Genomic DNA, 57,392 nt, shown 5'->3' on the forward strand with positions numbered 1-57,392 from the left:
GCAGGCCACGACGAAACGCCTCCAGGCAGCGGAACGACAGCAGGCCACGACGAAACGCCTCCAGGCAGCGGAACGACAGCAGGCCACGACGAAACAGCTCCGGGCGGCGGGACGGCCGCAGGCCGCGGCGAGACGACTCCAGACGGCGGGACGACAGCGAGCCGCAGCGAGACGACTCCGAGCGGCGGAACAGCTCCAGGCGGCGGGACGACCGCGGGCCGCGACGAAACGACTCCAGGCGGCGGAACGACAGCGGGCCGTGGCGGGGCGGGCGCGGGGCGGGCGGCGGCGGGGCGGGCGACGAGTCGGGATGTGGCGCGCGCGGCGGGCGTGTCCCAGGCGACCGTCTCCCTGGTACTCGGGGAGAAGTGGCCCGGACGGGTCTCCGAGCGCACCGTGGAGACCGTGCGCGCCGCCGCGCGGGATCTGGGCTACCGCCCCAACCTCGCGGCCCGCAGCCTCCGCCTGGGCCGCACCAGGACCGTGCTGCTGGTCGTGCCCGCCCTCACGACCGAGTTCTTCGCCCGCGTCTACACCGGCGCCGAGCGGGTCGCCGCCGACCACGGCTTCGGCGTGGTGCTCTATCCGTCCCCCGAGGGCGTGGGCCCGGCCAGGGACCCGTTCGACTCGGCGCGCGCCTCGCTCGACGGGGTGATCGCCTCCTCCATGGCGGCCGACGCCCTGGTCGCGGTGCGCGGCGGCGGGCTGCCGCTGGTGATGCTCGACAGCGATCCGGACGACGCGGCCGCGGCGGCCACGGTCAACCTGGACATCGCGGACGGGGCGCGGCAGGTGGCCGAGCATCTGCTGGGGCTCGGCCACCGCCGGGTGGCCCATCTGGCGGCGGCGGTGGACTCCTGGACCTTCCGGGTCCGCGCGCGGGCCCTGGCGGCGGCGGTGGACGGGGTCACGGGCGCAGCGCTGAGCGCCGAACCGGCGGGGCTGAGCGTCGAGGAGGGCCGCCGGGCCGCCGAGCGGGTCCTGGCCCGCCCCGGGCCCCGGCCGACCGCGCTGGTCTGCGACGACGACATCCTGGCCGCGGGTGCCTGCAAGGCGGCCCGGCGGCTGGGGCTGCGGATCCCGGACGACATCTCGGTGACCGGCTTCGACGATCTGGCCCTGGCCACGGCGGTGGAGCCGGAGCTGACCACGGTCCGGCTCTCGGCGGAGGCGGTGGGCGCGGCGGGTATGCGGGCCCTGATGACGCTCCTGGACGGCGAGACGCCCCAGGACACCGTGCTCCCCGTCGACCTGCTCCCCCGGGGCTCCACGGCCCCTCCCCCACGGCCCTGACCCGGGGCCGGGCCCCATAACGCCCACCGCCGCCCCGGTGGGCCGGGGCGGCGGTGGCGGTGGCGGTGGGACGAAACGGCGGTGGGTGGGTCAGTCCTCGGACTCCGAGGAGGACTCCTCCGAGGACTCGGCCGACGCCTCCGCGTCGGCCCCGCCCTCTCCGGGCTCCAGGAGCCGGGAGAGCTGGCCGCCCAGGACCCGCTTGAACTTGCGCTTCTGGGGGCGGGTGCGGTCCAGGACCGCGACCTCGAGCTGCTCGGCGGTGAGGCTGCGCTCCCCGCCGTTGTTGTCACGGGAGAGCGAGTCGACGGCCAGCTTGAGGGCCTCGGCCAGGGTCATGCCGTCCCGGTGGCGCTGGTCGAGGTAGCTGCTGATCTGGTCGGCGTTGCCACCGACGGCGACCGAGCCGTGCTCGTCCACGATGGAACCGTCGTGCGGAAGCCGGTAGATCTGGTCGTCCTCGGGGCCCTCCCCGACCTCGGCGACGATCAGCTCGACCTCGTACGGCTTCTCGGCGGCGCTGGAGAAGATCGTGCCCAGGGTCTGGGCGTAGACGTTCGCCAGCCCGCGGGCCGTGACATCCTCGCGGTCATAGGTATAGCCACGCAGATCGGCGTAACGGACTCCGCCGATGCGCAGATTCTCGAATTCGTTGTACTTACCGACCGCGGCGAAGGCGATCCGGTCATAGATCTCGCTGACCTTGTGCAGCGCGCGGGACGGGTTCTCCGCAACGAAGACGATGCCGTCGGCGTACTGCAGCACGACCACGCTGCGGCCGCGCGCGATGCCCTTACGGGCGTATTCCGCGCGGTCGGCCATGGCCTGCTGAGGAGAAACATAGAACGGCGTCGTCACCGGCTGTCCGTCCCTTCTGTCATTGGCGAATGCATTCCGGTAGGACCGTCCTGATCAGAGCAGGGCGGCGCGGGGGCCGTCCGGCTCCTCGAGGCGCCGTTCATGGATGGCGCGGGCGAGTTCGGACACCTCGTCCTCGCTGAACCGCTTGAAACCGTCCTCGGTGAGGGAGGTGATGATCGGATAAATGCGGCGGGCGAGATCCGGCCCTCCGGTGGCCGAATCGTCGTCGGCGGCGTCATAGAGCGCTTGGAGCACGGCCGTGGCCGCCTGCTCCTCGGTCGAATCCTCGCGATAGAGCTTCTTGAGCGCGCCCCGGGCGAACATCGAGCCCGAGCCGGTGGCGGCGAAGCCGCGCTCCTCCGAACGCCCCCCGGTCACGTCGTAGGAGAAGATACGGCCCTTCTCCCGGTCGACGTCCCACCCCGCGAAGAGCGGGACCACGGCAAGGCCCTGCATCGCCATGCCGAGGTTGCCGCGGATCATGGTCGACAGCCTGTTCGCCTTGCCCTCGAGCGAGAGCACGGTGCCCTCGACCTTCTCGAAGTGCTCCAGCTCCAGCTGGAAGAGCTTGACCATCTCCACCGCGATACCGGCGGTCCCCGCGATCCCGACCGCCGAGAACTCATCGGCGGGGAAGACCTTCTCGATGTCACGCTGTGCGATGACATTGCCCATGGTGGCGCGGCGGTCACCGGCGAGCACCACGCCGCCAGAGAAGGTCACCGCCACGATGGTGGTGCCGTGGGGGGCCTCGATGGCGCCCTGCACCGGGGGCAGTGGACGGTTCCCCGGAAGCAGCTCGGGCGAGTGGTCGCCCAGGAAGTCCATGAACGACGAGGAGCCGGGCGTCAGGAAGGCAGCCGGCAGACGCCCTGTGCTACGAGTGTTGGCTTCCACACGTTTCCTTCCACCAGATCTTGAAATGATGCACGGACCATACCCCTGGCCATGGAAGTCATCCGTCCTGCGTCCCCTCCGCGGGGACGCAGGACGGAGAAGACGCGCCTTACTGCCCGCCCTTCTGGACGAAAGACCTCACGAAGTCCTCCGCGTTCTCCTCGAGCACGTCGTCGATTTCGTCCAGCACGGAGTCGACGTCGTCCGAGAGCTTCTCCTGCCGCTCCTTGAGGTCGTCCGCGGCCTGTGCGTCCTGCGTCTGCTCCTCGACCTCTTCGGTCGAGCGCGACGCCTTCTGCTGACCGCCGCCGGTGTCCTTGGTCGCCATTTCCCTCACCCCGCTCGGTTCGCCCGCTGATTCGATCGGTCTCAAGATCAGACCCTACAAGCAGGGTCCGACATCGGCCTCCCACTCGCTACAACGTACGGAGGCCACCTCGATGATTCCCGGCCCAAGGGCATTTCAGCCTCCGGACAGCACCCGGACCAGGTCCTCGGCCGTGCGGCAGCGGTCCAGCAACTCCTTGACGTGGTTGCGGGTGCCGCGCAGCGGCTCCAGGGTGGGAACCCGTTGCAGAGAGTCACGACCCGGCAGGTCGAAGATCACCGAGTCCCAGGAGGCCGCGGCCACGTCGTCCGCGTACTGCTCCAGGCAGCGGCCGCGGAAGTAGGCGCGGGTGTCCTCCGGGGGCTTGTTCTGGGCGCGTGCGATGTCCTGGTCGTCCAGCAGCCGCTTCATCTTGCCGCGGGCCACCAGCCGGTTGTACAGGCCCTTGTCCGGGCGCACGTCGGCGTACTGGAGGTCCACCAGATGGAGCCGGGCCGCGTCCCACTCCAGGGCGTCGCGGCGGCGGTAGCCCTCGAGCAGCTCCCGCTTGGCGATCCAGTCCAGCTCGCCGGACAGGCTCATGGGATCGCGCTCCAGCCGGTTCAGCACGTCCTCCCAGCGGGCCAGGACGTCCCGGGTCTGCTCGTCGGCGTCCGCGCCGTAGCGGTCCTCGACGTATTTGCGGGCCAGCTCGAAGTACTCCATCTGAAGCTGCACCGCGGTGAGCGTACGGCCGCTGCGCAGCGTGACGAGACGGCGCAGCGTCGGGTCGTGCGAGACCTGGTGCAGGGTGCGCACCGGCTGGTCCACCGCGAGGTCCACGGCGATAAAGCCGTCCTCGATCATCGACAGCACCAGGGCGGTGGTGCCCAGCTTGAGGTACGTCGACAGCTCGGAGAGGTTGGCGTCGCCGATGATCACGTGGAGCCGGCGGTACTTCTCGGCGTCGGCGTGCGGCTCGTCGCGGGTGTTGATGATCGGGCGCTTGAGCGTGGTCTCCAGGCCGACCTCGACCTCGAAGTAGTCCGCCCGCTGGCTGATCTGGAAACCGTGCTCATGGCCGTCCTGGCCGACGCCGACGCGGCCCGCGCCGGTGACGACCTGGCGGGAGACGAAGAAGGGCGTCAGGTGGCGCACGATGTCCGAGAAGGCGGTTTCCCGCTTCATCAGGTAGTTCTCATGCGTGCCGTAGGAGGCGCCCTTGTTGTCGGTGTTGTTCTTGTAGAGGTGGATGGGCTGGCCGCCGGGCAGCTCGGCGGCGCGCAGCGCGGCCTCGGCCATGATGCGCTCGCCGGCCTTGTCCCAGAGCACCGCGTCCCGGGGGTTGGTGACCTCGGGGGCGGAGTACTCGGGGTGGGCGTGATCCACATAGAGCCGAGCGCCATTGGTGAGGATCACATTGGCCAGGCCGATGTCCTCGTCCGTGAGCTGGCTGGCGTCGGCGGACTCGCGTGCGAGGTCGAATCCGCGGGCGTCCCGCAGCGGGTTCTCCTCCTCGAAGTCCCAGCGGGCGCGGCGCGCCCGGTGCATCGCCGCCGCGTAGGCGTTGACGACCTGGGATGAGGTGAGCATGGCATTGGCGTTCGGGTGCCCCGGGACGGAGATCCCGTACTCCGTCTCGATTCCCATTACGCGCCGTACGGTCATGCGGCCCTCCTTGCCCGGCGCCGCCCCCGGCTGGGGTCGGCGCTCAAGTACCGCTGCGCTCCCGGTCCATCTGCGGCCCCCGATCCCCCGTGCCGCGATACTGCGGTACCGAAGAGCCTAGAACGGCCAAGCGGTGCTGCGGAGATCATTACAGTCATTGCTCCGGTCGGGCTCGTAGGACTCATACGAAGAATGCGGTCGGAAAAGCGCATCCGGCTGCGGATGCCCCTCCAGGACATCCGCAGCCGGACCGCGGTGTTACAGGTACTGACCGGTGTTCGCCACCGTGTCGATGGAGCGTCCGGTGTCCGCGCCCTGCTTTCCGGTGACCAGGGTGCGGATGTACACGATCCGCTCGCCCTTCTTACCGGAGATCCGGGCCCAGTCGTCCGGGTTCGTGGTGTTGGGCAGGTCCTCGTTCTCCTTGAACTCGTCCACGCAGGCGGCGAGCAGATGGGAGACGCGAAGGCCCTTCTGGTTGTGGTCCAGGAAGTCCTTGATCGCCATCTTCTTGGCGCGGTCCACAATGTTCTGGATCATGGCGCCGGAGTTGAAGTCCTTGAAGTAGAGGACTTCCTTGTCGCCATTGGCGTAGGTGACCTCCAGGAAGCGGTTCTCCTCGGACTCGGTGTACATCTGCTCGACCACCGACTGGATCATCCCGCCGATCGCGGCCTTGGGCGACTGGCCGTGCTCGGTGAGGTCGTCAGTGTGGATGGGCAGGGACTCCGTCAGGTACTTCGAGAAGATGTCCTTGGCGGCCTCGGCGTCCGGACGCTCGATCTTGATCTTCACATCGAGGCGGCCGGGGCGCAGGATCGCGGGGTCGATCATGTCCTCACGGTTGGAGGCACCGATGACGATCACGTTCTCCAGGCCCTCCACACCGTCGATCTCGGAGAGCAGCTGGGGGACGATGGTGTTCTCCACGTCCGAGCTGACCCCGGAGCCACGGGTGCGGAAGAGGGAGTCCATCTCGTCGAAGAAGACGATGACGGGCGTGCCCTCGCTGGCCTTCTCCCGGGCCCGCTGGAAGACCAGCCGGATGTGCCGCTCCGTCTCGCCGACGTACTTGTTGAGCAGCTCGGGGCCCTTGATGTTGAGGAAGAAGCTCTTCCCCGCGGGCTTGCCGGTCACCTCGGCGACCTTCTTGGCAAGGGAGTTGGCCACGGCCTTGGCGATCAGCGTCTTACCGCAGCCGGGCGGGCCGTACAGCAGCACACCCTTGGGCGGCCGCAGTTCGTGCTCCTTGAAGAGGTCGGGGTAGAGATACGGGAGCTCGACCGCGTCGCGGATCAGCTCGATCTGGTTTCCCAGACCGCCGATCTTGTTGTAGTCGATGTCCGGCACCTCTTCGAGGACGAGCTCCTCGACCTCGCTCTTCGGTACCACCTCGTAGACATAGCCGGACCGGGGCTCGAGCAGCAGGGCGTCACCGGGCCGGATGGTGGTGCTCAGCAGCGGCTCCGCCAGCCGCACCACCCGCTCCTCGTCGGTGTGCCCGATCACCAGGGCGCGCTCGCCGTCCTCAAGGACTTCCTTGAGGGTGACGATGTCCCCGGCGCGCTCGAACTCCATGGCCTCGACCACATTGAGCGCCTCGTTGAGCATGACCTCCTGGCCGCGCTTGAGGTCGTCGAGCTCGACGCTTGGGCTGACATTCACCCGGAGTTTACGGCCCCCGGTGAAGATGTCCGCCGTGCCGTCCTCGTTCGCCTGCAGAAAGGCTCCGAAACCGGCCGGCGGCTGTGCGAGCCGGTCGACCTCCTCCTTGAGGGCCACGATCTGGTCGCGGGCCTCACGGAGTGTGTTCGCGAGCCGCTCGTTCTGTGCGGAGACTCCCGCCAGATTGGTCTGCAGCTCGACGATCCGCTCTTCGAGAATCCTCGTATGACGCGGAGAGTCGGCGAGCTTGCGGCGCAGGACGGCGATTTCCTGCTCGAGATAGGCAACCTGGCCGGCAGGGTCGTCAGACCCCCGCCCCGGCCGGATGCCGCGGTTGATGTCGTCGTCGTGGGCTGCCACGGTCCTCACCTCCTCCAAGGGGAGCTGGACGCTTCCTGACCCTACCTGGGCCGGTGCGGGTTGAAACCCCTAGATCACAAACCCGGTCGGCGTGTGTCCGATCTTCACCCTTGCGCACTCCCTCACGCCAGGTGAATACCCACCCAGCAACATCGGAAAGCGAGCGGTTGTATCGTCGACACGGTCAACACCCGTCAGCGTTGGCGATATTTAGACAATGTTGAATCGCGTATCGAAGGAACAGGAGGCGGCACACCGTGCGGAACGAGGAGCTCGGCGGTCTTGAGGTCTGGATCGACCAGGATCTGTGCACCGGGGACGGCATCTGCGCCCAGTACGCTCCCGAGGTCTTCGAACTCGACATCGACGGTCTAGCCTACGTCAAGAGCGCCGACGATGAGCTGCTACAGGCGAAGGGCGCGGTCACCCCGGTCCCCCTGGCCCTGCTGACCGAGGTAAGGGATTCCGCCAAGGAGTGCCCCGGCGACTGCATCCATGTACGCCGCGTCACGGACCGGGTCGAGGTGTACGGACCCGACGCGGAGTGACACTCCGCGAGTAACCGCTCACACACTCCCCGGGACCGGCAGCGCCTTCAGTACGAACTTTCCGTCCCGCCACCGCCAGTTGACCTTGCGCTGCTGATCCGGACAGCACCGCGGGACCTTGGCCGACGAGTATCCCAGCAACGTGGCCGAAACCCTCTTTCCGCGGACCGCGAAATCGCCGATGCTCATCCCTTCCTTCGGATCCACGAAGGTGGCCACCACGCGGGGCGCGGCGCCCGCGCGGCCGGTCGGCTGGGAGAGCACATAGACGCCGCTGGGCGGGGTACCGAAAGCGGTCGGGCAGCGCACCACGGCCACCGTCTCCGGCCGCCCGTCCCCGTCCAGGTCCGCCGAGCCCCGGTCGACGACGTCGGGCCGGGCCCGGCCGCAGTTCATCGGATAGTCCGCGGTGCGGGGGTCGGGGGCCTTGGCTGCCGGAAGCCTCCCGGTGCCCGGCGCGGAGGCGGTGGTGGACGTGGTGGCCTTGGCGTCGGAGGGCTGGAAGAACGACCCTCCGGCGATGACGGCGGCCACGGCGGCCGCGGTCGCCACCCAGTGCACCGGACGGGGTTGGGTGTGCGCGAGATCCGGGCCCAGAGGCTGCACGCGGGATGACTCCATGTGAGGGGCTGAGGCGGGAGATGACCCGCATGGTGCCACATCTCACAGGGGCGCGGCCACCGCCCTCACACGAGGAATTCGGTGGCCGCGCCGAGCCGTTGTGGCGCCGGGCTCCGGCGGACGGGCCTCAGATGGCCGCCGGACGGATCCCGGACGCCGTCAAGCGTCGCCGGAGGGGGTGTCCTGGCCTCCGGAGGGGCGCCTGTCGCCTCCTGAGGCGTCCGTGGCACCTATGTCCTTGGTGGTGGTACCGGTGTCCTTGGCAGCACCGGTGTCCTTGGCGGTGCCCCAGCCCACGTAGTCCTCGCCATAGGCGCCCTTGGCGGGCCTGCGGCGGCGCATCGGGGGCTCCACACCGTCCGCGAGCCGACGGGCGGTGAGCAGGAAGCCGGTGTGGCCGATCATGCGGTGGTCGGGCCGTACCGCCAGGCCCTCCACGTGCCAGGTGCGCACCATGGTCTCCCAGGCCGACGGCTCGTTGAAGGTGCCGTGTTCGCGGATGGCCTCCACGGTGCGGGCGAGCTGGGTGGTGGTGGCCACGTACGCGCACAGGATGCCGCCGGGGACGAGCGCCTTGGACACCGGCTCCAGGCACTCCCAGGGGGCGAGCATGTCCAGGATCACGCGGTCCACGTCGGTGTCGCTGAGGTTGTCCTGGAGGTCGCCGACGGTGAGCCGCCAGGCGGGGTGCGGGGCGCCGAAGTAGCGCTCGACGTTCTGGGCGGCGATCTCGGCGAAGTCGGCCCGGCGCTCGTAGGAGTGCAGCATGCCCTGGTCGCCGATGGCCCGCAGCAGGAAGGTGGAGAGCGAGCCGGAGCCGACGCCCGCCTCGACGACACGTGCGCCGGGGAAGATGTCGGCCATCGCCAGGATCTGCCCCGCGTCCTTGGGGTAGACCACGGCGGCACCGCGTGGCATGGACAGGACATAGTCGGGGAGCAGGGGGCGCAGCGCGAGATACGCGACGTTTCCCGTGGTGCGCACGACGGTTCCCTCGGGGGCGCCGATCAGCTCGTCATGGGGGAAGGATCCCTTGTGGGTGTGGAAGTTCTTCCCGGACTCGAGCGTGAAGGTGTAGTGGCGTCCCTTGGGGTCGGTGAGCTGGACCTGGTCCCCGACCTGAAAGGGCCCGCGACGGCGGGCGGCACCGGTCGGTTCGGACATGTGAACAGCCTACCGGCCACTTGGCCGTGCCCGGACCACGCCCGGGGGTCTCAGGAGCGGCCCGAGGGCGTCCTGGCCATCGCCGCCACGAAGGCGCGCTCGACATCGGCCGTGGAGAGCACCCCGTAGATCTCGCCGGTCTCCTCGACCACCAGATACTCGGTGGCCGGGGTGGCACGCAGGGTGTCCAGCAGTTCCTCGCCGGTGAGCTCGGCGGAGACCCGCATACCGTCCTTGAGGTCCTGGGCGAGACCGCTCACCGCGACCCAGGGGCGGCGGTGCTCCGGGATCCCCACGATGGCCGCCTCGCGCACCACGGCGGTCGGGGCGCCGTGGCCGTCCACCACGACCAGGGCGCGGGCCCCCGCCTCGTTCGCCCGGCGCAGCGCCTCGGAGAGCGGGGTGTCGGCCGCCACGGGGACGGCGCGCCGGGTGAGCGTACGGGCGCGCAGGTCCGGCAGCCGCTCCCGCAGCCGGGCCATCCGCAGGCTGTTGCCCGCGCCGGTCCAGATGATCGCGGCGAGTATGGCGGCCAGCAGCGCGTCGGTGAGCGAGTCGACGCTGCCGAAGCTCTTGGGCTCTTCGCCGAGCCCGCCCGCCTGGGTGAGCAGCGGCAGCCCGACGAGCACCGCGACGGCGAGCGCGCGGCCGCTCCAGGCGGCGGCGACGGTGCCGGTCATGGGCCTGCCGCTGATCTTCCAGACGACGGCCCGCAGCATCCGCCCGCCGTCCAGCGGCAGGCCGGGCAGCAGGTTGAACGCGGCCACGATCAGGTTGGAGATCATCAGCCCGGCGAGCAGCACCCCGGGCACCGTGCCGGGCTCCACGACCATCATGCCGAGGTAGAACACGCCCGCCAGGACCAGGGAGAGCAGCGGGCCGACGAAGGCGAGCACGAACTCCCGGCCGGGGGTCTCGGTCTCCTTCTCGATCTCCGAGACCCCGCCGAAGAACTGCAGCTGGATGCGGCGCACCGGCAGCTTGAAGCGGAGCGCGGCCACGGTGTGGGCGAGCTCGTGCACCAGCACCGAGGCGTAGAAGGCCACCGCGAAGAAGAGCGAGACCAGATAGCGGGCGGCGCCGAGCTCGGGCAGCACCCGGTCGAGCTGGCCGCCGAAGACCCAGGTGATGAGGGCGGCGACCAGGAACCAGCTGGGCGAGACGTACACGGGCACGCCGAAGGGCCGGCCCATGAGAATGCCGCCGCCCACGTCGCGTGAGCGCGGCTGCTTGCCGCCCTCGGGCCCGGTCGCGCGGTCCGATTCCCCGTTGTCGGACTGCCGCTGCCCGCTGTTGTCCACGGTGTCCCCTCGTCGGATGCTCGGTCGCACCCTTCTTTTTGATACGGTCCCCACGATCATGCAGTGCCGGGGGCTCGAACGTCGATGGTATGCGTCCGGCTGTCGGTGGCGGGTCGTAGGGTCTTCGCCATGGGAACCACCACGGGAACCACCACCGGGAAGGCCGAACCCTCCGGCGGGTCACCGAAGTCCGGCCGCGCCGCCTCGTTGTCACCCTCACGGGCAGCCGATTTCATGCGGTGCCCGCTGCTGTACCGCTTCCGAGTGATCGACAAACTGCCGGAGAAGCCCAGCTCGGCGGCCACCCGCGGCACGGTGGTCCACGCGGTGCTGGAGCGGCTCTTCGACGCCCCGGCCGCCGACCGCACCGCCCCGCGGGCCCGGTCGATGGTGCCGGACGAGTGGGAGCGGCTGCTGGCGGCCAAGCCGGAGCTGGCCGAGCTGTTCCAGGAGGAGGACGGCGCTCCGGCGCCGGACCGGCTGGCCGAGTGGCTGACGGGGGCCCAGACGCTGGTGGAGCAGTGGTTCTCGCTGGAGGATCCGACCCGTCTGGAGCCCGCGGAGCGCGAGCTGTTCGTGGAGACGGAGCTCGAGTCCGGGCTGACGCTCCGTGGAATCATCGACCGGATCGACATCGCCCCCACCGGTGATGTCCGGATCGTGGACTACAAGACGGGCAAGGCCCCCGCGCCGCAGTACGCGGGCGAGGCCCTGTTCCAGATGAAGTTCTACGCCCTGGTGCTGTGGCGGCTGCGCGGGGTGATCCCGCGGCGGCTCCAGCTGGTCTACCTGGGCAGCGGCGATGTGCTGACGTACGACCCGGAGGAGCGGGATCTGCGGGCCGTGGAGCGCAAGGTGCTGGCCCTGTGGGAGGCGATCCGGCTGGCCACGGAGACCGGTGCCTTCGTGCCCCGGCAGACCAGGCTCTGCGGCTGGTGCGACCACCAGGCACACTGTCCGGAATTCGGGGGTACGCCGCCGCCGTATCCGCTGGCGGTCCTTCCGGGGCAGAATTGAGGCAGCCGCGTAGCGCCCCCCTGAGGGTGGGGGTGGGTGACGGGCGGGCAGAATGGACGCGGTCTAGGAGAGGGAGTTCCCGTGGCGATCCGCGTCCTACTGGTCGATGATCAACCGCTGCTGCGCACCGGCTTCCGGATGATTCTGGAGGCGGAGCAGGATCTGGCGGTCGTCGGTGAGGCCGGGGACGGTCTGCAGGCCCTGGATCAGGTGCGGGCGCTGCAGCCCGATGTGGTCCTGATGGACATCCGGATGCCGCGGATGGACGGCGTGGAGGCGACCCGTCAGATCACCGGCCCGGGGCGGGACGGCCCGGCCAAGGTGCTGGTGCTGACCACCTTCGACCTGGACGAGTACGTGGTGGAGGCGCTGCGCGCCGGGGCCAGCGGCTTCCTGCTGAAGGACGCGCCCGCCACCGAGCTGGTGCAGGCCATCCGCGTGGTGGCGGCGGGCGAGGCGATGCTGGCGCCCAGCATCACCCGCAGGCTGCTGGACAAGTACGCCGGGCATCTGCCGTCGGGCGAGGAGCCGGTGCCGGACACCCTGCACACGCTGACCGAGCGCGAGGTCGAGGTGCTGAAGCTGGTGGCCCGGGGGCTGTCCAACGCGGAGATCGCCGCCGATCTGTTCGTCAGCGAGACCACGGTCAAGACGCATGTGGGCCATGTGCTGACCAAGCTGGGGCTGCGCGACCGGGTGCAGGCCGCCGTCTACGCCTACGAGAGCGGGCTGGTCCGCCCCGGCGCGCAGTAGGCGTCACCGGGGCGGCTCGGGGTGCTGCCGGACGATCGGCCGGCAGCACCCGTCAGCTGTCGGACGACTTGCCGATCTCCCAGAAGCGGAAGACCGTCGAGGAGTCGAGGGTCCACTGCAGCCCGGTGATGTCGTCCTGGGCCACCGCGTACTGCTTGCCCTGCCACAGCGGGAGCATCGGCACCTCGTCGGCGATGATGTCCTGGATCCGCTGGAAGTCGCCGACCGTGGCCTCGCGGCTGGGCTGCTCGGCGGTGGCGGGGATCAGCTTCGCGGTCAGCCGCGGCGAGGTGTAGTGGTTGGCCAGGACATTGCCGGCGCCGAAGAACGGGGCGACGAAGTTGTCCGGGTCCGGGTAGTCGGGCACCCAGCCCTTCACATAGACCCCGTACTTCCCGCCGGCGACGCCCTTCTCGTACGCGGCGACGTCCGCGCTCTTCACATCGACGTCGAACAGCCCGCTGGCGTTGAGCTGCTCGGCGATCCGGCGCAGGCCCGGGACGGTGCCGGGGCCGTAGCGGATCGGGGTGCCCCACAGGGTCAGCTTGACCTTGCCGGTGATCCCCTCGTCCCGCAGCGCCTGCTTGGCCTTCTCGGGCTGCGGACGGTCGCCGTACTTGTCGTAGAAGGCGGTGTTGTGGCCGGTGATACCGGCCGGGACCACCGAGTACAGCGGTTCGGCGGTGCGCTTGTAGACGTCCCGCACCAGGGTGGAGCGGTCGATGAGGTACGCCATGGCCTTGCGCACCCCGAGCTTGCCCGCCACCGGGTCCTTCATGTTGAAGACCAGGTGCTGGACCTCGGCGCCGGTGCCCTCGACCACGTTCAGGCTCTTGCCGCCGCCGAGGCTCTGCGCCTGGAGGTCGGCGAGGTCGCGCATGGCCAGGCCGCGGTAGGCGAGGTCCACATCGCCCTTCTGCACGGCGGACTTCAGCCGCGCCTGCGCGCCGTGGAAGAACTTCAGGGTCAGCCCGGAGTTCTTCGGCTTGGCGGGCCCCTGGTAGCCGCCGTTGACGGAGAACTCCGCCTCGTCCTTGGTGAAGGAGTCCAGCTTGTAGACGCCGGAGCCGACCGCCTTGTGGTCCGTGCGCAGCTTGTCCGCCGGGTACTCCTCGTGGTCCACGATGGACCCGGCGCCGGAGGCGATCTTCTGCGGGAAGGTCGCGTCGGAGTCCTTCAGATGGAAGACGACGGTCCGCTTGTCCGGGGCGTCGATGCTCCCGATGGAGGTGAGCATCAGCGCCGGGCCGTTGGGGTCATTGATCCGCTTGGTGCGCTCGAAGGAGTACTTGACGTCCTCGGAGGTGAGCGGATGGCCGTTGGAGAAGGCCAGGCCGTCCTTCAGGGTGCAGGAGTAGACCCGGCTGGTGTCGTCCTTGAAGGAGCACTTCTCCGCCGCCTCCGGCTGCGGTGTGGTGCTGCCCTTCGGGAAGCTCAGCAGCGACTGGAAGACGTTGTTGAACAGCAGCCAGGAGCCGGGGTCGTAGCCGGACGCCGGGTCGGTGGCGAGCACCTCGTCCGACATCCCCATGGCCACGTGCTCGCCGGTGCCCGCCGCGTCTCCGTCCTCGCTGCCGCAGCCGGTGAGCAGGGCGGCGGCCAGTCCCGCCCCGAGGGGAGCTGCCAGCCACTGATCACGTTTCCTCAACGGTATTCCTCACACACTCGACGTCTTCGTATCCGGCCCCCGTAAGTCGTTCTCAGCCGCCCTTACCGAGCTCCCACAGCTGGAGCATGGTCGAGGAGTCGAAGGCGTACTCGGCGCCCGTCACGTTCCCGCGGGCGACCACGTATGTGTTGCCCTGCCACAGCGGAAGGTAGGGCACATCGCCGGCGACGGCGTTCTGGATGGACTGGTAGTCCTTGTCGGCGAGGCTGCGCTGGGCCTCCTGCCGGGTCTTGGGGATCAGCTCGTCCTGGATGGTTTTGTTGCTGTAGGGCGAGTTGAGGAAGTTGTCCTTGGTGAGGAAGGGCGCGGTGTAGCTGTCGGGGTCCGGGAAGTCGGGGAGCCAGCCCATCCCGGAGGCGGAGAACTGGCGCTTGATGAGCGCGGGCCGGAAGTCCCGCCACGGGTAGCCCTTGATCTTGACGGAGAACAGTCCGCTGTCGTTGAGCTGCTTGCGCAGCTCCTTGAACTCCCCGGCCGTCTCCGGGCCGTAGTGGTCGGTGGTGTAGGTCAGCGTCAGCTTCACCGGGGTGCTGATACCGGCCTCGTTCAGCACACGCCGGGCTTCCTTGGGATCCGGGTCGCCGTACTCGTTGTGGAACGAGTTGATGTGCGAGGAGATGCTGGTGGGGATCATCGAGTAGAGGGGCTCGGCGGTCCGCTTGTACACATCGCGCACCAGCGCCTGGCGGTCCACGAGATGGGCGATCGCCTGCCGGACCGCCTTGTTCTTCACCACCGGGTCGGAGGTGTTGAAGACCAGATAGCGGATGCCCTGGCCGGAGGACTCGAAGAGGCGGACGCCCTTGACCTCGCCCTTGTTGAGCTTGTCGATCTGCTCGGGCGAGAAGCCGCGGTGGACCACGTCGATGTCGCCCTTGACCAGCGCCTGCTCCATGGTCGACGCGGAGTCGTAGAACCGCATCTCCACCTTGTTGGCCTTCGGCTCGACGTCGCCCTTGTAGTGGGAGTTCTTGCTGAAGACGACCTTCGTCAGCCGGTTGTCGCGCACCTCGGTCCTGGCGCTGTACGGGCCCGAGCCCGTCATCTCGAAGCCGTTGCGCAGCGCGTCGGGCTTGTAGACCTCGCTGTCCAGGATCGCGGCGGCCGGGGTGGTGAGCTTCGACGGGAAGGTCGCGTCCGGCTGCGAGAGATGGATGACGATCTCGCGGTCGCTGGGAGTTTCGATCTTGTCCACGTTGGACAGCAAGGACTTGGTGCCGTTGGGGTCGTCGATGCGCAGCACCCGCTCGATGGAGAACTTGACGTCCTTCGAGGTGAGGTCGTGGCCGTTGGAGAACTTCAGCCCGTCGCGCAGTGTGCAGCGGTACTGCTCGCTCTGTCTGTCCTGGAAGCCGCATTTCTCGGCCGCGTCGGGTATCGGCTCGGTTCCCGACCGGGGCAGCCGCATCAGCGTCTGGAAGGCGTTGTGCAGCACGCTCCAGGACGCGAAGTCGTAGGCCAGGGCGGGATCCAGCGGCGCGGGCGCCGCCTTCGACGCCTCTATCCGGTCCGTGCTGCCCAGGACGAGCGTCTTGCCGTCCGAGCCCGAGCCGTCGGTACCACCGCACGCGGCGAGCGTGGAGATCAGGAGGCCGGCCACAGCCGGCAGCACCAGCGACTTGCGCGTCATTGTCGGGAGTCTCCCTGCCATCGATCAACTACTCGCGACGAGATTAGTCCGCGGCGCCAGTGATACTCAGACACAACGAAGTTGAGGCGATATCACGCCCCGATAACGAGCGACCACCGACCGATATCCGGACGTGGCCGCGATTCGTACGCCATGCCACCAATCCGGACACAAGGGCTCACCCAAATCGCACCAGACGGGACGCGCGACAGCCAACCAGCGCATCCGTCTACGGCATATGCAGTGATAAACATCACGTTCCGTTGTCGCCAACGGAACGTGAAAAGTCTGCCCGCGCTATTCAGTTTGCAATTTACAGGAATACGCTCGGTGCGCGATCAGTGCACCGCCGTGACCAGAGTGCGCAGGAAATCGAGATCGACTTCTTCGAGTGAGCCGATGACCGTACGCCCCGCCACGGGCTCGATCGGCACCACGGACGGCACCGCGACCACCCGGCACCCGGCCGCCTCCGCGGCCCGTACGCCCGTGTCGGTGTCCTCGATGACCACGCACCGCCCCGGCTCGGCGGCCAGCCCGGCCGCGGCGAACAGATAGGGGTCCGGATGCGGCTTGGTCCGCTCGACCTCGTCGCCCGCGACCGTCAGGGCGAAGTGCTCCGGGCCGAGCGAGCGCAGCACCCGGTCCATCACCCGCCGGTGGGAGGCGGAGACCAGGGCGGTGGGGACGGAGTGCGCGGCCAGCTCGGTGAGCAGCCGGTGGGCGCCGGGCAGCATCGGCACGCTGCCGTCGATCAGCTCGGTGAAGCGGCTGTTGAGCAGGCCGGTGAGCTCGGCGAGGGCGATCTCGGCGCCGGTGGCCTCGATCAGGAACTGGGCGCTGCGCGACATCGGACCGCCCACCACGACCTGGCGGTACTCCTCGGCGAGGGCGTGCCCGAGCTCGGCGAAGATGGAGACCTCCGCGTCCCACCAGATGCCCTCGGTGTCGACCAGGGTGCCGTCCATGTCGAGCAGAACGGCTTGCAGGGCCGAGCCTTCGGCCGTACGGGTGTCGACGGCGGCGATGCTGCTGGTCATCCAAACACCTCCGGATAAGGGGCAAGAAGGCCGGCCCCCTTCCGCTGACGGGAAGGCGACCGGCCTCTACCGGATCGACCAGTCTACGTCGCGCCGCGCCGGCGCGCCCGGTGAGCACCCAAGGCGGTCACAGAAGGCCGCCGGGGGGCTACCGCGCGTCTACCGCGCGTTGAAGTACTTCGCCTCCGGGTGGTGGATCACGATGGCGTCCGTGGACTGCTCGGGGTGGAGCTGGAACTCCTCGGAGAGCTTCACCCCGATCCGCTCCGGCCCCAGCAGATCGGCGATCTTCGCGCGGTCCTCCAGGTCGGGGCAGGCCCCGTAGCCCAGCGAGAAGCGCGCGCCGCGGTACTTCAGCGCGAACATGTCCTCGATGTCACCGGGGTCCTCCCCGGCGAAGCCCAGCTCGGCGCGGACCCGGGCGTGCCAGTACTCGGCGAGCGCCTCGGCGAGCTGGACGGACAGCCCGTGCAGCTCCAGGTAGTCGCGGTAGGAGTCGGCGGCGAACAGCTCGGCGGTGGCCTCGCCGATCTTCGAGCCGACGGTGACCACCTGAAGGCCGACCACGTCGGTCTCGCCGGAGTCCTCCGGGCGGAAGAAGTCAGCGAGGCACAGCCTGCGTCCGCGGCGCTGGCGCGGGAAGGTGAAGCGGGTCCGCTCGCTGCCGTCCTCGTTCAGCAGGACCAGGTCGTCGCCCTTGGAGACACACGGGAAGAAGCCGTAGACGACGGCCGCCTCCAGCAGGTTCTCGGTGTGCAGCTTGTCGAGCCAGCCGCGCAGCCGCGGACGGCCCTCGGACTCCACCAGCTCCTGGTAGCTCGGCCCGTCGCCGGTACGGGCCTCCTTGAGGCCCCACTGGCCCTTGAACAGCGCGCCCTCGTCCAGCCAGGAGGCGTAGTCGGCCTGCTGGATGCCCTTGACCACGCGGGTGCCCCAGAAGGGCGGGGTGGGCACCGGGTTGTCGGTGGCCACATCGGACCGGGACGGGCCCTCCGGCTCCGGCTCGGTCACGGACACGTCCCGCTTGGGCACCCGGCGCTGCTTGAGCTCGGGCAGGGTGGCGCCGGGCACACCGCGCTTGACGGCGATCAGGGCGTCCATGAGCCGCAGCCCCTCGAAGGCGTCGCGGGCGTAGCGCACCTCGCCCTCGTAGATCTCGTGGAGGTCCTGTTCGACGTAGGCGCGGGTGAGGGCGGCGCCGCCGAGGATGACGGGGTAGTCGGCGGCCAGCTTGCGCTGGTTCAGCTCCTCCAGGTTCTCCTTCATGATCACGGTGGACTTGACCAGGAGGCCGGACATGCCGATGACGTCGGCGCGGTGTTCCTGGGCGGCTTCCAGGATCGCGGAGACCGGCTGCTTGATGCCGAGGTTGACCACGTTGTAGCCGTTGTTGGACAGGATGATGTCCACGAGGTTCTTACCGATGTCATGGACGTCGCCGCGGACGGTGGCGAGCACGATGGTGCCCTTGCCCTCGTCGTCCGACTTCTCCATGTGCGGCTCCAGATGGGCGACCGCGGTCTTCATGACCTCGGCGGACTGGAGGACGAACGGCAGCTGCATCTGGCCGGAGCCGAACAGCTCGCCGACCACCTTCATGCCCTCCAGCAGCGTCTCGTTGACGATGTCGAGGGCGGGGCGCTCCTGGAGGGCCTCGTCGAGGTCGGCCTCCAGGCCGTTGCGCTCGCCGTCGATGATGCGGTGCTTGAGGCGCTCTTCCAGGGGCAGCGCGGCCAGTTCCTCGGCCTTGCCCGCCTTGAGGGACTTGGCGGTGGCGCCCTCGAAGAGCCCCATCAGCTTCTGGAGCGGGTCGTAGCCCTCGGCGCGGCGGTCGTAGATCAGGTCCAGGGCCGTCCGGACCTGCTCCTCCTCGAACCGCGCGATCGGAAGGATCTTGGAGGCGTGCACGATCGCCGAGTCCAGGCCCGCCTTGACGCACTCGTCGAGGAAGACGGAGTTGAGCACGATGCGTGCGGCCGGGTTGAGGCCGAAGGAGATGTTGGACAGGCCCAGCGTGGTCTGGACGTCCGGGTGGCGGCGCTTGAGCTCGCGGATCGCCTCGATGGTGGCGATGCCGTCCTTACGGGACTCCTCCTGACCGGTGCAGATGGTGAAGGTCAGGGTGTCGATGAGGATGTCCGACTCGTGGATGCCCCAGTTGCCGGTCAGGTCGGCGATCAGCCGCTCGGCGATCTCGACCTTCTTCTCCGGCGTGCGGGCCTGGCCCTCCTCGTCGATGGTCAGCGCGATGAGGGCGGCGCCGTGCTCCTGGGCCAGCCGGGTGACCTTGGCGAACCGCGACTCGGGCCCGTCCCCGTCCTCGTAGTTGACGGAGTTGATGACCGCGCGTCCGCCGAGCTTCTCCAGCCCGGCCCGGATGACGTCGACCTCGGTGGAGTCCAGGACGATGGGAAGGGTGGAGGCGGTGGCGAACCGCCCGGCCAGCTCCTCCATGTCCGCGACGCCGTCCCGGCCCACGTAGTCCACGCACAGGTCGAGCAGATGGGCGCCCTCGCGGATCTGCTCGCGGGCGATCTCCACGCAGTCGTCCCAGCGGGCCTCCAGCATGGCGTCGCGGAACTTCTTGGAGCCGTTGGCGTTGGTGCGCTCGCCGATGGCCAGGTACGAGGTGTCCTGGCGGAACGGCACGCTCTGGTAGAGCGAGGCGGCGCCGGGCTCGGGGCGCGGGGTGCGCTCGGTGGGGGCCAGCTCGCCGACCCGCTCGACGACCTGGCGCAGATGCTCGGGCGTGGTGCCGCAGCAGCCGCCGACCAGGGAGAGCCCGTACTCGCTGACGAAGGTCTCCTGGGCGTCGGCCAGCTCGCCGGGGGTGAGGGGGTAGTGGGCGCCGTCCTTGCCCAGCACCGGGAGGCCGGCGTTGGGCATGCAGGACAGCGGGATCCGGGAGTGGCGGGCGAGATGGCGCAGGTGCTCGCTCATCTCGGCGGGGCCGGTGGCGCAGTTGAGGCCGATCATGTCGATGCCGAGCGGTTCGAGGGCGGTGAGCGCCGCGCCGATCTCGGAGCCGAGCAGCATGGTGCCGGTGGTCTCGACGGTGACCGAGCAGATCACCGGGAGGTTGGCACCGGTGGCGTCGAGGGCGCGGCGGGCGCCGATGATCGAGGCCTTGGTCTGCAGCAGGTCCTGGGTGGTCTCCACCAGGAGGGCGTCCGCACCGCCGGCGATCATGCCTTCGGCGTTGGCCTGGTAGGCGTCGCGGAGGGTGGCGTACGGGGCGTGGCCGAGAGTGGGCAGCTTGGTGCCCGGACCCATGGAGCCCAGCACCCAGCGCTGGCGCCCGTCGGCGCCGAACTCGTCGGCGACCTCACGGGCGATCCGGGCGCCGGCCTCGGAGAGCTCGTGGACGCGGTGGGGGATGTCGTACTCACCGAGCGCCGCGTGGTTGGCGCCGAAGGTGTTGGTCTCGACGCAGTCCACGCCGACGGCGTAGTACGCCTCGTGGACCGAGCGGACGATGTCCGGGCGGGTGATGTTGAGGATCTCGTTGCAGCCCTCGAGCTGCTGGAAGTCGTCGAGACTCGGCTCCTGCGCCTGGAGCATCGTCCCCATCGCGCCGTCGGCGACCACCACGCGGGTGGCCAGCGCTTCGCGGAACGCGTCGGCTCGGGCGGCGGATGTGGGCGATGGCGTATGAGAGGCCATGGATGTGCTCCCTGGAGTGCGACGGCTGTCGGCTTTGCGCCCTCCCCTGGGGACGGCGCACCACGCCAGGGTAGCTGCCAGTGGTCATTTCACGATGGTCGTTCCATCAGCCGGGATGACCACGGCCGATCGGGCCCCCGGCGAGTCCGTCGATCGCCGACACGCGACACCAGGTACCACGCAGTCGACATGGACCGATAGTGTTCAGCATTGTCGAACCGCAGTCAGGAGGTTGGCGATGGCCCGGAATATCCAGTCGCTGGAGCGCGCCGCCGCGATGCTACGCCTGCTCGCCGGTGGTGAGCGACGTCTGGGACTGTCCGACATCGCCTCCACCCTGGGGCTGGCCAAGGGCACCGCGCACGGCATATTGCGCACCCTCCAGCAGGAGGGCTTCGTGGAGCAGGACGAGGCGTCCGGCCGCTATCAGCTCGGCGCGGAGCTGCTGCGCCTGGGCAACAGCTATCTGGACGTGCACGAGCTGCGCGCCCGCGCCCTGGTGTGGGCCGACGACCTGGCCCGCTCCAGCGGCGAGAGCGTGTACCTGGGCGTGCTGCACCAGCAGGGCGTGCTGATCGTCCACCATGTCTTCCGGCCGGACGACAGCCGCCAGGTGCTGGAGGTCGGCGCCATGCACCCGCTGCACTCCACGGCCCTGGGCAAGGTGCTCTCCGCCTACGACCCGGTCGCGCACAGCGAGGTGACCGAGGGCGACCGCAAGACGTTCACGCCCCGCACGGTGACCGGGGAGCGCGAGTTCGAGGGCGTGCTGGACCTGACCCGGGCGCGCGGCTGGGGCTGCGACGTCGAGGAGACCTGGGAGGGCGTGGCGTCCGTCGCGGCGCCCATCCACGACCGGCGCCGGCTGCCCGTGGGCGCGGTGGGGATAACGGGCGCGGTCGAGCGGGTGTGCGAGGACGGGGAGCTGCGTTCGGAGCTCGTGGCCGCCGTACGGGACTGTGCGCGCGCCGTCTCCCGGGACCTGGGTGCCCTGCGTTTCTGAATCGCGCCAACGCGTGTGGATCTGCCCCCATATCCCCGCATGACCTGCTTCATCACGTTTTCACATACGCGCGATTTTTCCTTCACACGACCCTTGACGGGGTCTTCGGTGTGAAGAAAACTGCCGTTCATCGGTCGGCATTGTCGAACACCTGACGACAATATTCGCTATGGTGGACTCGCCGCGGGCCGACCAACGCCCTCCCACGAGGGCGCGGACCACCGGAGAGACCCGGGGGTTCGCCTTCCCCTGGACGAAGGACAAAGGAGTCGCGGGTGTCCAGCTCCGACATCTTCATCGGCGAGACCATCGGTACCGCCGTTCTCATTCTGCTCGGCTGCGGTGTCGTCGCCGGCGTTGTCTTGAAGCAATCCAAGGCGTTCGAGGCCGGGTGGGTCGCCATCACCCTCGGGTGGGGCTTCGCCGTGCTCACCGGCGCCTATATCTCCGCACCGCTCTCGGGGGCGCATCTCAACCCCGCGGTGACGGTCGGCCTCGCCATCGAGGGCGGCATCGAGTGGAACAAGGTGCCCATCTACTTCCTCGGGCAGATGCTCGGCGCGGTGATCGGCGCCTCGCTGGTGTGGCTCGCCTACCTCGGCCACTTCCACGCCCATCTCACCGACCGCGAGATCGTCGGCGGTCCGGGCGCCCAGGACACGGTGGCGGCGGACCGGCAGCAGCAGGCCACCGGCGCCGGCCCGGTGCTGGGCGTCTTCTCCACCGGCCCGGAGATCCGGAACGTCGGTCAGAACCTGGCCACCGAGATCATCGCCACGGCCGTGCTGGTGCTCGCCATCCTCACCCAGGGGCTCAACGGCGACGGCAAGGGCCTCGGCGTCATCGGCGTCATGATCACCGCGTTCGTGGTGGTCGGCATCGGCCTCTCGCTCGGCGGCCCGACCGGTTACGCCATCAACCCGGCGCGTGACCTCGGCCCCCGGATCGCCCACGCCCTCCTGCCGCTGCCCAACAAGGGCGGCTCGGACTGGGGCTATGCCTGGATCCCGGTCGTCGGCCCGCTCATCGGCGGCGCCATCGCCGGCGGGATCTACGAGATCGCCTTCGCCTAGTCCACCCCACCACTCGCAGGAGAGCAGCAGATCATGACCGACACCCACACCACCAGCGCCTCGTCCCACGGCCAGGGACCGTTCATCGCGGCCATCGACCAGGGCACCACCTCCAGCCGCTGCATCGTCTTCGACCGCGACGGCCGCATCGTCTCGGTCGACCAGAAGGAGCACGAGCAGATCTTCCCCAAGCCCGGCTGGGTGGAGCACAACGCCACCGAGATCTGGGAGAACGTCAAGGAGGTGGTCGCCGGCGCCATCACCAAGGCCGAGATCACCGCCGTCGACGTCAAGGCGATCGGCATCACCAACCAGCGCGAGACCACCCTGCTGTGGGACAAGAAGACCGGTGAGCCGGTGCACAACGCCATCGTCTGGCAGGACACCCGCACCGACGCCCTCTGTCGCGAGCTCGGCCGCAACGTCGGCCAGGACCGCTTCCGCCGCGAGACCGGCCTCCCGCTGGCCTCCTACTTCGCCGGTCCCAAGATCCGCTGGCTGCTCGACAACGTCGAGGGGCTGCGCGAGCGGGCCGAGGCGGGCGACATCCTCTTCGGCACCATGGACTCCTGGGTCATCTGGAACCTGACCGGCGGTGTCAACGGCGGCGTGCACGTCACCGACGTCACCAACGCCTCCCGCACCCTCCTGATGAACCTGCACACCCTGGACTGGGACGAGAAGATCCTGACCTCGATGGACATCCCGGCCGCCGTGCTGCCGCGGATACGCTCCTCCGCCGAGGTCTACGGACACACGGCCCAGGGCGTCCTGGCGGGCGTGCCGGTGGCCTCCGCGCTCGGTGACCAGCAGGCGGCCCTGTTCGGCCAGACCTGCTACTCCGAGGGCGAGGCCAAGTCCACCTACGGCACCGGCACCTTCCTGCTGATGAACACCGGCGAGAAGCCGGTCAACTCCTACAACGGGCTGCTGACCACCGTCGGCTACCGGATCGGCGACGAGAAGCCGGTCTACGCCCTGGAGGGCTCAATCGCGGTCACCGGTTCGCTGGTGCAGTGGATGCGGGACCAGATGGGCCTGATCAACAGCGCCGCCGAGATCGAGACCCTCGCGAGCTCGGTCGAGGACAACGGCGGCGCGTACTTCGTGCCCGCCTTCTCGGGCCTGTTCGCCCCGTACTGGCGGTCCGACGCGCGCGGTGTGATCGCGGGCCTGACCCGCTACGTCACCAAGGCGCACATCGCCCGCGCCGTGCTCGAGGCCACCGCCTGGCAGACCCGCGAGATCGTCGACGCGATGACCAAGGACTCCGAGGTCGAGCTCGCCTCGCTCAAGGTCGACGGCGGTATGACCTCCAACAACCTCCTGATGCAGACCCTCTCGGACGCCCTGGACGCACCCGTGGTGCGCCCGATGGTCGCCGAGACCACCTGCCTCGGCGCCGCCTACGCCGCCGGTCTCGCCGTCGGCTTCTGGCCGGACACCGACGCCCTGCGCGCCAACTGGCGCCGGGCGGCCGAATGGACCCCCCGAATGGACGCGGACGTCCGCGACCGCGAGTACAAGAGCTGGCTCAAGGCCGTGCAGCGGACCATGGGCTGGATCGAAGACGAGGAGTAATCAATGACCACCCTGCAGAGCGTTCCGTCCTCCCTCGGAACGCACCCGGCTGCCGGTTCGAACCCGAGCCGAGCCGAAACCCGGGAACAGCTCTCCAAGGCGACGTACGACCTCCTGGTGATCGGCGGCGGAATCCTGGGCATCACCACTGCCTGGCACGCCGCGCAGTCCGGGCTGCGGGTGGCGATGGTGGACGCCGGTGACTTCGCCGGTGCCACCTCCTCGGCCTCCTCCAAGCTGCTCCACGGCGGCCTGCGCTACCTCCAGACGGGCGCGGTCAAGCTGGTCGCGGAGAACCACTTCGAGCGGCGCGCGGTCTCCCGCAGCGTCGCCCCGCACCTGTCCAACCCCCTCACCTTCTACCTGCCGGTCTACAAGGGCGGTCCGCACGGCGCGGCCAAGCTGGGCGCGGGCGTCTTCGCCTACTCGGCGCTCTCCGCCTTCCGTGACGGCGTCGGCCATGTGATCGGCGCCGAGCGGGCCGCGCGCGACGTCCCCGAGCTGCGCACCGAGGGCCTCAAGGCGGTCGCGGTCTACGGCGACGGCCAGATGAACGACAGCCGCATGGCCCTGATGACGGTCCGGGCGGCCGTGGAGGCGGGCGCCACCGTCCTCAACCACGCCGAGGTCATCGGCCTGCGCAAGAACGACGGCCGGGTCGCCGGAGCCGAGCTCAGGGACCGCACCGACGGCACCGAGTTCGGGGTCGGCGCCCGTCTGGTGCTCAACGCCACCGGCCCCTGGGTGGACCATCTGCGCCGGATGGAGGACCCGGGCGCGGCGCCGTCGATCCGGCTGTCCAAGGGCGCGCACCTGGTCCTCAAGCGCACCTCCCCCTGGCACGCGGCGCTGGCCACCCCGATCGACAAGTACCGCATCACCTTCGCCCTCCCCTGGGAGGACATGCTGCTGCTGGGCACCACGGACGAGGAGTTCGAGGGCGACCCGGCCGATGTCGCGGTCAACGAGGCGGACATCTCCCAGATCCTGGACGAGGCCGCCTTCTCCATCCGCGACCAGCAGCTCTCCCGCGATCTGATCACCTACTCGTTCGCGGGGCTGCGGGTGCTGCCCGGCGGGCCGGGCGACACCGCCAAGGCCAAGCGGGAGACCGTGGTCACCGAGGGCAAGGGCGGGATGCTCTCCATAGCCGGCGGCAAGTGGACCACCTTCCGCCACATCGGCCGCACCGTGATGCAGAAGCTGGCCGAGCTGCCGGGCCGTCCGCTCGCCGACGACATGGAGCCGGTCAAGCTGCTGCCCCGGCACATGCCGCTGCCGGGCCTGGCCAATCCGCACGCCGTCGAGCACCGGCTGCTGGTGGACGGCGGCACCCCCGGCCCGCGCATGGCCGCCGACACCGCCCGCCATCTGGCGACCCACTACGGCTCGCTCTCCTTCGACATCGCCCGGCTGGCCGGCGGCGACCCGGCGCTCGCGGAGCGGATCCACCCGGACGCCCCGGAGATCTGGGCGCAGGTCGTCTACGCCCGGGACTACGAGTGGGCGCGCACGGCGGATGACGTCCTGCGCCGCCGCACCACCCTGACCATCCGCGGCCTGGACTCCGAGGACATCCGGAGCCGGGTCGAGGATCTGCTGGCCAAGCGACCCTGACCCCCGCAGGGCCGCCTTCCCAGGTCCGGGCGGCCGGGTGAGAGGAAACGTCTTCTCACCCGGCCGCCCGGACTGCTACTTTGAGGCAGCAATCAATTCGAGGAGGGGGTGAGCGCGCGATGTCCTACCAGGAGCACGCCATCTCGCTCACCGCCCGCCGCCATATCGATCTGCACCGCGTCTCCAGCGCGATCTGTCAGGGCCGCTGACGGCTTCTCCGCCGCCCGGCCCTTTTTTCTTTTCGCCTCTCTTTCGTTCCGTTTCAGCCTGGAGACCTCCCCATGCTCGGCTCACGCCGTAGTTATGCCGTTTTCGGTGTCATCACCGCTCTGTCCCTCGCCGCCACCGCCTGCTCCTCCTCCGGCGCGTCCGGCACGGGGAGTTCCACCCCGCACTCCGGCGGGCATCTGACCTTCGCCCTCGCGTCCGACCCGATCTGCGTCGACCCGCAGCAGCAGGGCAACAACGACGCGATCTACCCCGCCCGGCAGTTGGTGGACTCCCTCACCGACCAGGACCCGAAGACGGGGAAGATCGTGCCGTGGCTCGCCAGGAGCTGGGAGGTGAGCAGGGACGCCACCACCTTCACCTTCCATCTCCGCCGCGGCGCCACCTTCCAAGACGGCACCCCGGTCGACGCCCGCGCGGTGAAGGACAACTTCGACGGCATCGTGCGGCTCGGGGCGAAGTCGGTGCTGGGCGCCAGCTATCTGGCCGGGTACGAGTCCACGACCGTGGTGGACAAGGACACCGCCCGGGTGCGGTTCAAGGCGCCCAACGCGCAGTTCCTCCAGGCCACGTCGACCTTCACGCTCGGTCTGCTGGCCCGGTCGACCACCCGGCTCCCGGCGGCGAAGCGCTGCACCGACCACATCGTCGGCTCCGGGCCCTTCACTCTCGTCGACTACACCCCGAACAAGTCGGTCGAGGAACGCCGCCGCGCGGGCTACACCTGGGGCTCGTCGCTGTGGCGCAAGAAGGGCCCCGCCTATCTGGAGCGAATCTCCTTCAAGGTGGTCCCCGAGTCCGGGGTGCGCACCGGCTCCCTCCAGTCCGGGCAGGCCGATGCCATCGGAGGCGTCGCCCCGCAGGACGAAGACGGGCTGAAGGGCACCGGGTTCACCCTGCTCAGCCGGGCCAACCCCGGTGTGCCGTTCGCCCTGACGGTCAACGCGGGCCGCCCCCTCACCCGGGACGCGAAGATCCGCGAGGCCATCCAGCTCGGTGTGAACCGCCAGGAGGTGGTCGACACCGTCCTCAGCCGCCGCTACAAGCCGGCCACCAGCTCGCTCGCGTCCACCACCACCGCGTACAAGAACCTCGGCGACCGGCTGCGCCACTCCCCGGACCGGGCCCGGAAGCTGCTGGACGAGGCGGGCTGGAAGCCCGGACCCGGCGGCATCCGCGTCAAGGGCGGCCGGAAGCTCTCCCTCAAAGTCGTCTGGGCCACCAACTTCGGCCCCAACCAGACCGCGCTGGAGCTGATCCAGCAGCAGCTGAAGAAGATCGGCGTCCAGATCACCCTGAAGTCCCATTCCATCGGGGACTATGTCGAGGTCCGGCAGAAGGGCGACTACGACTACGCCTGGGGCAACACCACCCGCGTCGACCCCGACATCCTGCGCACCTCCTTCTCCGGCGAGGGCCTCAACCTCTCCCGGCTGCACGACCCCGCGCTGGACTCCGTGCTCGACCGGCAGTCGGCCGCCGCCGACCCGGCACAGCGCGCGATCCACGCCGCCCGTGCCCAGGCCCTGGTGCTGGAGAAGGGCTACCAGGTACCGGTCTTCGAGCTCACCACCGTGATCGGCGTCGGGAAGAACGTCCACGACCTGGACTTCGAGGCATCCTCCCGGCTCCAGTTCCATGACACCTGGCTTTCCTGAGCGCCGTCCCGAACAGCGCCGTCCCGAACAGCGCCGGTCCGAACGGCGCCGTCCCGAACTCTGAAGAGCGAAAAGAAGCGAACCCATGCCGCGCTACCTTGTGCAGCGGCTGCTCCAGGCGGTCTTCGTGCTGTGGGCGGCCTTCACCACCTCCTTCGTCGTGCTCTATCTGCTGCCCGGCGACCCGGTGTCGATCATGGCTTCCGGAGGCGGTGACACCAACGATGTGAGCCCCGAGCAGATCGCCGGGCTGAAGCGGGTCTACGGCTTCGACAAGCCGCTGATCGAGCAGTACGGCGATCGGCTGTTCCACGCCCTCCAGGGCGACTTCGGGATCTCCGTCCAGAACGGTGACCCGGTCACCCGGCTGATCGCCGACCAGCTGCCCGCGACCCTCCAGCTCACCTCGGCCGCGCTGCTGCTGGCCACGGCGGTGGGGGCGGGCGTCGCCCTGGCGGCCACCTACACCCGGCGGCGCTGGCTGCGGCAGGCCCTGCTGTCGCTGCCCGCGCTGGGCGTATCGGCGCCGACCTTCTGGGTGGGCCTGATCCTCGTCCAGGTCGTGTCGTTCCGCTGGGGGCTGCTGCCCGCCATCGGCAACGAGGGGTTCCAGAGTCTGATCCTGCCGGCGATCACCCTGGCCGTGCCCGCCTCCGCCGTGATCGCGCAGGTCTTCGCCAAGAGCCTGCGGACCGCGCTGGCCGAGCCGTATGTGGAGACGGCGCTGGCGAAGGGGGCGAGCCGGCGGCGGGTGCACTTCGGGCACGCGCTGCGCAACGCCGCCGCCCCTCCGCTGACCGTGGCCGGAATGCTGGTCGGCAATCTGCTGGCGGGATCGGTGATCGTGGAGACGGTGTTCTCCCGGACCGGTGTCGGCCGGGTCACCGCCACCGCCGTGACCGCCCAGGACATCCCGGTGGTACAGGGCCTGGTGGTCTTCGGCGCCCTGGCCTTCGTACTCGCCAACCTGGCGGTGGACCTGATCATTCCGCTGCTCGATCCGCGCATCACCGGCGCCGCGGCCCCGGCGGTGACCCGATGAGCCGCGGCCGCGCCGCCGCGCGGTTCTGGGTGCGCAGGCCCGGTCTGGTGGTGGCGGTGGCCGTGCTGGTGGTGACGCTCCTGGCGGCCTTCTTCCCCGGCCTGTTCACCGGGCGGGATCCGCTGTCGGGGGTGCCGGCCGAGCGGCTTCAGGCGCCCAGCCTCCACCATCTCTTCGGCACCGACCAGTTGGGCCGGGATCTGTTCTCGCGGGTGGTGCACGGCTCGGCACTCTCGCTCAAGGCCACCTCGCTGGCCGTGGCGGTGGGCCTGGTCGCCGGTTCGGCGCTGGGGCTGGCCGCGGGCTACGTGGGCGGGCTGCTCGACGACGCCCTGATGCGGATCGCCGACGTCCTGCTCGCCATCCCCGGCCTGCTGCTCTCCCTGGCCCTGGTGACCGCGCTCGGCTTCGGCACCGTCAAGGTGGCCGTCGCGGTGGGCGTGACCAGTGTGGCCGGCTTCGCCCGGATCATGCGGGCCGAGGTGCTGCGGGTGCGCGAGGCCACCTATGTCGAGGCGGCCCGGTCCTCGGGTTCGCGCCCGCTGTCGGTACTGCTGCGGCATGTGCTGCCGAACGCCTCCGGGCCCGTACTGGTCTACGCGGCCGTCGAGTTCGGCACCGTGGTGCTCGCCGTCTCCGCGCTCAGCTTCCTGGGCTACGGGGCCGAACCCCCGGCACCGGAGTGGGGCTCCCTGGTCTCCGGCGGCCGCGACTACCTCGCCACGGCATGGTGGCTCACCACCCTGCCGGGCCTGACCATCGCCGCCACCGTGCTGGCCGCGGGACGGGTCTCCCGCGCGCTGGACGGCGAGGCGAAGGAGGCGTCCCGATGACGACCACCACCGCACCCCTGCTGTCGATCCGTGGGCTGAAGGTCTCCTACCGCACCGGCGACGGCTCCCCGCCCGCCGTGCGCGGCGTGGACCTCGACATCGCCCCCGGTGAGGTGGTCGCCCTGGTCGGCGAGTCCGGCTCGGGGAAGTCCACCACCGCGCACGCGGTCATCGGTCTGCTGCCGCCCGGCGGGCGGGTGGACGGCGGCCGGATCCTCTTCGACGGTACGGACCTGGCCGCCGCCGGAGAGCGGGAACTGCGAGCCCGGCGCGGCCGCGACATCGGGCTGATCCCGCAGGATCCGATGGTCTCGCTCAACCCGGTGCAGCGGATCGGGCGGCAGGTCGCCGAGGTGCTGCTGATCCACGGCCTGGCGGACCGGGCGTCGGCCCCCGCCGAGGCCGTGACGATCCTGGGGCAGGCCGGGCTGCCGGATCCGGAGGTCCGGGCCCGGCAGTATCCGCACGAGCTGTCCGGGGGCATGCGGCAGCGTGTGCTCATCGCGATCGCGGTGGCGGCGCGCCCCCGGCTGGTGATCGCGGACGAGCCGACGAGCGCGCTGGACGTCACCGTCCAGCGGCGGATCCTGGACCATATCGAGACGCTCACCCGCCAGGCGGGCACGGCCGTACTGCTGATCACCCACGATCTGGGGGTCGCGGCCGACCGGGCGCGGCGGATCGCGGTCATGTCGGAGGGCGGGATCGTGGAGACCGGCCCGGCCCGGGACGTCCTCACCGCGCCCCGCCACCCGTACACCCGGCGGCTGCTGGCGAGCGCGCCGAGTGTGACGACGGCGCGGGTGCGGACGCGGGAGGCGGCACCGCGGGAGACTCCCGAGGCCGCCGCCGACCTGGTCGAGGTGGCGGGCCTGGTCAAGGTGTTCGCGCCGCGCGGCCGGGCGGCGGTCCGCGCCGTGGACGGAGTGGACTTCCGGATCCGGCGGGGTGAGAGCCTCGCCCTCGTCGGGGAGTCCGGTTCGGGGAAGTCCACCACGGCCCGCATGGTGGCCCGGCTGACCGACCCCACCGAGGGCCGGATCCGGTTCGACGGGCAGGACATCACCGCGCTGTCGGGCGCGGCGCTGCGCCGGCTGCGCCGCCGCGTCCAGCTCGTCTACCAGAATCCGTACTCCTCGCTCGACCCCCGCCGGTCCGTGGCCGACGCCGTCACCGAGCCGCTGCGCGCCTTCCGGGTGGGCGACCGGGCGGCACGGCTGCGGCGCGCGACCGAGCTGCTGGACCGGGTGGCGCTGCCCGCGGCCACGCTGCGCCGCAGACCGGGTGAGCTCTCGGGCGGTCAGCGGCAGCGGGTGGCCATCGCGCGGGCCCTGGCCCTCAGTCCCGATCTGGTCATCTGTGACGAGCCGGTGTCGGCGCTGGATGTGTCGGTGCAGGCGCGCATTCTGGAGCTGCTGGCGGAGTTCCAGCGCGATCTGGGGCTGAGCTATCTCTTCATCTCCCATGACCTCGCCGTCGTGCGGCAGATCGCCGACCGGGTGGGGGTGATGCGCGACGGAAGGCTGCTGGAGACGGGCACGACGGACGAGGTCTTCGGCTCGCCCTCCCATCCGTACACCGGGGAACTGCTCGCCGCGATCCCCGGCGGGCGCCATGCGGTCTCCGTCCGATCCTGATCCGCCCGACGCTGGAGGAAGGACACCATGAGGTTCTCCGTACTGTCCCTGATCGGCCACGCCCCGCATCCATTGACCGGTGAGCTGCCCTCCGCCGCCGAGCGGTTCGAGGACGTCGTGGAGACGGGGGTGGCCGCCGAGCGGCTCGGCTTCGACGCGTACGCCGTCGGGGAGCGGCACGCCGGGCCGTTCCTGTCCTCGAGCCCGACGGTGGTGCTGGGCGCGCTCGCGGCCCGCACTTCCCGGATCCGGCTGCTCACCGGTGTGACCGTGGTGGCGATCCTGGACCCGGTGCGGGTCGCCGAGGACTACGCGACGCTGGACCAGATCTCCCGGGGCCGGATCGAGCTGGTGGTGGGCAAGGGCGCGGAGGCCGGGCACTTCGACCTCTTCGGCCTCGACGAGGACCGGCAGTGGGATCTCCAGGCCGAGAAGTACGAGCTGCTGCGGCGGCTGTGGAGCGAGGAGAAGGTCACCTGGAAGGGGGAGTTCCGGCCGCCGCTGAAGGAGGTGACGACCGTGCCGCGCCCCTACGACGGGCTCCCCAGGATCTGGCACGGCTCGGCCACCAGCCGCAACTCGCCCGAGCTGGCCGCCAGACACGGCGATCCGCTGTTCACGGCGAACGCGATCCAGCCGCGCGAGGCGTACGCGGAGCTGATCCGCCACTACCGCGAGCGGTTCGAGGCGTACGGGCACGATCCGGCGACCGCGCATGTGGCGGCCGGGTCCGGCGGGCTGTTCATCGCCGACACCACGCGGCGGGCGGTCGAGCAGTACAAGGACTACTATGAGGCGCGGGTGCGGCAGAACTTCAAACCCCACCTCGCGGACAAGCCGGGCTACAACACCCCGTTCCGCACCATCGAGGACGCGATCGAGAACGGGCCGCAGCTCATCGGGAGCCCGCAGCAGATCATCGACAAGATCCTCACCTATCACGAGCTCTACCGGCACGACCTTCAGTCGATCACGGTCGACGGGATCGGGCTGAGCCGGTCCCGGCAGACCGAGACCTTGCAGAGGTTCGCCGAGGAGATCGCCCCGGTGGTGCGCCGGGAGGCGCCCAGCGGGCTCTGGAGCTGAAATCTCGCTAACTCGTCGCGCGCGAAGGGCAGTTGGTGGCCGAATCGGCGGGGGCCTTTGAACTTACTCGCGCGTTAAAAATCAACTGAATCGCTCTTGCCTTCTTCGGCGGTGCGCGCATCAATGACATCGCCCGTGGATGACGGGCGGGAACCCCCCACACATCAGCCGCACTTTCCCCCACTCCGGAAGGCAATCCCATGAGACGGTTCAAGCTCGGGATCGGCACGGCAATGGGAACAGCAGCACTGGCCGCCGGCGCGCTGGCGCTGGCACCGACCGCGTCCGCGGTCGACCCCACGACCGCCACCCTCACGGCGGACTGCGGGACGTACGGGTCCGGCCTGGCCACCCTGACCGCCACGCAGAGCGGGACCTCCGCGACCATCACCCTGTCCTCGGGGGCGATCAAGGCCCCGATCGACGTTCCGGCGGGCTCGGTGAGTTCGACGCTGACGCTGTCGAAGAGCGGCGGCGGAACCAAGACCTTCACCGGGAACTCCAACCCGGCGATCCCGACCGGCTCCGATGTGACCACCGGCCCGCTCAAGGGCACGGTGGCCGCGGGCGACGTCCTGGAGGCCAAGTCGCTCAAGCTGGTCATCTTCGGTCTGATCACGGTGAACTGCACCGCCACCTCGGCCCAGTCCCCGGGGCCGTTCACCTTCTGAGCCATCCGATGAACCGGCTCTGAGCCCGTCTTCGGGCCCTCCCGGTAGAAGGTCACAGCGGACCGGCGGCGTCCCCGGCAGACGCCGCCGGTCCAAGCACGTCATAATGGACCTGATACATCGGATGTTTGACCCGGGGAGGTCCACCATGGCGGTCACCGACGAGGCGATCGAAAAAATCAAGGGCATGATCGTCTCGGGCGCGCTGCGCCCCGGTGACCGGCTCCCCAAGGAGAGTGAGCTGGCCGCCGACCTGGGGCTGTCGCGCAACTCGCTGCGGGAGGCCGTCCGGGCGCTGTCGCTGATCCGGATCCTCGACGTACGGCAGGGCGACGGCACCTATGTGACCAGCCTCGATCCCCAGCTGCTGCTGGAGGCGCTGAGCTTCGTGGTGGACTTCCACCGCGACGACACGGTACTGGAGTTCCTGGCGGTGCGGCGGATCCTGGAGCCCGCGGCCACGGCGCTGGCCTCCACCCGGATCAGCGACGCCGAGCTGGACCGGCTCCAGGAGCAGCTGGACGCGCTCGGGCAGGAACCCTCGGTGGAGGAGCTGGTCGCGTGCGATCTGGAGTTCCACCGCGGCATCGTCCAGTCCTCCGGCAATTCGGTGCTCTGCTCGCTGCTCGACGGGCTCTCCGGGCCCACCACCCGGGCCCGGGTGTGGCGCGGTCTGACGCAGGAGGACGCGGTCAGCCGCACCCTCCACGAGCACCGGGCGATCCTGGCCGCCCTGCGGGACCGTGACGCGGAGGCGGCACGGTCCTGGGCGACGGTGCACATCGCGAGCGTGGAGCAGTGGCTGCGCTCCACGCTATGAGCCCACCGGGGCTCCGCCCGGCCCCCGCCCGGCCCCCGCCCGGCCCCCGCTGGGGCCCCGCCCCGGACCCCCGCCCGCGGGTCCGGGGCGGGCTCGCCCCGGCCCCGGGGGAAGCCCCGCCTTCCAGCCCCTCCAGGGGGCACCTCCCAGCGGTAGCTGGGGGAGTTTGAGGAGCGGGGTCTGGGGCGGAGCCCCAGCCACGCGGCGGAGCCGCATATCGATGCTGTGGAAGGGGCGGGTAGGGGAAAGCGTCGATCTGCGGCTCCGCCGCGCGGGCGCGACCAGCCACGACGGCGCCGCGGTCGGCCGACGACACATCGCGGCACCTCAGCGGAGCGCTTAGGTCCCCAGACCGTAGGCGCGGGCCGCGTTGCCGCCGAAGACGGCGGCGCGCTCGTCCTCGCCGAGCCGGAGGGCGGCCCGGTCCGCGAGGGCCACCACCTCGTCGTAGGCCGCGGCCAGGAGGCACACCGGCCAGTCGGAGCCGAACAGCACCCGGCCGGGCCCGAAGGCGTCCAGCACATGCCAGGCGTACGGGAGCACCTGCTCGGGCTTCCAGCCCTCCCAGTCGGCCTCGGTGACCAGACCGGACAGCTTGCAGTCGACGTTCGGCAGGGCCGCGAGCGCGGCCAGCTGCCACGCCCAGGGGTCGCGCTCACCGCTCGCCACCGGCGGTTTGGCGGCGTGGTCCAGGACGAAGCGCAGCTGTGGCAGCTCGCGGACGGCGTCCACGGCCGCGGGCAGCTCGCGCGGGGTGACCAGCAGGTCGTAGACCAGCCCCGCGTCGGCCACGGCGGTCAGTCCCCGGCGGGCGTCCTCGCGGTCCAGCCACCGCGGATCCGGCTCGTCCTGCACCTGGTGGCGCAGGCCCACCAGCCGGTCGCCGCCGGGCCCGGCGGCCAGCTCCGCGAGCACCTCGCCCACTCCGGGGTCGGTGAGATCGGCCCAGCCGACGACGCCCGCGATCCGGTCCGACCCGCCGGCCAGGGCGAGGAGCTCCCGGGTCTCCGCCACGGAGGAGCTGGACTGGACGACGACGGTGGCGTCGATCTCATGGGCGTCCAGATGCGGGGCGAGGTCGTCCGGGGTGAAGGTGCGGCGGATGGGCTCGGCCCACGCGCCGTCCATCCACGGCTGCTCCCGGCGGTTCAGGTCCCACAGGTGGTGATGGGCGTCGATACGGCGCGGCAAGGGCACTCGGGCACTCCTGAAGGGGTTCAGACCGGCAGCGGGATGTCGTCGTCGAGCAGACCGCGCCGGACCAGGGCCTGCCACAGCTCGTCGGGGATGTCGTGGGCGAACAGCTCGGCATTGTCCCGGACCTCGGCCGGGGAGGCGCAGCCGACGACCGCCGCGGCCACCGCGGGGTGGCCGAAGGGGAAGCGCAGCGCGGCGGCCCGCAGCGGCACCTCGAATTCGGCGCACACCTCGGCCAGCCGCCGGGCCCGCGCGAGGAGTTCGGGCGGCGCCTGCTGGTAGTCGTAGCGGGCCCCGGGGGCGGGGTCGGCGAGCAGCCCGGAGTTGTAGACCCCGGCGGCCACCACGGAGGTGCCGCGCCGCTCGCACACCGGCAGCAGATCGTCGAAGGCGGTGCGCTCCAGCAGCGTCCAGCGCCCGGCGCACAGCACGACGTCCACGTCGAAGTCGGCGACGAACCGGGCGAGGAGGTCGCTGTGGTTCATGCCGAAGCCGATGGCCCGGATGAGCTTCTCCCGCTTCAGCTCGGCCAGCGCCGCGAAAGCCGTCTCATAGACCTCGGGGACGTGGTCCTCCGGATCGTGGAGGTAGACGATGTCCACGGCGTCGACCCCGAGCCGCTCCAGGGAGGACTCGAGGCTCGCGCGGATGCCGTCCCGGGTGAAGTCCCACATCCGGACCCGGTCGGGGGTGTCGGCGAAGCCGTCCGCCTGGACGGGCTCGCCGGGGGCGCGCGGCCGCAGCCGCCGCCCCACCTTGGTGGAGAGCGTGTACCCGGCGCGGTCGCGCCCGGCCAGCACCCGCCCCAGCCGCTCCTCGGACAGCCCGACGCCGTAGTGCGGCGCGGTGTCCATATAGGTGAGGCCGGTGTCGAACGCCGCCCTTACGGTGTCCAGCGCGCGCTCCTCCGGCACCGCCTCGTAGAGATTGGCCAGCGGCGCGCAGCCCAGGCCCAGGGGTGGTACGCGCACCCCCGAGTGGCCCAGTTCGCGCGGGCCGCTCGGTGCCCGTCCGCCGTCGACCGCCATGGCTTCCTCCCGGCTCTCAGTCCTGCTTCTCGCCGCTGGCGTAGCGGGAGATGATCAGTGCGACGATGATGATCGAGCCGTTGATGAACTGGTTCCACAGGGGCGGTACCCCGCCGAGGGTCATCACATTGACGACCAGTTGCAGCGTCAGCACACCGGTGAGCGCGCCGAAGAGGGTTCCGCGGCCGCCCTTGAGGCTGATTCCGCCGATGACCGCGGCGGCGAACACCTGGAAGATCCAGCCGTTGCCCTGGGTCGCGGCGACCGAGCCGTAGTGGCCCGTGTACAGGATGCCCGCGAAGGCGGCCAGCAGTCCGCCGACGCTCAGCACGATCCAGGTGATCCGGTCCACCCGGATGCCCGCCGCGCGCGCGGCCTCGGGGTTGCCGCCGATCGCGTACAGCGCGCGTCCGTGCCGCAGATAGCCCAGGGCCAGGCCGCCGAGGGCGTACAGCCCCAGGCAGACCCAGACGGCGGCGGGCACGCCCAGCCACTCGGTCTTGCCGAGGTAGCGGAAGGACTCGGGTACGTTGACGATCGACTGGCCCTCGGCGATGCCGACCTGGAGTCCGCGCAGCATGGTGAGCATGCCCAGGGTCGCGATGAAGCCGTTGACGCGCAGCTTGAGCATCAGGAAGCCGTTGGCCGCGCCGATCAGCGCCCCGACCGCCAGGCACAGGGGTATCGCGGTCCACACCGGCAGCAGCCCCAGGCCCTCGAACCGCGCCCCGTGCTCGGGCAGCACGAGCCACAGGGCGATCACCGGCGCCACGGCGATGGTCGACTCCAGGGAGAGGTCCATCCGCCCGCTGATCAGGATCAGCGCCTCGCCCAGCACCAGCAGCCCCAGCTCGGTGGACTGCTGGACGACGCCGATCAGGTTGTCCTCGGTGAGGAAGGCGGGCGAGACGATGAAGCCGATCACCCCGAGGACGAAGATCACGGGGACCAGCGACAGATCGCGCCAGCGCGCGATGTCGATCCGCGGCCGGCCCCCCGCCGGGTCGTCAGCCACCGCCTCGGCGGTCCGCTGCCGTGCGGTATCGGTCATGTCTGCCTTCCTTCTGTGCGGTCTTCGGTGTCCCCCGCCGTGCCGTTGGCGCCCGGCTCCGTGATGCCCTCCATGGCGGCCACGAGCTGACGGTCGCTCCAGCCGCTGCCGAACTCCGCGACCACCCGCCCGTGGAAGAACGCCAGGATCCGGTCGCAGACCCGCAGATCGTCCAGTTCGTCGGAGACGATGACCGCGCCGCTCCCGGACGCGGCCACGTCCCGTACGACGCCGAGCAGCGCGTCCTTGGACTTCACGTCCACCCCGGCGGTCGGGCGGATCGCGACCAGGACGCTGGGCTCACGGGCCAGCGCCCGCGCGATGACGACCTTCTGCTGATTTCCGCCGGACAAACCCGAAACGGGCTGCGAAGGTCCCGAGGTCTTGATGTCCAGGGAGGTGATCATCCGCTGGGCGAAGGCGCGGGTCCGGGAGGGCAGCACCGTGCCGTAGGGCCCGAGCTGATCGGTGACGGTCAGGGTGGCGTTCTCGGCGACGCTGCGGCCCAGGACCAGGCCCTGGGCGTGCCGGTCCTCCGGGACGTAGCCGATGCCCGCGTCGATCGCGTGCGGCACACTGCCGGGGCGCACCGGCCGGCCGCGCACCGACAGCCGCCCGCCGGCCGGTTTGCGCAGCCCCACCAGGGTCTCGCCGACCGCCGTGTTGCCGCTGGCCGTGGCCCCGGCCAGGCCGAGCACCTCACCGGGGCGCACCACCAGGTCCAGCGGGTCGAACTCGCCCTCCAGGGCGAGCCCTTCGGTGCGCAGCACCGGCTCCCCGTCCGGGCCGGCCTCCTTACGGGCGACGGGGGCGCGGACGACGGCCCGGGAGTCGCCCTCGGGCGCCCCGCCGTCGTCCCCGGTCATCGCCGCCACCAGCTCCTCCTTGGGGAGGCCTGCCACCGGGGCGGTCAGCACATGACGGGCGTCACGGAAGACGGTGACGGTGTCGCAGAGTTCGTAGACCTCTTGCAGATGGTGCGAGATGAACAGGAAGGCGACCCCCTGCCGGCGCAGCTCCAGCAGCTTGGCGAAGAGCCGGTCGATACCGCCCGCGTCGAGCTGGGCGGTGGGCTCGTCGAGGATGATCAGCCGGGCGCCGAAGGAGAGCGCGCGGGCGATCTCCACGAACTGCCGCTGCTCGACGCTGAGGTCCTTCGCCCGCGCCTGCGGATCCACCTCGACGCCGTACTCGGCCAGCAGCGCGCGGGCGTCCTCGCGCAGGGCGCGCCAGCGGATGCGCCCCGCGCCCGGGAAGCGGTTGAGGTAGAGGTTCTCGGCGACCGTCAGGTCCGGGACCACCATCGACTTCTGGTAGACGCAGGCCACCTTGCGCTGCCAGGCGGCGGTGTCGCCGTAGCCGGGGGCGGACTCGCCCGCGAAGGTCACCTCGCCCTCGTCCGGGCGCTCCATCCCGGTCAGGACGGACACCAGCGTGGACTTGCCCGCCCCGTTGCGCCCGACGAGCGCATGGGCCTCCCCGGGCCGCACCGCCAGCCGGGCGTGGTCCAGGGCGACGGTGGGCCCGAACCGTTTGACGATGCCCTGGGCCCGTACGACGGCGGGCTGCTCGGCCTCGGCCATGGTCACTTCTTCTCGAGCTGGTTGGCCCACAGCTTCTTGTCGTCGACGTTCTCCTTGGTCACCAGCGGCGCCGGGAGCTGGTCCTCCAGGCCGTTCTCGATCTTGACGATCTTGGAGTCGTGGTCGGTGGGGCCGGGTTTGAACGTCTTGCCGTCCAGAGCGGCCTTCGCGTAGTTCAGGGCCCACTGGGCGTAGAGGTCGGCGGGCTGGGAGAGCGTGGCGTCGATCTTCCCGGAGCGGATCGCGTCCAGCTCCTCGGGTATCCCGTCGTTGGAGATGATCGTGATGTGCTTGGCCGAACCGGCGGGCTTCAGCAGCCGCTTCTGCTCCAGCAGCGCGAGCGTGGGCTGCAGGAAGGCGCCGCCCGCCTGCATGTAGATGCCGTTCACGTCCTTGTGCTGGGCCAGCAGGCTCTGCAGCTTGGCGGAGGCGACATCGCCCTTCCAGTCGGTGGGCAGCTCATGCACCTTGATGCCGGGGTACTTCTTCTTCATGCAGGAGGCGAACGCCTGCGAGCGGTCCCGGCCGTTGATGGAGCTGAGGTCGCCCTGGAGCTCGGCGATCCGGCCCTTGCCGCCCAGCTTCTCGCCGAGGTACTCGCACGCCTTGGTGCCGTACGCCCGGTTGTCGGCGCGCACCACCATGTAGACCTTGCCGGAGTCGGGCCGGGTGTCCACGCTGACGACGGGGATCTTCTTCTCCTCCAGCTGCTCCAGGGTGGAGGAGATGGCCCCGGTGTCCTGGGGCGCCATGATGACCGCCTTGGCGCCCTGGTCGGTGAACGCCTGGACGTTGGCGACCAGTTTGCCGATGTCGTTCTGCGAGTTGGACAGCGGGAGCGCGGAGACCGTGCCCTTGTCGATGCCCTTCTCCAGGTACTGCTGGTAGGAGTTCCAGAAGTCGGTGTCCGTCCGCGGCATGTCGATGCCGACCTTGCCGCCGCCGGCGCCATTGCTCTCTCGGTTGCAGCCGGTGAGCGCTGCGACGGCCAGCAGCACGGCGCAGGCGGCGGTGCCGGTGGTGCGGAGTCTCGTCATCGAGTCCCGTCCTTGGTCGTTCCTGGGTCGAGTCGTGCGGGTGGTGCCGGCCTCGGGCGGAGGCGATTGTGCGGTTGTCTCAAGCGATCGGGCGGTTGTCTAGGAGGAGGCGGGGCGCAGCCGCAGCCCCTGCATCCCGCCGTCGACGGCCAGCGCGGTGCCGGTGACGGCCGCGGCGGCGGGGCTGGCGAGGTACGCGACGGCGGCGGCCACCTCGTCGGCGGAGACCAGCCGTCCGGTGGGCTGCCGGGCCTCCAGGGCGGCGCGCTCGGCCGCCGGGTCGGGGGCCTGGCCGAGCAGCCGGCCGACCCACGGGGTGTCCACGGTGCCGGGGTTGACGCAGTTGACGCGCACCCCTTCGCGGATGTGGTCCGCCGCCATGGCGAGGGTCAGCGACAGCACCGCGCCCTTGCTGGCGCTGTACGCGGCGCGCTGCGGAAGCCCCGCGGTGGCGGCGATCGAGCAGGTGTGGGTGATGGAGACGGCGCCGGGCCGGTCGGCCGCGGCGGCGCGCAAGTGGGGCAGCGCGGCCCGCGCGGTGCGGACCAGGCCCAGCACGTTGATGTCCAGCAGCCGGTGCCACTCCTCGTCGGAGTTGTCCTCGACGCTGCCGATCGCGCCGATGCCCGCGTTGCCGACGACGGTGTGCAGGGCGCCGAACTCGGCCACGGCCGCGTCCACCGCGGCCCTGACCCCCTCGTCGGAGGTGACGTCGGCCTTGAGCGGCAGCGTGCCGTCCGGGGCGCCCGACGGATCGCGGTCGAGCACGGCGACCCGCGCGCCCCGGTCGCGCAGCGCGGCGGCGATGGCGGCGCCGATGCCGGAGGCACCGCCGGTGACGAGCGCGGCCAGCCCTTCGAAGTCGCCGGTGGTCACTGGTGGTCCTCCTGAGGCTGTGCGGGTGCGGACGGTGCCGGTACGGGCTGGGCCGGTGCGGACGGTTCCGGTACGGGCTGGGCCGGTGCGGACTGGGCCGGTGCGGACGGTGCCGGTACGGGCGGTGCGAGGCGGGCCCGCCATTCGGGCCCGTCCGGATAGCGGTAGGCGGCGATCGACTCTGGGTACATACGGGCGGAGAAGCCCGGCGCGGTCGGAGCCCGGTAGCGGCCCGACTCGACGACCGCGGGATCGGCGAAGTGCTCGTGGAGGTGGTCGACATACTCGATGACCCGGTCCTCCCAGCTGCCCGAGACGGCCACGAAGTCGAACATGGCCAGGTGCTGGACGAGTTCGCACAGCCCGACGCCGCCCGCGTGGGGGCACACCGGAAGTCCGTACTTGGCGGCGAGCAGCAGGATGGTGAGGTTCTCGTTGACCCCGGCGACCCGCGCCGCGTCGATCTGGACGAAGTCCACCGCCCCGGCCTGGAGCAGCTGCTTGAAGACCACGCGGTTGGCGACATGCTCACCGGTGGCCACCTTGACCGGCTGTCCGGCGCGGATGGCGGCGTGGGCGAGGACGTCGTCCGGGCTGGTGGGCTCCTCGATCCAGTGCGGGTCGTACGGCGCGAGGGCGCTCATCCAGCGCACCGCCTCCGCCACGTCCCAGCGCTGGTTGGCGTCCACGGCGATGCGCACATCGGGGCCGACCGCCTCGCGGGCGAGCCGCATCCGTCTGAGGTCCTCGTCCAGATCGGCCCCGACCTTGAGCTTGATCTGGCCGAAGCCGTCGGCGACGGCCTCCTGCGCCAGCTTGATCATTTTCTCGTCCGAGTAGCCGAGCCACCCGGGCGAGGTGGTGTAGGCGGGGTAGCCCCGCTCGCGCAGCCGCGCGGCGCGCTCGGCGCGGCCGGGCTCGGCGGCGCGCAGGATGGCGAGCGCCTCCTCCGGGGTGAGCGCGTCGCTGAGGTAGCGGAAGTCGACCAGCTCGACCAGCTCCTCGGGCGACATCTCGGCGAGGAACTGCCACAGGGGCCTTCCGGCCCGCCGGGCGGCGAGGTCCCAGGCGGCGTTGACCACCGCGCCTGCGGCCATGTGCATGACGCCCTTCTCGGGCCCCAGCCAGCGCAGCTGGGAGTCATGGGTCAGCTCACGGTGCAGGGCGGCGAGATCGGCGGCCGTCAGGGGCGCGGGGCGGCCCACCACATGGGGGCGCAGGGAGCGGATGGCGGCCGCGGTGACATCGTTGCCGCGGCCGATGGTGAAGACGAAGCCGTGCCCCTCGGAGGCCGCCGCCTCCCCCGCGTCCGTGCGCAGCACCACATAGGCGGCGGAGTAGTCGGGGTCCGGGTTCATGGCGTCCGAGCCGTCGAGCTGCTCCGAGGTGGGAAACCGGATGTCATGGACCTCGAGCTCGGTGACGGATGGACGCTGACTCAATGGGGGCTCCCTGAAACGATGCGCGAGAGAGAACATCGGACCTTTCGCGATGATCCGATGTATAGCGCTGCCCTAAGGGTTTCGTCCAGGGGTGCGTCCGAACTTTCGGAGGACAGATCGGATGAATCTCTTAGTACTCCTGGACAGGGGCTGCGGCCGGGGCCCCGGAAAGCCGTAGGCTTGGGTGGCACGCAATGGGAAACTGCAGCTGGAGGCGGCACCATCCGTCCGCCCCGGTCGGAAGGAGGCGCTGGGTGATCGAGCTTGAGGGGGTTCCCGAGCTGATCGACCCGGTCATGATCTGTGCCTTCGAGGGCTGGAACGACGCCGGAGACGCCGCCTCGGCCGCGGTCGGGCACCTGGACCGGGAGTGGAAGGGCGAGGTCTTCGCCTCGCTCGACGCGGAGGACTACTACGACTTCCAGGTGAACCGGCCCACCGTCGCCCTGGAGGGCGGTGTGCGCAAGATCACTTGGCCGACGACCCGGCTCTCGGTGGTCCGGGCGGACACCGGGGAGAAGTCGCGGGACCTGGTGCTGGTGCGCGGTATCGAACCGAGCATGCGCTGGCGGTCGTTCTGCAACGAGATCCTCGGCTACGCCCATGAGTTGGGCGTGGAGATGGTCGTCATCCTCGGCGCGCTGCTCGGCGACACCCCGCACACCCGGCCGGTGCCGGTCAGCGGGGTCACCTCCGACCCGGACCTGGCCCGCAGCCTCGATCTGGAGGAGACCCGCTACGAGGGCCCGACCGGGATCGTCGGGGTCCTCCAGGAGGCGTGCGCCCATGCCGGCGTCCCGGCGGTGAGCCTGTGGGCGGCCGTGCCGCACTACGTCTCGCAGCCGCCGAACCCGAAGGCCACCCTGGCGCTGCTGAACCGCCTCGAGGACCTCATCACGGTGCGCATCCCCCTCGGCGAGCTGACCGAGGACTCGCGGGCCTGGCAACTGGGCGTGGACCAGCTGGCCGCCGAGGACAGCGAGGTCGCCGAGTACGTCCAGTCGCTGGAGGAGGCGCGGGACACCGCCGAGCTGCCCGAGGCGTCCGGCGAGGCCATCGCCCGCGAGTTCGAGCGCTATCTGCGGCGGCGCGACGGCCAGCCCGGCCCCGCAGGCGGCCACGCGACCGAGAGCGGCGGCCTGGAGGGCGGCACGGGAGGTCCGGGCGCCCCCTATCTGCGCGACCCCTCCACCGGCCACGGGCGGCCGCGCAAACCGTCCCCCAAGGACGAGGTGGCCAAGGACGACGACGCCGAGGACACTGGCGGCGGCACCGAGGACGGGGCCAAGGACGTGGCCGGGGCCAAGGACGCCGACAGCGCCGAAGAGGCGGACGACAGCCGGGAGGCGGACGACGCCAAGGAGGCGGACGACAGCCAGGAGGCGGACGACGGCCAGGGCGCCGAGGACCGGGACGCCTCCCGCCGCGATGAGGGCGGCACGGACCGGGGTGGCGACGGGGACGAGGGGTCCGGCTCCGACCGGTAACCACGGCCGCCGCGCACGGCGCACGACGCCACACCAGGCACGCCGCGCACGCCACGTACGCGCCACGCACGCCACGCACGAGACAGCGAGAAGCCCGCGCCGGGAGGACCCCGGCGCGGGCTCATGCGTTCACCGCCGCGGCGCGGCGCCCCGACGACGCGTCAGAGGGCCACGCCCAGCAGCGCGTCCACGGCGCGCGAGACCAGACCGGGCGCCCCCTCGTCCGTACCGCCGGTGGCCGACTGCGCGGCGGCCCAGCGGTCGACGGCGGCCAGGGCGGCCGGGGAGTCCAGGTCGTCCGCGAGCGCCTCGCGGATCTCCTCCACCAGCGCGTCCGCCGACCGCCCGTCGGGCCGCGAGACGGCGGCACGCCAGCGGTCGAGGCGCTCCTCGGCCTCCCGCAGCAGCCCGTCCGTCCACTCCCAGTCCGAGCGGTAGTGGCGGGCCAGCAGCGCGAGCCGTATGGCCGCCGGGTCGACGCCGTCGCGGCGCAGCGCCGAGACGAAGACCAGATTGCCCTTGGACTTGGACATCTTCTCGCCGTCCAGGGCGACCATCCCGGCGTGTACGTACGTCTTGGCGAACGGCCGCTCACCGGTGAGGACCTGGGCGTGCGAGGCGCCCATCTCGTGGTGCGGGAAGGCGAGATCGGATCCGCCGCCCTGCACGTCGAAGCCCATGCCGAGGTGGTCCAGGGCGATGGCCACGCATTCGATGTGCCAGCCGGGGCGGCCGCGGCCGAGCGATCCGCCGTCCCAACTCGGCTCGCCGTCACGGGCGGCCATCCACAGCATCGGGTCGAGGGGGCTCTTCTTGCCCGAGCGCTCCGGGTCGCCGCCGCGCTCGGCGGACAGCAGCCGCATGGCCTCGGCGTCGAGCCGGCTGACCGAGCCGAAGGAGGGGTCGGACTCCACGGAGAAGTAGATGTCGCCTTCGAGTTCATAGGCGGCGCCCAGGTCGCGCAGCCGCTCCACGAGCGGCACGATCCCCGGTATCGCCTCGACGGCGCCGATGTAGTGCCGCGGGGGCAGCATCCGCAGGGCCGTCATGTCCTCGCGGAAGAGGGCGGTCTCGCGCTCGGCGAGGGCCGTCCAGTCGTCGCCGTTCTCCTGCGCCCGCTCCAGCAGGGGATCGTCGACATCGGTGACGTTCTGGACGTAGTGCACCTGGCGCTTGGTGTCGAGCCATACGCGCTGAACGAGGTCGAACGCGTTGTAGGTCGCCGCATGACCCATGTGGGTCGCGTCGTACGGGGTGATCCCGCAGACGTAGATGCGCGCGACGGGACCGGGGGTCAGGGTGATCCGTTCCCCGGTCGCGGTGTCGTGAATGCTCAGGTCGCGGCCACTGCCGGGCAGGGCGGGAACCTCAGAAGCGGGCCAGGCATACATGCAATGAGCGTAACCGGATGCAGCGTCCGTATACGAACCGGACCAGTGGTGTTGGCCGGATGGGCGGTCTTGCGCGGACGTCCGCGAGCTGCTTGAGCTGCCCGATCCCCGCTCCAGGGACTCCGGGCGGGGGCCCGGCGGGCCCCACCCGGCCCCGGAACGAGCGGGCCCCTGGCGGGGTGGCGGTCGCGGCACCAGGGACCCGGAACGGGCGGCTCCACGGACCCGGAGCGGGCCGGTCCACCAGGCCGGAGCGGGCCCATCCGGTCAGACCGGCGGCCAGGGGATGGCTGGCCACTGGCCACTGGGCTCGGGGTGCCTTCCGGTCCGCAACAGCGCGGCGACACGGGCCCGCAGGGCCTCGATCTCGGCCCCGGTGATCAGCTCCGCCAGCCGGGCGCTCAGCGGGCCGCCGTCGGCCAGCTCCCCCGCCAGCCGGCGCAGCACCTCCAGCACATCGTCCGGCAGCGGCTCCCCGGCCCAGCCCCACAGCAGCGTGCGCAGCTTGTCGTCGGCGTTGAAGGTCACTCCGTGATCAATCGCATAGAGCCGGCCACCGGCCGCGGGCAGCAGATGGCCGCCCTTGCGGTCGCCATTGTTGATCACTGCGTCGAGGACGGCCAGCCGGCGCAGCCGTACGTCGTCGGCGTGGACCAGCAGCGCCGTACGGCCCTCGCCCACCTCGGCGTAGCCCACGGCCTTCCAGCCGGGGCCCGGCTCATCGCCCTCGACGAGCGCGAGCAGCTCCGCTCCCCGGGTCTCCTCCGAGCCGTCGCCGTCCGGCCCGCCGTCGGCCCCCTCCGGCCCGTCGGTGGCCGTCTCGACCTCCACCCAGAGCTGGCACATCCCCTGCCCGTACGGCCCGTCGCGCAGCACCGTGGGCGGCACCAGGCCCCACCCGGTGGCCTCGGAGATCTCGTACGCCGCGACCTCGCGCTGGGCGAGCGTGCCGTCCGGGAAGTCCCACAGCGGCCGCTCCCCGGCCACCGGCTTGTAGACGCAAGGGGCGCTGTGGCCCTCGTACTCGACCGTGCAGTACAGCACCGCGTTGGACGCCTCCCGGACCCGGCCGCGCACCGTCAGCTCCCCGAGAGCCAGCAGCTCGGCCGGGGGCAAGAGGCGCGAAGCCTCCGTTGAGGGTGGTGGGAGACGGGTGTGCAAGGGGCGCGAAGCCTCCGTTGAGGGTGGTGGTGGGAGACGGGCGGGCGTCAGGCTCCGCGGCGGTATCCGTTCTGGCGCGGACATACGTGTCCCTCCGGGTCGAGCGGCAGACTGCACAGCGGGCAGGGCGGCCGGCCGGCGTTGACGACCTCCAGGGCGCGCTTGGCGAACGCGCGCGCCTGCGTCCCGGTGAGCCGCACCCGCAGCATGGGCGGGCCGTTCACATCGTCCTGGAGCAGCCGCTCCTCGGCCTCGGCCAGGTCCTCCTCGGACTCGGCCTCCAGCTCGACCAGCGCCTGCGCCTCGACGATCATCCGCTGTTCCTCGCCGTCCCAGGCGAGTGCCATGGTGCCGACCCGGAACTCCTCCTCAACGGGGACTTCCAGCGGTCCGGTGTCGCCGACTTCGGTCGGTGCGACGGCGGGGACCGGGGCGTTTCCGCCGGTGCGCCGCACCACCTCGTCCAGCAGCTCGTCTATCCGCTCGGCCAACGCGGCGACCTGCGTCTTCTCCAACGCGACACTGGTGGTCCGGCTACCGGCGGACGCCTGCAGGAAAAAGGTACGGCGACCAGGCAGCCCGACCGTACCGGCGACGAAACGGTCCGGCGGGTCATAGAGGAACACCTGACGGGACAACGTCCTGCTCCATTTGGTTCGACTGCTCGGCTGACTGACTGCTGACCGCTGGGTGTCATGACCGCCCGGTCACGGCTGTCACGGCGCCCTCGCACCGCGGCACCACCCTACTGCGCACAGCGATCACGGTGCTCCCGCGTCGCCGCCCACCGCCGCGTCCCCGCCGCGGTGGCCGGAGTTCTCCTCGCGCGGCGCCAGACCGGCGAAGTCCCCGGTGTCCCCGAGCCGGACGAGGAAGGGCCGGGTCGGGGTGTACCGGATCGCGGTGACCGAGCAGGGCTCGACCGAGATCCGCTGGAAAAGATCGAGATGGAGTCCGAGGGCGTCCGCGACCAGTGCCTTGATGATGTCCCCGTGGGAGCACATCAGATAGACCGCGTCGGCGCCGTGCTCCCGCTCGATCCGGCCGTTCCAGTCGCGCACCGCCTCGACCGCGCGCGCATGCATGGCGCGCATGGACTCGCCACCGGGGAAGGCGGCCGCGGACGGATGCTGCTGGACGATGTTCATCAATGGTTCATCGGCGAGCTCGGCCAGCTTCCGGCCGGACCAGTCGCCGTAGTGGCACTCCCCGATCCGGTCGTCGGGGTGCAGCGGCAGTTCGGGGCGGGCGGCGAGCAGCGGGGCCAGTGTCTCCCGGCAGCGCTGCAGGGGGCTGGTGACGGCGGCGGCGAGCGGCAGTCCGGCCAGTCTGCCGGGCAGCGCCGCGGCCTGGGCCGTACCGCGCTCGTCGAGGGCGACACCGGGCGTCCAGCCCGCGAGGACGCCCGCGGTATTGGCGGTGGACCGGCCGTGCCGTACGAGGATCAGCATGGGCATGGCTGCCACCCTACGACCCCTCCGGCGCCGCTCAGCGGGGATGCGCACCGATCCCGTACCGGGGTCCCCCTGTGCCGATCGGCATCACGCGAGGCACAATGCGCAGCGTGATCGTGGATTGTGCCATCTACCGGGACGGGGCCCGCACCGAGGGACCCGCTGACTTCTCCGACGCCCTGGACGAGGCGCGCGCTAGTGGGGACGCCTTCTTGTGGATCGGGCTGCATGAGCCGACCGAGAAGGAGTTCGAGCTGGTCACCAGCGAGTTCGGACTGCATCCGCTGGCCGTCGAGGACGCCCTGTGCGCCCACCAGAGGCCGAAGCTGGAGGTCTATGACGATTCGCTGTTCCTGGTGCTCAAGCCGGTGCAGTACGACGACAAGGCCGGAACCGTCACCGCGGGTGAGCTGATGGTCTTCGTCGGTGACTCCTTCGTGGTGACCGTAAGGCACGGCGAGGCCAATCCGCTCGGCTCGGTGCGCGACCGGCTGGAGAAGATGCCCGAGGTGCTCCAGCACGGCCCTACGGCGGTGATGTACGCGGTCTCCGACGCGGTCGTGGACCACTACCTGGACGTGGCCGACGATCTGCACGGGGACCTGGAGGAGCTGGAGACGGAGGTCTTCGCCCCGAACGCGGGCGCCGGGCAGAACACCGCCGGGCGGATCTACGCCTTCAAGCGCGAGGTGATGGAATTCCGCCGCTCGGCGGGGCCGTTGGAGGAGCCGATGGAGCGGCTCACCGGCGCCGGGGTGCCGTTCGTGCACGAGGGCTCCCGGCCGTTCTTCCGCGATGTCAGCGACCATCTGACCCGGGTGAACGAGCATGTTGAGGGGCTGGACCGGCTGCTGTCGGACATCCTCTCCGCCCATCTCGCGCAGATGGGCGTGCGGCAGAACGACGACATGCGGAAGATCTCGGCGTGGGCGGCCATGGCCGCGGTCCCGACGATGATCGCCGGGATCTACGGCATGAACTTCACACACATGCCGGAGCTGAAGCAGCCCTGGGGATACCCGGGGGTGGTCGCGCTCATGGCCGGTGTGATCGCGCTGCTGTACCGCTGGTTCAAGCGGCGTGGGTGGCTCTGAGCAGAGGTCTTGGGGCTCGGTCAGACGAACTCGGGCGCCTCGGGCGCGCCGGAAGCGCTCTTCGCGGGTCCGCCCAGCGCGTTCCGCCGCTCGGGCATCCGCAGTGACACCATGCGCCGCCAGCCCCCCAGCCGCTCGTATGTGTGCAGGGCGTGGATCCCGGCCGCGAGCAGCGCCGACTTCGGCCTGGGCCAGCCGAGGAGGCGTCCCATGTGGGCCATCACGGCCAGGCCGACGTCCCGGTAGACCTCCGTCTCGACGAGCGCGCTCTCCCGGAGGGTCCGCTGGATGGTCCGGCCGTATCCGTCGGCGGCCAGGCGCAGCAGCTCCTCGTGGCAGTAGGCGAGGTGGTTGTCCTCGTCGTCGGCGATCATGCGCACCGCGCGGCCGAGGTCGGGGTGGTCGCCGAAGTACCTGCGCAACATCAGCATCTGGGCGGATGCGCGCTGTTCGGTGACCCGGCTGTGGGCGAGGTAGATCACGATGTCGTGCTCGGTGAGCGGCTCGTCGCGGCGCAGTTTGTCATGGGCGAGGCCGATGCCGCGCGCCTCCAGGAGCATCGTGTAGTCGGTCTCGCGCGGAACCTCCATGGGCTCCAGACCGCGCTTGCGGAGCAGGGCATTGAAGATCCGGCCGTGTTTGTCCTCGTCGGCGCCATGGCGGGCGATCTTGGGCGCGAGGTCACGGCGGCTCTCGGGCACCAGGGCGGCGATCCGGCCGTTCTCCCAGCCTCCCTGGGCCTCCCCGCTGGCCGCGACGGAGCAGAAGAGCCGGAACGACTCGTCGTCGTCGAGGATCTCCTGGAACACGCTTCTCGCCGAGAGCATCGCCGCCACCTCCGTGCGCTGGTCGTGCGCCGCCGTGCGCAGAAAAAGTCAACGGCCCGGTGGGGGCGGCGGCAACAGCTGGGGCATCCGGCTCGGCCGAACGGGGGACCCCTCCATACGCCGCGTCCGCGTAACCCCTGGGCGGCGGAGGCGTTGTGCTGGATGACGGCCGTGGCGGGGAAGACCCCCGAGCCCCCACCACGGCCGCAGAACTTTCCAGATCTTTCCGGCTCGGCGCCGGGCCGACACCGTACGCGTGGCGCCGGGCCGACATGTGCGCGTGGCGCCGGGCCGACATGTGCGCGTTTCGCGCGTTACGCGAGCCCGGCCCGCTCCAGGGCCTCGACGCCCGCCCGCAGCCCGGCGAGCCGCTCCTCCAGCGTGAAGCCCGCGGGCGTGAGCGACAGAGTGGTGACCCCGGCCCCCGCGTACGCCTGCATGCGGTCGGCGATGCGCTCGACGGGGCCGAGCAGCGCGGTGGAGTCGATCAGCTCGTGGGGGACGGCCGCGGCGGCGCCCTCCCTGTCCCCGGAGAGGTACTTCTCCTGGATCTCGGCGGCCTCCTTCTCGTACCCCATGCGCTGCGCCAGCTTGTTGTAGAAGTTCTGCTTGGCGCTGCCCATACCGCCCACGTAGAGCGCGGTGTACGGACGGAACTGGTCGGCGAGGCCGCGGACGTCGTCGCCGAGGGCCATCGGGACGGTGGGCACCACGTCGAAGCCCTCGAGGTCCTTGCCCGCCTTCTCGCGGCCCGCGCGCAGCGAGCCGAGGGTGGTCTCCTCGGCGTGCTCGGGATCGTAGAACAGGACCAGGGCGCCGTCGGCGATCTCGCCGGTCTGCTCCAGGTTCTTCGGGCCGATGGCCGCGATGTACAGCGGGATGTACTCCCGCACCGGGTGCACGGTGAGCTTGAGGGGCTTGCCGGGGCCGTCGGGCAGCGGCAGGGTCCAGTTCTGGCCCTCGTGGGTCAGCCGCTCGCGCGACATCGCCTTGCGGATGATCTCCACGTACTCGCGCGTGCGGGCGAGCGGCTTGTCGAATCGCGCCCCGTACCAGCCCTCGGACACCTGGGGCCCCGAGACTCCGAGCCCGAGGCGGAAGCGGCCGCCGGAGAGGGTGTCCAGGGTGGCGGCGGTCATCGCCGTCATGGCGGGCGTGCGGGCCGGGATCTGGAAGATGGCGGAGCCGACGTCGATGCGCTCGGTCTGCGCGGCGACCCACGCGAGCACCGTGGCGGCGTCCGAACCGTAGGCTTCGGCGGCCCAGCAGACGGAATAGCCGAGCCTGTCGGCCTCGCGGGCGACCGCGAGGTTGTCCGCGTCCATTCCGGCGCCCCAGTAGCCGAGGTTGATGCCGAGCCTCATACCGCACCCCTTACTGATCAGTAACGTCGCTGTTCCGGGGACTCTAGCGCGCATGGCCCCGATACGTCAGCGGTGGGTTATCCACAGGCTCCCACGTGGCGCTTTGCGGCCAGTAATCTCGACGTTCATGGAGCTAAGGCACCTCGGCCGCACGGGCCTGCGCGTCTCCCGGCTCGGGCTCGGCACGCTCACTTGGGGGCGGGACACTGACGAACACGACGCCGCGGATCAGCTCAAGGCGTTCTGGGAGGCGGGCGGCACGCTTGTCGACACCGCGGATGTGTACGCGGACGGCGGCGCCGAATACCTCCTGGGGCAGCTGCTGGAGGGGTTACTGCCCCGGCGCGATCTACAGATCGCGACCAAGGCCGGCAGCGTCCCCGACCCCGACCGCCGCTTCGACGCCTCGCGCGGCCATCTGCTGGCCGCGCTGGACGCCTCGCTGGAGCGGCTGGGCACGGACTATGTCGATCTGTGGCAGGTGCACGCCTTCGACCCGTTCACCCCGCTCGAGGAGACCCTCCAGGCACTCGACATCGCGGTGAGCAGCGGGCGGGCCCGCTATGCGGGGGTGTCCAACTTCAGCGGCTGGCAGCTCGCGAAGGCCGCCACCTGGCAGCTGGCCTCCTCGGGCGCGCACACCCGGCTGGCCAGCACGCAGATGGAGTATTCGCTGCTCCAGCGCGGTGTGGAGCGCGAGGTGCTGCCCGCCGCGCTCGACCTGGGCGTCGGGCTGCTGCCGTCCTCGCCGCTCGGCCGCGGTGTGCTCACCGGCAAGTACCGCCATACGACGCCCGCCGACTCGCGCGGCGCCTCTGAACTCGCGGCGTTCGTCGAGCCGTATCTGGACGAGGAGGCGAGCCGCATCGTCGAGGCGGTCGCCATAGCCGCCGACGGCCTGGCGACCACCGCGCTCAATGTGGCCCTGGCCTGGGTCCGCGACCGTCCGGGCGTCACCGCCCCGATCGTCGGCGCGCGCAACGCCCAGCAGCTGAGGGCGGCGTTGTCGGCGGAGACCCTTAGTCTTCCGGACGAGATCTGCCAGGCGCTCGACGATGTGTCGGCGCCCGTGCACCGCTATCCCGATCAGGACTGGAGCACGCTGTGAGTACCGACCGCCTCGCCGGCGACGCCGCACCCGCGCCCGAGGAGGCCGACCCGGGTTCGCCGGAACCGACAGTGCCGGCGGAGCCGGCGAACACCGCGGCCGGCGCGCCGGGTGACCCGGGCGACCCCGCCACCGCGGGGACGGATCCGGACCACGCCCCGGGCGACCACAGCGGGGCCGACGCCGCGGGCGTCCCCGCGGGGGCGGACCGGAGCGACGCGGGGGCGGCCGCGGCCGCCGGATCCGCGGGACGGGGCGGGGCCGACGAGGCGGGGGCCGACGCCGCGGAGGGCGAGTCCGGCGACGCCGGGGCGGGCCCCCACGCCGAGGGCGCCACCCCGGAGCAGGCCCCGGCCGGGCAGGGCACATCCGGCCCGGGAGCGGGCCGGGGCGGCGCCGGGGCGGGCGATGAGGCGGGTGCGGGTTCGGGCGATGAGGCGGGTGCGGGTTCGGGGGATGGCGCTTCCGCACCCGCCGGGCAGGACCCATCCGGCGACGCCGCAGAAACCTCCGGCGGTGGGGGCAAGGGGCGGCGGTCGGCTGCGGCCGAGGCGTTGGCGGCTGCCGTGCGGGCTGTTGAGAGCGGTGAGCGGTCGGCGGCGTCGTTCTTCAACGCCGCCCCGGCGACGCGTCCGGCGGCGCCCGCCGCCCCCGCGGCCCCCGCGGCCCCTCGTGAGCGGCCACGTGCGGCGGCGGCCCCCGCCTCCGCGCCCGCGCCCGCTCCCGTACAGCGGTCGTCGGCCCGTCCGGCGCGTGGGCCGGGGGGCGAGATCCCCGGCGGTGCCGACGTCCGGGAGGTGCTCGCGGCGGGCGGGGCCCCCGAGACCCTGGCCGGGAAGGTCGCCGAAACCCTCGGGGAGCACGCCGCCGAGGCGCTGCGCGAGGACCCCTGGCAGCTGCTGGCCGTGCCCGGCGTACGCCCCGACCAGGCGGACGGCTTCGCCCGCTCCCTCCTCGGCCCGGCCTGCGAGCCCGGCGACGAGCGCCGTGCGCTGGCGCTCACCGGCTGGCTGCTGGAGCGCGCCGCCCTCGAAGGGCACACCGCGCTGGAGTCGTCCGCGCTGCGCGACGCGCTCGCCAAGGCCTCCGTGCCGGACCCGGACGAGGCGCTGCGCACCGCGATCGCGGAGGGCGTGGTGCTGGTCTTCCAGGACGCGCTCGACGCCCCGGCGGCGGCCCGTCCCCGGGCGGCCGAGGACGAGGACGCCGAGCAGCCGGTGCGGGTGCTGCTGGGGCTGGACCGCTATGCCCTGGCGGAGGAGAGCCTGGCCGACGGCCTCGCCCGGCTGGCGAGCACCTTCGCCCCCGCACAGGACGGCGAGACGCCCGTGGGGGATGCCGAGTGGGAGGGCGCCGCGGCCGCCGCGCCGTCCGCCTCCGCCGCGGAGCTCATCCGTACCGTCGCGGCCCACGGCCTGGTCGCCCACAGCGGTGGCGAGGCGGCGCGCGCCGAACCGGCGGCGCTGGTCGCCGCCGCCCGTGCGATGGGCCTGCGGGCCTACGCGGCCGCGCACACCGAGGACGGCAGGCGGCGGCTGGCCGCCACACTCGGCGAGGCCCCGGGCACCGGCCCGGACACGGGCCCCGAGGCAGGCCCGGACGAGGCCCCGGAGGCCACCTCGGCGGCCGTCACGGTCGCCGGGCTGCTGGCCGACGCCGAGGGCCCCGGACGCGACGAGGAGGGCGCGCTGGCGCTCGATCTGCTTACCGTGCTGGACGCCCCGCAGCTCGATGTGGAAGCGGCCGCGATGCTGGTCGAGTCGCTGCCGGACGGCGCCCGTCTGGTGCTGAGCGGGGACCCCGGGGTGCTGTGGTCGGCCGGTCCCGGCCGGGTCTTCGCGGACCTGGTGGCAGCCCGCCGCTGCCCGCAGGTCGTCTCCCGTACCCCCGACCCCGGCCCCATCGGCGAGCTGGTCTCGGGCATCGGGATCGGCGAGCTCAGTCAGGTGGATGCGCCCGGCAAGGAGGTCGTGATCGTGCCCGTGCGGGACGCGGGCGAGGCGGTGCACCGCACCGTGCAGCTCGTCGCCGACTCGGTGCCCCGTGCGATCGGCATCCCGCCGGAGCAGACCCAGGTGATCACCCCGGGCCACGGCGGCGCGGCCGGCACCCGCGCGCTCAACGCGGCCCTGAAGGACCGTCTCAACCCCGGCCCCGGCCGGTTCGGCGGCTTCGACCCGGGCGACCGCGTGGCATACACCCCGGCCCCGGGCCGTACGGTGCCGGGCACCGTGGTCTCGGCGGACGCCGAGGGGCTGCGTCTGGACTGCGCGGGCACGCCGGTCGTGGTGGTGCGCGAGGAGGTCGGCGAGCTGGTGCGGCACGGCTGGGCCCTCACCGCGCACCAGGCGGCGGGAGCGCGCTGGCCCGCGGCCGTGGTGGTGCTGCCGGGCGACGCCACAGCGGGGCTGACCCGGGCCTGGGTCTACACGGCCTTCGGCCGCGGTGAGCGCCATCTCTCGGTGGTGCACGGCGCGGATGCGGCGCTGCCGCGAGCGGTGGCGGAAATCCCCTTCAAGGACCGCACCACCCGCCTGCGCGCCCTTCTCCAGGCCCAGGTCCCACCCGCGCCCACCGGCTGACCGACGGCCCGCGCCAGGCCCCGCCCCCGACGGGCCCCGCCCCGCGACGGGCCTCCAGCACGCCCCCGGCCCCGGACCGCCCGGCCTCACGACCAGGCGATCCGGGGCCGGGGTACGGAACCGAGTGACCCGGTTCCGGGCGGCCCGAAGCCACCGCCGGGCCCGAGCCGCCCGGAACCGAGCAGTCCGAAGGCAAACGGCCCGGGGCAAGCAGCCCCGAGCCCCGGACCTCAGCTGCCCGGCTCCAGGACCTCCAGGTCGTCCTCGTCCTCGAGCTCCTCGTCGAAGACCGAACTCATGTCGAAGCGGCACACGACCATATGCGGATCCGCCTGGTCGAAGGGGGCGGAGAGCCACTCCCCCGGCTCCGGGGGCTCCTCGGCCGCCACCACCCAGAGCGTGGAGTCGCCCTCTTCCAGGCCGAATTCCTTGTGCCGAGAGGCGATCTCGTCCGGCTCGAACTCGCCGAAGACCACCCCCAAGGCGGTGTGCACGCTCTCCCCGGCGGCCGCCCCGTCGCCCTGCTTGCCGTTCCCCGTGTCGATGTCCGGATCCAGGTCGGCGATCCGCTGCGCCTGCGAGAGCAGACGCTGCGGCTCGGCGATGACGTAGTCCCTGCGGATCAGCACGCTCAGCGCGCTCGGCTCCTCCGGCCCGGTGTAGGCGGGGAGACGGTCGTCACCAGGGATCTCGAAGGGCGTCACCTCGTCGTAGGCGTCATAGAGCAGCTCGTCGTAGACCTCGGCTGCCGCGGCCAGTTCGTTGAACGCGGCGTAGACGGCCGGATCGCCTTCCCCCGATCGACGTTCGACAGCGTCGAGGTGACGATCCAGTGCGGCTTTCACCGCTTCGGCGGCGGCACGTACCTCGGCAGCGGATGGCTGCGCAGCATCAGACATAGTGCAGACGCTATCCGTAGCAGGGCAGTTCCCGCACAATAGATGCGATGCCGGAATACGAATTCTGTGATGTGTATGTGCCGCGCGGCGTTTCCCGCAAGGCCACTACCCGCCTGCTCACCGACCATGCCGAGTACGGACACTGGGAGTTGGATCGCTTGAGACTCAACCCCGACGGCAGCCGCAGAGTGCGATTGCGGCGCCGGATCATCCGCCAGCTTCGGGCGACCTGGTAGCGGACCGGGACATGACCGGGCGGGCCCCGCCGACCGCGGGGCCCGCCCGGAGTGACGCCACCGTCACCCGACGTATGGGATCCGGTGTGTGATGTGTGGCGTGTGAGGTGCGGTGCCCGGTGTGTGGTGCGGTGTGGCCGCCGCCCGGCACCTGTCAGCGCCCATCAGCGCGAGGTGTGATCAGCGCTGTGCGGCGCGGGCCCGGCGGTAGAGCACCGCACCCGCCAGCAGCATGCCCGCGGCGGCCGGAATGGCCAGCCCGACGGGGCCCGCGCCGGTGTGCGCGAGCTGCTCCTTGCTGCCGAGGTTCGCGGACGGGTCGAGGCCGTGGGCTCCCGCGTGCTCGGCCTGGTGACCCTGCGAGGAGCCCCCGGGCTGCTCCGAGCCACCACCGGGGTTCGAACCCCCCGGGTTGCTCGGGTTACCGGGGTTGCCCGGGTTCCCAGGCTGACCCGGGTTTCCGGGGTTCCCCGGGTTGCCAGGGTTTCCGGGGTTCCCAGGGTTCCCAGGGTTCCCTGGATTACCGGGGTTCCCAGGGTTCCCCGGATTGCCGGGGTTCCCAGGGTTCCCGGGGTTACCCGGGTTGCCCGGATTCCCCGGGTTCTCCGGCACCGCCGGCACCGTCTCCCCGCAGTCGCCGCCACCGCTGCTGTTCCCGAGCCCGACCGCGCTGACGTTGTTCCCGCACACATTGACCGGAACGCCGATCGGGGCCTGGATGTTGTTGCCGGAGCCGATGCCCGACGAACCACTGCTGCTGCCCTGCGCCTGCGAGCCGCCGGACTGCGAGCCGCCACCGCCGGACGAGCCGCCCGAGCCACCGCCGGACCGGTCGCCGCACTCTCCCCCGCCGGCGCCGTTGAAGACACCGACGACGCTCACCGTGTTTCCGCACAGGTTCACCGGCACATGCACCGGGACCTGGATGTTGTTGCCCGAGACGACGCCCGGCGAGTACGCGGCGCCACCGTCGGCGCCCGACCCCGCCGCGTGGGCATAGCCGCCGGTCACGGCGAGAACGCCGCTGGCCGCGGCTACGGTGATCAGGCCCTTTTTCGCAACCTGTCGCATAACTGTCTGCTCCCCTAGCCTTCCGTCCCGGACGGAGCGCGCGCGGGCGATCTCGCCCGCACCCCCATCCCCGAGCGGCCCCGGAGCGCGCACACTCCGAAACCGCCCGGGATCACACCCCGGTGGACCGTGACCCGATGTCACGTGATCGATGCGGTAGTTGCCGAAGGCGGGGCACAGCACCACCCCCTAGTCGGCATCGCAGCCCGGTTACGAGCCGCACACACCATGTAACGAGGAGGGAGCAATCAAGCTATCAAGCTACGACACCATTCACCCTTTTTGGTCCCTTCAGTATGTGTGATCGATTAGGCCGATCGGGTAAGCCCCTCAGCCCCTCAGCGGGCCTGCGAGCAGGCGCCTCAGCAGACCCGGCAACTCCAGCCCAGCAGGCCCACAACGGACTCAGCAGCCATCCAGGAACCGGTCCAGCACCCGCACACCGAACTTCAGCCCGTCCACCGGCACCCGCTCGTCGACCCCGTGGAACATCCCGGCGAAGTCCAGCTCCGGGGGCAGCCGCAGCGGCGCGAAGCCGAAGCAGCGGATGCCGAGGTCGTCGAAGGACTTCGCGTCCGTACCGCCCGAGAGGCAGTACGGCACGGCGCGGGCGATCGGGTCCTCGGCCTTCAGCGCCGACTGCATGGCATCCACCAGCGCCCCGTCGAAGGTGGTCTCCAGCGCCTTGTCCGCGTGCACGTCCTCCCGCTTGACCCGCGGGCCGAGGATGCGGTCGAGGTCGGCCAGGAACTCCTCCTCGAACCCCGGCAGGAAGCGCCCGTCCACATGCGCCGTGGC

49 protein-coding genes (1 of these 49 running past the window's edge) are annotated in these 57,392 nt (G+C 71.1%); 21 read left to right on the top strand and 28 right to left on the bottom strand.

What is annotated here, in order from left to right; translation table 11 throughout:
* The first annotated feature begins 312 nt into the window (after positions 1-312).
* Positions 313-1,293, top strand: coding sequence for a LacI family DNA-binding transcriptional regulator (locus tag J2Z30_RS27555; RefSeq protein WP_044577872.1), 981 nt, complete (start codon positions 313-315; stop codon positions 1,291-1,293).
* A 90-nt stretch (positions 1,294-1,383) separates the two neighbouring features.
* Here the strand turns inward: J2Z30_RS27555 and prcA are convergent, their stop codons facing one another.
* The 5 genes from prcA to arc form a co-directional block, all read right to left on the bottom strand.
* Positions 1,384-2,151, bottom strand: a complete 768-nt coding sequence (prcA, locus tag J2Z30_RS27560) for a proteasome subunit alpha (protein WP_078956996.1) — start codon at positions 2,149-2,151, stop codon at positions 1,384-1,386.
* A 54-nt stretch (positions 2,152-2,205) separates the two neighbouring features.
* Positions 2,206-3,051 carry a proteasome subunit beta gene (gene prcB / locus J2Z30_RS27565; RefSeq protein ID WP_044577867.1) on the bottom strand — a complete coding sequence of 282 codons (846 nt, stop codon included), beginning with the start codon at positions 3,049-3,051 and terminating at the stop codon, positions 2,206-2,208.
* A 109-nt stretch (positions 3,052-3,160) separates the two neighbouring features.
* Positions 3,161-3,379 carry a ubiquitin-like protein Pup gene (locus J2Z30_RS27570; RefSeq protein WP_020872584.1) on the bottom strand — a complete coding sequence of 73 codons (219 nt, stop codon included), beginning with the start codon at positions 3,377-3,379 and terminating at the stop codon, positions 3,161-3,163.
* Positions 3,380-3,514: 135 nt separating this feature from the next.
* Positions 3,515-5,026 (bottom strand): depupylase/deamidase Dop, encoded by a 1,512-nt coding sequence (dop, locus tag J2Z30_RS27575; RefSeq protein WP_078956995.1) that lies wholly within the window; start codon positions 5,024-5,026, stop codon positions 3,515-3,517.
* A gap of 258 nt (positions 5,027-5,284) precedes the next feature.
* Entirely contained in the window at positions 5,285-7,051 is a 1,767-nt protein-coding gene (arc, locus tag J2Z30_RS27580; RefSeq protein WP_044582154.1) for a proteasome ATPase, read from the bottom strand.
* Between the two features lie 257 nt (positions 7,052-7,308).
* Between arc and J2Z30_RS27585 the strand changes: the two genes are divergently transcribed.
* Positions 7,309-7,599, top strand: a complete 291-nt coding sequence (locus J2Z30_RS27585; RefSeq protein WP_044577864.1) for a ferredoxin — start codon at positions 7,309-7,311, stop codon at positions 7,597-7,599.
* An 18-nt stretch (positions 7,600-7,617) separates the two neighbouring features.
* Here J2Z30_RS27585 and J2Z30_RS27590 read toward each other — a convergent pair whose 3' ends face one another.
* From J2Z30_RS27590 to J2Z30_RS27600, 3 genes are all read right to left on the bottom strand, one after another.
* Positions 7,618-8,205, bottom strand: coding sequence for a hypothetical protein (locus J2Z30_RS27590; protein WP_372453315.1), 588 nt, complete (start codon positions 8,203-8,205; stop codon positions 7,618-7,620).
* Between the two features lie 174 nt (positions 8,206-8,379).
* On the bottom strand, positions 8,380-9,384 hold the full coding sequence (locus tag J2Z30_RS27595; RefSeq protein ID WP_044577859.1) for a tRNA (adenine-N1)-methyltransferase: 1,005 nt from the start codon (positions 9,382-9,384) through the stop codon (positions 8,380-8,382).
* Positions 9,385-9,434: 50 nt separating this feature from the next.
* Complete coding sequence (locus J2Z30_RS27600) at positions 9,435-10,685, bottom strand: site-2 protease family protein (RefSeq protein WP_044577858.1); 1,251 nt, start codon at positions 10,683-10,685, stop codon at positions 9,435-9,437.
* 84 nt (positions 10,686-10,769) lie between these two features.
* On the opposite strand from J2Z30_RS27600, the gene J2Z30_RS27605 reads away from it, so the two are divergent.
* Both J2Z30_RS27605 and J2Z30_RS27610 read left to right on the top strand, forming a co-directional pair.
* Positions 10,770-11,702, top strand: a complete 933-nt coding sequence (locus J2Z30_RS27605; protein ID WP_078956994.1) for a RecB family exonuclease — start codon at positions 10,770-10,772, stop codon at positions 11,700-11,702.
* Between the two features lie 81 nt (positions 11,703-11,783).
* Entirely contained in the window at positions 11,784-12,455 is a 672-nt protein-coding gene (locus J2Z30_RS27610; protein ID WP_009719179.1) for a response regulator, read from the top strand.
* Positions 12,456-12,507: 52 nt separating this feature from the next.
* Here J2Z30_RS27610 and J2Z30_RS27615 read toward each other — a convergent pair whose 3' ends face one another.
* From J2Z30_RS27615 to metH, 4 genes are all read right to left on the bottom strand, one after another.
* A complete protein-coding gene (locus J2Z30_RS27615; RefSeq protein ID WP_044577854.1) occupies positions 12,508-14,103 on the bottom strand; it encodes an ABC transporter substrate-binding protein in 1,596 nt (531 codons plus the stop codon).
* Between the two features lie 52 nt (positions 14,104-14,155).
* Complete coding sequence (locus J2Z30_RS27620) at positions 14,156-15,754, bottom strand: ABC transporter substrate-binding protein (RefSeq protein WP_078956993.1); 1,599 nt, start codon at positions 15,752-15,754, stop codon at positions 14,156-14,158.
* 338 nt (positions 15,755-16,092) lie between these two features.
* On the bottom strand, positions 16,093-16,794 hold the full coding sequence (locus tag J2Z30_RS27625; protein WP_044577853.1) for an HAD family hydrolase: 702 nt from the start codon (positions 16,792-16,794) through the stop codon (positions 16,093-16,095).
* A 159-nt stretch (positions 16,795-16,953) separates the two neighbouring features.
* On the bottom strand, positions 16,954-20,457 hold the full coding sequence (gene metH / locus J2Z30_RS27630) for a methionine synthase (RefSeq protein WP_044577850.1): 3,504 nt from the start codon (positions 20,455-20,457) through the stop codon (positions 16,954-16,956).
* Positions 20,458-20,695: 238 nt separating this feature from the next.
* Here metH and J2Z30_RS27635 point away from each other — a divergent pair, with 238 nt between their 5' ends.
* The 12 genes from J2Z30_RS27635 to J2Z30_RS27685 all read left to right on the top strand — a co-directional run bounded on the left by J2Z30_RS27635 (position 20,696) and on the right by J2Z30_RS27685 (position 33,706).
* On the top strand, positions 20,696-21,460 hold the full coding sequence (locus tag J2Z30_RS27635; protein ID WP_044577848.1) for an IclR family transcriptional regulator: 765 nt from the start codon (positions 20,696-20,698) through the stop codon (positions 21,458-21,460).
* Between the two features lie 275 nt (positions 21,461-21,735).
* Positions 21,736-22,533: an MIP/aquaporin family protein gene (locus tag J2Z30_RS27640; protein WP_044577845.1), complete on the top strand. Its 798-nt coding sequence runs from the start codon at positions 21,736-21,738 to the stop codon at positions 22,531-22,533.
* Positions 22,534-22,566: 33 nt separating this feature from the next.
* On the top strand, positions 22,567-24,114 hold the full coding sequence (glpK, locus tag J2Z30_RS27645) for a glycerol kinase GlpK (protein ID WP_044577843.1): 1,548 nt from the start codon (positions 22,567-22,569) through the stop codon (positions 24,112-24,114).
* Positions 24,115-24,117: 3 nt separating this feature from the next.
* A complete protein-coding gene (locus J2Z30_RS27650) occupies positions 24,118-25,731 on the top strand; it encodes a glycerol-3-phosphate dehydrogenase/oxidase (protein WP_044577840.1) in 1,614 nt (537 codons plus the stop codon).
* A 119-nt stretch (positions 25,732-25,850) separates the two neighbouring features.
* Positions 25,851-25,940 (top strand): putative leader peptide, encoded by a 90-nt coding sequence (locus J2Z30_RS51785; protein ID WP_313884834.1) that lies wholly within the window; start codon positions 25,851-25,853, stop codon positions 25,938-25,940.
* A 72-nt stretch (positions 25,941-26,012) separates the two neighbouring features.
* Entirely contained in the window at positions 26,013-27,617 is a 1,605-nt protein-coding gene (locus tag J2Z30_RS27655) for an ABC transporter substrate-binding protein (protein ID WP_044577837.1), read from the top strand.
* Positions 27,618-27,702: 85 nt separating this feature from the next.
* The gene (locus J2Z30_RS27660; RefSeq protein WP_044577834.1) at positions 27,703-28,659 is read left to right on the top strand and encodes an ABC transporter permease; all 957 of its coding nucleotides are present in this window, start codon (positions 27,703-27,705) and stop codon (positions 28,657-28,659) included.
* Positions 28,656-29,492: an ABC transporter permease gene (locus tag J2Z30_RS27665; RefSeq protein WP_044577833.1), complete on the top strand. Its 837-nt coding sequence runs from the start codon at positions 28,656-28,658 to the stop codon at positions 29,490-29,492. The genes J2Z30_RS27660 and J2Z30_RS27665 overlap by 4 nt, the downstream gene beginning before the upstream one ends.
* A complete protein-coding gene (locus J2Z30_RS27670; protein WP_044577830.1) occupies positions 29,489-31,129 on the top strand; it encodes a dipeptide ABC transporter ATP-binding protein in 1,641 nt (546 codons plus the stop codon). Before J2Z30_RS27665 ends, J2Z30_RS27670 begins: the two co-directional genes overlap by 4 nt.
* 27 nt (positions 31,130-31,156) lie before the next feature.
* Positions 31,157-32,215 carry an LLM class flavin-dependent oxidoreductase gene (locus J2Z30_RS27675; RefSeq protein ID WP_044577829.1) on the top strand — a complete coding sequence of 353 codons (1,059 nt, stop codon included), beginning with the start codon at positions 31,157-31,159 and terminating at the stop codon, positions 32,213-32,215.
* Between the two features lie 200 nt (positions 32,216-32,415).
* Positions 32,416-32,886, top strand: coding sequence for a hypothetical protein (locus tag J2Z30_RS27680; RefSeq protein WP_044577827.1), 471 nt, complete (start codon positions 32,416-32,418; stop codon positions 32,884-32,886).
* A 148-nt stretch (positions 32,887-33,034) separates the two neighbouring features.
* The gene (locus tag J2Z30_RS27685; protein WP_044577825.1) at positions 33,035-33,706 is read left to right on the top strand and encodes a FadR/GntR family transcriptional regulator; all 672 of its coding nucleotides are present in this window, start codon (positions 33,035-33,037) and stop codon (positions 33,704-33,706) included.
* Between the two features lie 339 nt (positions 33,707-34,045).
* Here the strand turns inward: J2Z30_RS27685 and J2Z30_RS27690 are convergent, their stop codons facing one another.
* The 7 genes from J2Z30_RS27690 to J2Z30_RS27720 all read right to left on the bottom strand — a co-directional run bounded on the left by J2Z30_RS27690 (position 34,046) and on the right by J2Z30_RS27720 (position 41,956).
* Positions 34,046-34,897: an amidohydrolase family protein gene (locus J2Z30_RS27690; RefSeq protein WP_044582151.1), complete on the bottom strand. Its 852-nt coding sequence runs from the start codon at positions 34,895-34,897 to the stop codon at positions 34,046-34,048.
* Positions 34,898-34,923: 26 nt separating this feature from the next.
* Complete coding sequence (locus J2Z30_RS27695) at positions 34,924-35,931, bottom strand: aldo/keto reductase (protein WP_245388520.1); 1,008 nt, start codon at positions 35,929-35,931, stop codon at positions 34,924-34,926.
* Positions 35,932-35,947: 16 nt separating this feature from the next.
* Positions 35,948-36,982: an ABC transporter permease gene (locus tag J2Z30_RS27700; RefSeq protein WP_044577823.1), complete on the bottom strand. Its 1,035-nt coding sequence runs from the start codon at positions 36,980-36,982 to the stop codon at positions 35,948-35,950.
* The gene (locus J2Z30_RS27705; RefSeq protein WP_044577820.1) at positions 36,979-38,565 is read right to left on the bottom strand and encodes a sugar ABC transporter ATP-binding protein; all 1,587 of its coding nucleotides are present in this window, start codon (positions 38,563-38,565) and stop codon (positions 36,979-36,981) included. The genes J2Z30_RS27700 and J2Z30_RS27705 overlap by 4 nt, the downstream gene beginning before the upstream one ends.
* 2 nt (positions 38,566-38,567) lie before the next feature.
* Entirely contained in the window at positions 38,568-39,602 is a 1,035-nt protein-coding gene (locus tag J2Z30_RS27710; protein ID WP_044577818.1) for a sugar ABC transporter substrate-binding protein, read from the bottom strand.
* A 99-nt stretch (positions 39,603-39,701) separates the two neighbouring features.
* Entirely contained in the window at positions 39,702-40,478 is a 777-nt protein-coding gene (locus J2Z30_RS27715) for an SDR family NAD(P)-dependent oxidoreductase (protein ID WP_044577817.1), read from the bottom strand.
* Entirely contained in the window at positions 40,475-41,956 is a 1,482-nt protein-coding gene (locus J2Z30_RS27720; RefSeq protein WP_044577815.1) for an enolase C-terminal domain-like protein, read from the bottom strand. Before J2Z30_RS27720 ends, J2Z30_RS27715 begins: the two co-directional genes overlap by 4 nt.
* 218 nt (positions 41,957-42,174) lie before the next feature.
* On the opposite strand from J2Z30_RS27720, the gene J2Z30_RS27725 reads away from it, so the two are divergent.
* The gene (locus J2Z30_RS27725; protein WP_078956992.1) at positions 42,175-43,407 is read left to right on the top strand and encodes a PAC2 family protein; all 1,233 of its coding nucleotides are present in this window, start codon (positions 42,175-42,177) and stop codon (positions 43,405-43,407) included.
* Positions 43,408-43,568: 161 nt separating this feature from the next.
* Here J2Z30_RS27725 and mshC read toward each other — a convergent pair whose 3' ends face one another.
* The 4 genes from mshC to J2Z30_RS27745 all read right to left on the bottom strand — a co-directional run bounded on the left by mshC (position 43,569) and on the right by J2Z30_RS27745 (position 47,416).
* Positions 43,569-44,798: a cysteine--1-D-myo-inosityl 2-amino-2-deoxy-alpha-D-glucopyranoside ligase gene (gene mshC / locus J2Z30_RS27730; protein WP_044577812.1), complete on the bottom strand. Its 1,230-nt coding sequence runs from the start codon at positions 44,796-44,798 to the stop codon at positions 43,569-43,571.
* Between the two features lie 267 nt (positions 44,799-45,065).
* The gene (locus tag J2Z30_RS27735; protein ID WP_209468867.1) at positions 45,066-46,043 is read right to left on the bottom strand and encodes an SCO1664 family protein; all 978 of its coding nucleotides are present in this window, start codon (positions 46,041-46,043) and stop codon (positions 45,066-45,068) included.
* On the bottom strand, positions 46,007-46,597 hold the full coding sequence (locus J2Z30_RS27740; RefSeq protein WP_044577805.1) for a DUF3090 domain-containing protein: 591 nt from the start codon (positions 46,595-46,597) through the stop codon (positions 46,007-46,009). Before J2Z30_RS27740 ends, J2Z30_RS27735 begins: the two co-directional genes overlap by 37 nt.
* Positions 46,598-46,720: 123 nt before the next feature.
* Complete coding sequence (locus J2Z30_RS27745; RefSeq protein WP_044577802.1) at positions 46,721-47,416, bottom strand: histidine phosphatase family protein; 696 nt, start codon at positions 47,414-47,416, stop codon at positions 46,721-46,723.
* Positions 47,417-47,514: 98 nt separating this feature from the next.
* Between J2Z30_RS27745 and corA the strand changes: the two genes are divergently transcribed.
* Entirely contained in the window at positions 47,515-48,507 is a 993-nt protein-coding gene (gene corA, locus J2Z30_RS27750) for a magnesium/cobalt transporter CorA (protein ID WP_044577799.1), read from the top strand.
* Between the two features lie 20 nt (positions 48,508-48,527).
* Here corA and J2Z30_RS27755 read toward each other — a convergent pair whose 3' ends face one another.
* The gene (locus J2Z30_RS27755; protein WP_044577798.1) at positions 48,528-49,334 is read right to left on the bottom strand and encodes a ferritin-like domain-containing protein; all 807 of its coding nucleotides are present in this window, start codon (positions 49,332-49,334) and stop codon (positions 48,528-48,530) included.
* A 314-nt stretch (positions 49,335-49,648) separates the two neighbouring features.
* Positions 49,649-50,698: an LLM class F420-dependent oxidoreductase gene (locus J2Z30_RS27760; protein ID WP_044577797.1), complete on the bottom strand. Its 1,050-nt coding sequence runs from the start codon at positions 50,696-50,698 to the stop codon at positions 49,649-49,651.
* A 127-nt stretch (positions 50,699-50,825) separates the two neighbouring features.
* Between J2Z30_RS27760 and J2Z30_RS27765 the strand changes: the two genes are divergently transcribed.
* Together J2Z30_RS27765 and J2Z30_RS27770 are read left to right on the top strand one after the other, a co-directional pair.
* Entirely contained in the window at positions 50,826-51,806 is a 981-nt protein-coding gene (locus J2Z30_RS27765; RefSeq protein WP_044577795.1) for an aldo/keto reductase, read from the top strand.
* Positions 51,803-54,388, top strand: a complete 2,586-nt coding sequence (locus J2Z30_RS27770) for a helix-hairpin-helix domain-containing protein (protein WP_044577793.1) — start codon at positions 51,803-51,805, stop codon at positions 54,386-54,388. The genes J2Z30_RS27765 and J2Z30_RS27770 overlap by 4 nt, the downstream gene beginning before the upstream one ends.
* 230 nt (positions 54,389-54,618) lie before the next feature.
* On the opposite strand, the gene J2Z30_RS27775 is transcribed toward J2Z30_RS27770, so the two are convergent.
* Positions 54,619-55,287, bottom strand: coding sequence for a hypothetical protein (locus tag J2Z30_RS27775; RefSeq protein WP_044577790.1), 669 nt, complete (start codon positions 55,285-55,287; stop codon positions 54,619-54,621).
* A gap of 47 nt (positions 55,288-55,334) precedes the next feature.
* Here J2Z30_RS27775 and J2Z30_RS27780 point away from each other — a divergent pair, with 47 nt between their 5' ends.
* Positions 55,335-55,523: a DUF5703 family protein gene (locus tag J2Z30_RS27780; protein WP_014059547.1), complete on the top strand. Its 189-nt coding sequence runs from the start codon at positions 55,335-55,337 to the stop codon at positions 55,521-55,523.
* Between the two features lie 180 nt (positions 55,524-55,703).
* Here J2Z30_RS27780 and J2Z30_RS27785 read toward each other — a convergent pair whose 3' ends face one another.
* Together J2Z30_RS27785 and J2Z30_RS27790 are read right to left on the bottom strand one after the other, a co-directional pair.
* Entirely contained in the window at positions 55,704-56,594 is an 891-nt protein-coding gene (locus tag J2Z30_RS27785; protein WP_044577788.1) for a chaplin, read from the bottom strand.
* 405 nt (positions 56,595-56,999) lie between these two features.
* Positions 57,000-57,392, bottom strand: partial view of a M20/M25/M40 family metallo-hydrolase gene (locus tag J2Z30_RS27790; protein WP_044577785.1) — the final stretch only. The gene runs 945 nt beyond the window's last position; the window shows 393 of its 1,338 coding nt (coding positions 946-1,338); its start codon lies off the right edge, out of view — the gene reads right to left on this strand; the stop codon is at positions 57,000-57,002.

This window comes from Streptomyces iranensis, assembly GCF_017874715.1.
Taxonomy (GTDB): domain Bacteria; phylum Actinomycetota; class Actinomycetes; order Streptomycetales; family Streptomycetaceae; genus Streptomyces; species Streptomyces iranensis.

What these genes read in the sequence shown, in the direction of transcription:
- J2Z30_RS27685 (WP_044577825.1), top strand. Translation starts at nt 33,035, where the DNA reads ATGGCGGTCACCGACGAGGCGATCGAAAAAATCAAGGGCATGATCGTC.
- J2Z30_RS51785 (WP_313884834.1), top strand. Translation starts at nt 25,851, where the DNA reads ATGTCCTACCAGGAGCACGCCATCTCGCTCACCGCCCGCCGCCATATC.
- J2Z30_RS27720 (WP_044577815.1), bottom strand. Translation starts at nt 41,956, where the DNA reads ATGTTCTCTCTCGCGCATCGTTTCAGGGAGCCCCCATTGAGTCAGCGT.
- dop (WP_078956995.1), bottom strand. Translation starts at nt 5,026, where the DNA reads ATGACCGTACGGCGCGTAATGGGAATCGAGACGGAGTACGGGATCTCC.
- J2Z30_RS27695 (WP_245388520.1), bottom strand. Translation starts at nt 35,931, where the DNA reads ATGGCGGTCGACGGCGGACGGGCACCGAGCGGCCCGCGCGAACTGGGC.
- J2Z30_RS27655 (WP_044577837.1), top strand. Translation starts at nt 26,013, where the DNA reads ATGCTCGGCTCACGCCGTAGTTATGCCGTTTTCGGTGTCATCACCGCT.
- J2Z30_RS27605 (WP_078956994.1), top strand. Translation starts at nt 10,770, where the DNA reads ATGGTATGCGTCCGGCTGTCGGTGGCGGGTCGTAGGGTCTTCGCCATG.
- J2Z30_RS27680 (WP_044577827.1), top strand. Translation starts at nt 32,416, where the DNA reads ATGAGACGGTTCAAGCTCGGGATCGGCACGGCAATGGGAACAGCAGCA.
- J2Z30_RS27775 (WP_044577790.1), bottom strand. Translation starts at nt 55,287, where the DNA reads ATGTCTGATGCTGCGCAGCCATCCGCTGCCGAGGTACGTGCCGCCGCC.
- J2Z30_RS27595 (WP_044577859.1), bottom strand. Translation starts at nt 9,384, where the DNA reads ATGTCCGAACCGACCGGTGCCGCCCGCCGTCGCGGGCCCTTTCAGGTC.
- J2Z30_RS27745 (WP_044577802.1), bottom strand. Translation starts at nt 47,416, where the DNA reads ATGCCCATGCTGATCCTCGTACGGCACGGCCGGTCCACCGCCAATACC.
- J2Z30_RS27660 (WP_044577834.1), top strand. Translation starts at nt 27,703, where the DNA reads ATGCCGCGCTACCTTGTGCAGCGGCTGCTCCAGGCGGTCTTCGTGCTG.
- J2Z30_RS27735 (WP_209468867.1), bottom strand. Translation starts at nt 46,043, where the DNA reads ATGTCCGCGCCAGAACGGATACCGCCGCGGAGCCTGACGCCCGCCCGT.
- J2Z30_RS27625 (WP_044577853.1), bottom strand. Translation starts at nt 16,794, where the DNA reads ATGACCAGCAGCATCGCCGCCGTCGACACCCGTACGGCCGAAGGCTCG.
- mshC (WP_044577812.1), bottom strand. Translation starts at nt 44,798, where the DNA reads ATGTATGCCTGGCCCGCTTCTGAGGTTCCCGCCCTGCCCGGCAGTGGC.
- J2Z30_RS27675 (WP_044577829.1), top strand. Translation starts at nt 31,157, where the DNA reads ATGAGGTTCTCCGTACTGTCCCTGATCGGCCACGCCCCGCATCCATTG.
- corA (WP_044577799.1), top strand. Translation starts at nt 47,515, where the DNA reads ATGCGCAGCGTGATCGTGGATTGTGCCATCTACCGGGACGGGGCCCGC.
- J2Z30_RS27755 (WP_044577798.1), bottom strand. Translation starts at nt 49,334, where the DNA reads ATGCTCTCGGCGAGAAGCGTGTTCCAGGAGATCCTCGACGACGACGAG.
- metH (WP_044577850.1), bottom strand. Translation starts at nt 20,457, where the DNA reads ATGGCCTCTCATACGCCATCGCCCACATCCGCCGCCCGAGCCGACGCG.
- J2Z30_RS27635 (WP_044577848.1), top strand. Translation starts at nt 20,696, where the DNA reads ATGGCCCGGAATATCCAGTCGCTGGAGCGCGCCGCCGCGATGCTACGC.
- J2Z30_RS27665 (WP_044577833.1), top strand. Translation starts at nt 28,656, where the DNA reads ATGAGCCGCGGCCGCGCCGCCGCGCGGTTCTGGGTGCGCAGGCCCGGT.
- J2Z30_RS27700 (WP_044577823.1), bottom strand. Translation starts at nt 36,982, where the DNA reads ATGACCGATACCGCACGGCAGCGGACCGCCGAGGCGGTGGCTGACGAC.
- J2Z30_RS27765 (WP_044577795.1), top strand. Translation starts at nt 50,826, where the DNA reads ATGGAGCTAAGGCACCTCGGCCGCACGGGCCTGCGCGTCTCCCGGCTC.
- J2Z30_RS27650 (WP_044577840.1), top strand. Translation starts at nt 24,118, where the DNA reads ATGACCACCCTGCAGAGCGTTCCGTCCTCCCTCGGAACGCACCCGGCT.
- J2Z30_RS27620 (WP_078956993.1), bottom strand. Translation starts at nt 15,754, where the DNA reads ATGACGCGCAAGTCGCTGGTGCTGCCGGCTGTGGCCGGCCTCCTGATC.
- J2Z30_RS27780 (WP_014059547.1), top strand. Translation starts at nt 55,335, where the DNA reads ATGCCGGAATACGAATTCTGTGATGTGTATGTGCCGCGCGGCGTTTCC.
- J2Z30_RS27785 (WP_044577788.1), bottom strand. Translation starts at nt 56,594, where the DNA reads ATGCGACAGGTTGCGAAAAAGGGCCTGATCACCGTAGCCGCGGCCAGC.
- J2Z30_RS27710 (WP_044577818.1), bottom strand. Translation starts at nt 39,602, where the DNA reads ATGACGAGACTCCGCACCACCGGCACCGCCGCCTGCGCCGTGCTGCTG.
- J2Z30_RS27670 (WP_044577830.1), top strand. Translation starts at nt 29,489, where the DNA reads ATGACGACCACCACCGCACCCCTGCTGTCGATCCGTGGGCTGAAGGTC.
- J2Z30_RS27705 (WP_044577820.1), bottom strand. Translation starts at nt 38,565, where the DNA reads ATGGCCGAGGCCGAGCAGCCCGCCGTCGTACGGGCCCAGGGCATCGTC.
- J2Z30_RS27570 (WP_020872584.1), bottom strand. Translation starts at nt 3,379, where the DNA reads ATGGCGACCAAGGACACCGGCGGCGGTCAGCAGAAGGCGTCGCGCTCG.
- glpK (WP_044577843.1), top strand. Translation starts at nt 22,567, where the DNA reads ATGACCGACACCCACACCACCAGCGCCTCGTCCCACGGCCAGGGACCG.
- J2Z30_RS27760 (WP_044577797.1), bottom strand. Translation starts at nt 50,698, where the DNA reads ATGAGGCTCGGCATCAACCTCGGCTACTGGGGCGCCGGAATGGACGCG.